This is a genomic window from Pseudomonas sp. N-1-13 (assembly GCF_057787095.1).
This window is the reverse complement of record NZ_JBYNRI010000001.1, coordinates 3,734,692-3,789,985: the sequence shown is the minus strand read 5'-3', so window position 1 is coordinate 3,789,985 and position 55,294 is coordinate 3,734,692. Positions and strand designations below refer to the sequence as shown.

The window sequence follows — 55,294 nt, the reverse complement described above, 5'->3', positions numbered from 1 at the left end:
GCGCAATACCGCCGTTATCTGGCTTCTCGTGTCGGCCAGCAGGACTTCGCTGCCTATCGCAAGCAGTTGGAGAGTGAGGCGGACATCGAGCGCTTCTAAGTGCTCTGATGGTTTGCCCCACAACGACCCGGCCGAAAGGCCGGGTTTTTTGTGTCTGCTTGTTGCATCGGGCAGTATCTTCGTCGCTCCACCGAATTCGCGTCTTTTTCCCGCAAATAACCCCCAGTAGACTTGTAACCCGTTTGAGACAAGATTAGCCACGCGGCCTGGCAGCGTTCTGTTGCACAATACGCCCCGGATCGTTTTCCTCAGGATGTTCAATGTTCAAATCATTCCCTATGCGCACCGTCGGGCTGGCACTGGTGCTGGCCGCTGCAGCCGGTTGCTCGTCGAAGAAAACCGCTATCTACGAGCATGAAAACTTCGATGACTCCGGTACGTTCTCGCGTTCCTATTCAGTGAATGATGCGGCGACCTGCGAAGCCGGGCGCCGGGCATTGCTCAGCCAGGGCTACATCATTACCAGTAGCGATCCGAAGCTGGTCAGCGGTCACAAGAGTTTTCAGCAGACCGGCGAAACCCATATGGAGATCAGCTTCAATCTGGTCTGTGCGCAAGACAGTGGTCCCGGACACCGTGCGACCATGTTTGCCAACGCCTTGCAGGACCGTTATGCGCTGAAAAAAACCAACAACTCCGCCAGCTTGGGCGTGGGGGTGCTGGGATCGGTGTCGATGCCGATCGGCTCGTCCGATGATTCGATGGTCAAGGTCGCCAGCGAAACCGTGTCGTCGGCGAAGTTCTATGAGCGTTTCTTTGCCCTCGTGGAGTTGTTCCTGCCTCCCGAGGCGAAGAAACCCGTGGAAGAAACCGAAAAACCCAAGGCTGAGCTTGGCGTTCCGGAACCCCAGGTCGAGCCGGCGGCGTTGTCACCGGTTTCTACTCCGGAGCCGACACCGATGCCTGTTCCTGCACCAGAGCCGGCACCGATTCCTGTACCTGCTCTTGCTCCAGAGCCGGAGCCGGCTCCCGAATCGGCTCCCGAACCGGCACCAGCGCCAGTCGCGCCGGTGGAGGAGGCCACGCCCGCGCCTGCCGAGACTTCTCCGGCCAGTTCGGAGCCGGTCGCGCCGCCGGCAGAGCCCGCGCCCATCGCACCCAGCGAGCCTCAACTATCAGAGCCTGAGTCGTCGACGCAAGCCATTACACCGCCACCCTCCAGCGCCTTGCCGGCCCCCTCCGAGCCGATCCAGCCGCTTCCCGCCTCTTGATGCTCAGTGGCAAGGGTGGAAATCCCTTGCCACACCTGCACGCAGTAATTTCCCAGCGCTGTGCTACGTTTAATTCATGAAGCTTTTGCTTCATGTTTTGTTCATAAAGCGGCTTTATGCTGATTCCAGCGCCATCAGGCATCGGTTTCAACGTTACGTTATGGGAAGGATTCAAGATGGATGATTATCAGGAAGAGCTGCTGGAATATCAGGCGTATGAGCTTGATCCCCTGGAACCCGCCGAGGATGCAACAGAGCTGTAAATCCGCTAAAAACGACACGTTATCAGCGGCAGGTTTGCAGCCTAACTGCTTCTACGACTGCGCCGAAACTCGCCCGGAGTCTGGTTGTTCCAGCGCTTGAAGGCGCGTTGAAAGGCTTCCGCTGAGGCGAACCCCAGCAGGTACGCGATTTCACCGAACGCCAGTTCAGTGTCGCGAATGTAGGTCATGGCCAGGTCGCGGCGAGTGTCGTTGAGGATTGCGCGAAATTGCGTGCCTTCTTCGGCCAGTTTGCGACGCAGTGTCCAGGTCGGCAGCTTCAGACGCGCCGCCACTTCTTCCAGATCGGGTTCCCGACCGCCGTTGAGCAAGGGCCCCAGCAGTTGGATGATGCGCTCGCGCAGGCTGCGGGTGCGCGTCAATTGCTCCAGTTCCCGTTCACACAACTGAACCAGGTGTCGCCAGGTGCCGGGGCAATGTTGGGGGTTGCGTTGGGCGAGACTGTCGAGTCCCAGGCGTAGCTGATTATGTTCGGCACCGAACTGGATCGGGCAGTCACCGAGCGCGCGATAGGCCTCCAGGTATGCCGGTGCTTCGAACTCGATTTCCACACGTTCAGCCCTCAACGCGACAGCACTCACGCAGGACAGCTGCGCCAGCCAGCCGGCGATGATCGAATCCACGACGAAGCGGTTGTAGGCGTTATAGGGGCTGATGGAATAGAACCGCAGCCACGCGCCTCGGGCATCTTCATGAAAACTCGACTGACCGCGATAGTTGGAGCCGTACAGCGGCTCGAAGCGGATCATGCACCGCGCGGCTTCGCGCACCGTCGGTGCCTGAGCCGCCGTCACGCCTGCCAGCCCGGCCTGGCTCAAGCGGCTAAGTTGGCCCATGCGCAAACCCAAGGCAGGGTCCTGGGTCTGTTGGATGGCGGCGTGCCCCAGGCGCATGTAGCGCGGGATCGACAGACGAGCCCCGGGCTCGGCCAGGCGTGCCGCATCCAGACCGTATTGTTCAAGCAAAGGCTGGGGATCGTGGCCATGGCTGGCAACCGCGTCGGCCAGGCTATGGACGAAGCTGACTGACAAGTCTCCCAGTCGCATCGGTTGCGGTTTCATGGTGTTACAGCCACAGGTTCAGCAGACGGGCGCCACGAGCTTCACCGTCGGGAAAATGCTCGCCGTTATGGCTGATGAAACTCTGCCCGGCGCTACCGTTGTCCCAGAACTGACCTCGCAGGAAGACACTGACGCCGCCCCTGGCCTGGCTGCTGGGCGGCTGGCTGGTCAGTGTCAGGCGATGCCAGGCCTGGCCTTCACTCACTTCCCCAGGCTTGAGGCTGACTTCGCTCGGTGTGGACAGGCCTCTATAGCCACTCCAGGGTTTTTCCCAGGCATTGCGACCGTTGACAAAGGCAGGCACTGCCACCAATTGCGCACCCTGTTCATTCAACTGCCGATAATGAACCGGGTACCAACTGTCGCTGCCGATCAGCACGCCCAGGCGACCGGCAGGGGTGTCGACGACGCTGATTGTGTCCGGATGGTCTGGCCCAAGCACGCCCTGTTGCTCGAACATGGGGTGCTGTTGGCGCTGTGGCTGGCCCAGCGGCCGACCGTCGCGGCCGAACACCAAGCTACTGTTGTACAACGGGCCCCGGCCCACTTTCAGTTGGCCATCGCTGACGCTTGGCTCGGGCAGCACGATGGAGCCGGCCACCAGAGTCACGCCGAACTCCTTGGCGAGTCCGCCGAACAGTGCCTGGTAGTCACGGGCCATGGTGTCGGCTTTCATGCGCAGGTAAGCATCGTCCAGCCGGTTGTCACCTTTTGCGCTGACCAGCGCCTGGATGAACGCCAGCGGGTTGCTGACCGCCAGCCAGTTCATCGCTTCCTTCAACGTGGCGGCCTGATACAACTCGTCTTTTTCCCCGACGATCATCAACCAGGTGCCAATGTGCTCGGGCAAGACCACCACGGTTTTGTCATTGAGCAAGCCCAGGTCACGAGCGGTTTGCAGATAGGCCGCCAGTTTGCGGTGCAGGCGTTCGGGGCTCTGGTAGTCGGTGGGGAAAAGTTCGGGCTGGATGCCCAGCAAGTTGCCTTGATCGGCAGGGGTGCCCTGGTTCACCGCCAGGTTGATGCGAAGGTCTGACAGGTAATGACCCGCCGGACGATCCACCGTCCACAGTGCGTAGGTGATCAGGGCGGCAATCAAGGCCAGTGACAACAGCAGGTACAGAAATTTGCGCATGGGGAACAGTCAGCGGCCGTGTGCGGATTCGCTGACTAGGGTAGGGCCCACGATGGGGTGTTGCCAAGGGGCGTTGCGCATTTGGATCATTAAGTTGTCAGTTACGGCCATTGAGCACGCAGCTTCCCGCTCTTAGGCTGTCTGGCATGACTGATGGAAGCCGCAGAGCCTCCGCATTTTTTCCGTGATCGCCCGTTGTGGAGTTATCGATGACCACCCCTCATTACCCGCACCTGCTGACCCCGCTGGACCTGGGTTTTACCACGTTGCGCAATCGCACCCTGATGGGGTCGATGCACACGGGTCTTGAAGAAAAGCCCGGTGGTTTCGAGCGCATGGCGGCGTATTTTGCCGAGCGCGCGCGTGGCGGCGTGGGGCTGATGGTCACCGGCGGAATCGGGCCGAATGACGAGGGTGGCGTTTACTCCGGCGCGGCCAAGCTGACCACCGAGGAAGAAGCCCTCAAGCACCAGATTGTGACCCGTGCCGTACATGAGGCCGGCGGCAAGATCTGCATGCAGATTCTCCACGCCGGGCGCTATGCCTACAGCCCCAAGCAGGTGGCGCCGAGCGCGATCCAGGCACCGATCAACCCGTTCAAGCCCAAGGAGCTGGACGAAGAGGGCATCGAAAAGCAGATCAGTGATTTTGTCACCTGTTCGGTCCTGGCCCAGAAAGCCGAGTACGACGGTGTCGAGATCATGGGTTCGGAAGGTTATTTCATTAACCAGTTCCTGGCGGCCCATACCAACCACCGCACCGATCGCTGGGGCGGCAGCTATGAAAACCGCATGCGCCTGCCGGTGGAAATCGTGCGTCGGGTGCGTGAGGCGGTCGGCCCCAACTTCATCATTATCTTTCGCCTGTCGATGCTCGACCTGGTGGAAGGTGGCAGCAGTTGGGATGAAATCGTTCAGTTGGCCAAAGCCATCGAGCAGGCCGGGGCGACGATCATCAACACCGGTATCGGCTGGCACGAGGCGCGGATTCCTACCATCGCCACCAAGGTTCCGCGGGCGGCGTTCAGCAAGGTCACAGCCAAACTGCGCGGCTCAGTGAGTATTCCGCTGATCACCACCAACCGCATCAACACCCCGGAAGTGGCCGAGCAGATCCTGGCCGAAGGCGACGCCGATATGGTGTCCATGGCGCGGCCTTTCCTGGCCGATCCGGAGTTCGTCAACAAGGCTGCCGCCGGGCGCGCGGATGAAATCAACACCTGCATCGGCTGTAACCAAGCCTGTCTGGACCATACCTTTGGCGGCAAGCTCACCAGTTGCCTGGTGAACCCGCGGGCGTGCCATGAAACCGAGCTCAATTACTTGCCGGTCACCCAGGTGAAAAAAATCGCTGTGGTCGGTGCCGGTCCGGCCGGTTTGTCCGCTGCTACCGTGGCGGCCGAACGGGGTCATCAGGTGACGCTGTTCGATTCGGCCAGCGAAATTGGTGGCCAGTTCAATATCGCCAAGCGGGTGCCGGGCAAGGAAGAGTTCTTTGAAACCCTGCGTTATTTCAAGCGCAAGTTGCAGACCAGCCACGTCGAGCTGTGTCTCAACACGCGGGTGGATGTGGCGCAATTGGTCGCGGGCGGTTTTGACGAGATCATCCTGGCCACCGGTATCGCACCGCGAGTGCCGGCGATTCCCGGGGTGGAGCATGCCAAGGTCCTCAGCTACCTGGATGTGATTCTGGAGCGCAAGCCAGTGGGCCGCAGCGTCGCGGTGATCGGGGCCGGCGGTATCGGCTTCGACGTGTCGGAGTTCCTGGTCCACCAAGGGGTTGCCACCAGCCAGGACCGTGAAGCGTTCTGGAAAGAATGGGGGATCGATATCCTGCTCCAGGCGCGCGGCGGTGTGGCGGGTATCAAAGCCGAGCCCCATGCCCCGGCGCGGCAAGTGTTCCTGTTGCAGCGCAAGAAATCCAAGGTGGGCGACGGCCTGGGCAAGACCACCGGCTGGATTCACCGCACGGGCCTGAAGAACAAGCAGGTGCAGATGCTCAACAGCGTCGAGTACCTGAAAATCGATGACGAAGGCTTGCACATTCGCATCGGTGAAACCGGCGAGCCGCAGGTGCTGGCCGTGGACAACATCGTGATCTGCGCCGGCCAGGATCCGTTGCGCGAGTTGCAGCAAGGCCTGGAAGCCGCAGGGCAAACCGTCCACCTCATTGGCGGTGCCGACGTAGCGGCAGAACTGGATGCCAAGCGGGCGATCAATCAGGGTTCGCGATTGGCGGCGCAGTTGTAAGACACCGAATCTGTGGGCGCCTGGATCCACTGTGGGAGCGAGCCTGCTCGCGATAGCGATGAGTCAGTTGCATGAGTGTTTACTGACCCACCGCTATCGCGAGCAGGCTCGCTCCCACAAGGGGTTGCAATGAACACAGGCACTGAGGTCATCCGCGACCTAGCTGTTAAACTTGCGGCTCGTCCCGACTCGGCCTGCTGCAATGTTGCTTTCCTGCCTCGACTGGCACCCCCAACCCCGCCTGGAACTCCTTCATCTGGACTGGCTCGCCCGTGCCGGAGTTGAAGTGGCGGTGCTGCGTCTGGACCAGATTGACCCCCTGATCAGCGGCAACAAGTGGTTCAAGCTGGTTCACCATCTGCGCGCTGCCCATGAGGCCGGTGCCAAGGGGATCATGAGCCTGGGCGGTGTCTATTCCAACCATCTGCATGCGCTGGCAGCGGCTGGCAAGCGCTTCGGGTTCCCAACGGTCGGGCTGTTGCGCGGCCATCCCCAGGAAACGCCGACGGTCCTTGACCTCAAAGCGTTCGACATGGATCTGCACTGGCTGGGTTATGGCGGATACCGAGGGCGGCACGCCGCGGATTTCTGGCAACCCTGGCAGGCGCAATACCCGCACCTGCATCCGGTGCCTGAGGGCGGTTCAGGGTTGTCCGGCGCGCAGGGTTGCATGGATTGGGTGGCCGGGGCCCGTGAACAATTGGCGGCGTTGGGCTGGGTGGATTATCACGGCTGGTGGCTGGCCTGCGGTACCGGGACCTCCCTGGCGGGGCTGGTGTTGGCTGAAGCGGGGGAGCACCCGGTCTACGGCGTGTTGGCTGTGCCTGCGGATCACGGCGTGGCGCAGCAGGTCGAAAGCATCGTGGGGCAAGCAGGTCTCTGCAACCCGCGTTATGAGTTGTTCGACGGCAGCCGTGGCGGCTTCGCCCGGGTCGACGCCGAACTCGTCGCCTTCATCCACGCCACTGGCGCCATCGAACTGGAGCCGCTGTATACCGGCAAGGCGTTGATGCTGCTCAAGGCGCGGGTCGAGGCCGGACAGTTTGCCCGTGGTACCCGCTTGATTTTCGTTCACACCGGCGGCTTGCAAGGCCGCCGAGGGTTTGAATAACCAGCGTCAACCGCGTTTGGGCATCATCCGCAGCAGGGTGTTATCGCGCACGATGTAGTGGTGGTACAGACCCGCCAAGGCATGCAGGCCAATCAGCCAGTAGCCGATGGTGCCTCCCAACTCATGCCAGCCCTCCAGTTGTTTGGCAAAGTCTTTGTCCTGATCGATCAGCAGTGGCAAATCGAAACCATAGAACATCACCTGATGCCCTTCGGCACTGGTGATCAGCCACCCCAGCAATGGCATGGCGATCATGAACAGGTACAACGCCCAGTGCATCAGGTGGGCAAGGAAGGTCTGCCAGGCAGGCGAGGCGGGAAAGATGGCTGGAGCCTTCCCCATGCTGCGGGCGAACAGGCGTAGCCAGACCAGCACAAACACGGTCAGGCCGAGCATGAAGTGAGCTTCTTTGATCAGGGTCCGGCCGTCACTGCCTTTGGGGAATATCCCTCGCAGTTCGATGCAGGCATAAACCACGGCCAGTAGAATCAGCATCAGCCAATGCAGGGCGACCGTGACGGTACTGTAGCGGTTTTCCGAGCTTTTCCAGGGCATGCAGGTATCTCCAGTCATCAGGTAGAGCACCGTCTTATGCGGCGTAGTGCTCCTACTGTAAGCCCGTTTTTTCGGGTTCGCTTGAGCCAGATCAGTTTCGCCAGTATGGACAACCCCGATCAATGCATTCACAGGATGGCGGCTGTTGCGCCGCCGCGCGGGAGTAAGCGCCCTGGTCACGCAAGGAGGTCAGGGTGTCAGGTCTGGCGGATTCAGGAGCCAGTCCAATAGCAGCCTTGTGTCATTTTGACCCTGCACCGGTTTCGTTTGTATGGCGGGCTGCCCACCGCCGACATCGCCTACCCCCAGGCATAGCACCGGTCGGTCGGGGTCACCATCGAGAAAGCTCACCAGCACTACGCTGCCGGTCCTCAGGGCGGGCCGCTCATTCAGCGTCAGGCGTGACACCGGCAGGGTGATGCCTTCGTTATCCGGGGTCCACAGGCTGACAGTGACACGGCCGCGGTGATCGGGGCGTGTCGGCTGATGGTCAGGGTCGAGTACGTACGCGAGGTGATAGCCGGGGATGCAGGGTCTTGGATGCTTGAGGGCAGGCCTGAATACGGTGGACCATGGGATGGCCGAAAACCGGTTACGGTAATCGCGGGTCGCCGGTGTGGGCGACAGATTGGTTTCAAGGATGGAAAATTGCCGCCCGCGATGCTGGATATCGGTGATCAGCCACTGGTCGTTGAAAGTGGACTCTGGATGTTCACTGATCTGCACGATATGACCGCTGCGCAGGAAGGGCTGGTGGCTCTGGCCCTGGATTTCCCGCTGTCGACAGCGCAGCCGCTCAAGTCTGCGGCGGCCGGCCTGGTAACGATGAGCCAACGTCGGATTGCTGCGTATCGTCTCGTGATTTTCACCTTCGAAGGCGTGATTGGCCGCGCTGTCTCCGGCTTGGCTTGTGTCGCGATCACTGAAACCGGCCGGCAGGCCATGGGTCATTGCGCAGTGTCGCTGGTACACCTGCCTGAGGGCTGGTTGCTGGCCGGGATCAGGGCGCAGGTTCAGTTCGACCGGACGGGCGGGAAAACTTTTCGGGTCTTCGGCGAACACCAGGACATGGCCATGAACGGTGTGTTCGAAGTGGTAATGAATGCCTTCTTCTTCACACAACCGGTGCAGCAACTCCAGATCGCTCTCCTCGTACTGGATACAGAACGGACGGCACGGGTACTGCCCATGGGGCAGTTCAAAGCGGTAGCTGTGGGCCGGCAGCGCATTGTCTTCCAGCAGTCGATGCAGGATCTGCACAGCGCTGAGCCGGTAGAAAACCCGTCGCCGTGGGCCCTGTTCCAGACGCTGGAGATACGGCACCAGCGTCAAGCGATAGCCGATGCGCTGTGGGGCATGGCTCGTCACGCCGACGCTGTGCACAACGCCATGCACACCGCATTCGCCATCGAGGCGCAGGAAGGCAGGCTGGTCCAGCAACGTGTCGGGATTGATCGGCGGCGACAGCCCGATCAATTCAAGGTCGAAACGGTATGGCTGGTTGAGCGCTTCGCGACCGTTAAACCTCAGGACTTGCAGGCGCAAATCGCTTTGCGTGAGGGTCAGGCTGAAAGGACTTTCCGATTCGTTGCGCATCGCGGTTCTTACTGGCTGGGGAGATAAGTTCACGAGAGTACGAAACCGCAGGAGGAAAGGGGGGGCCAAATCGCCATTTCAGAAACTCCCTACAGCACGTCGGGGAAATGTTGATTCATCGGCGGTGATTTTTTGGTCGATCAGCCGGTTTAGGCCGTATAAACTTGCGTCACAGCGCCGGCCAGCAGATGTCTCGGCGCGACAGACAAGAGAGTGAGTAATGGGCGCACAGTGGAAGGTTAAACACAAAGAAGCGGCTGCCAACGCCAAGGGCAAGATCTTCGGCAAGCTGGTGAAGGAAATCACCATTGCCGCGCGCAACGGCGCTGACACTGCCACCAATGCGCATCTGCGACTGGTGGTCGAACAGGCGAAAAAGGCCTCGATGCCCCGCGAGACCCTGGAGCGCGCGATCAAGAAAGGCTCCGGCCAGCTCGGCGAAACCGTGCAGTACCATCGTGTGACCTACGAAGGCTTCGCACCGCATCAGGTGCCGCTGATCGTCGAATGCGTGACCGATAACATCAACCGTACCGTCGCCGAGATTCGCGTTGCGTTTCGCAAGGGCCAACTGGGCGCCTCGGGTTCGGTCGCGTGGGACTTCAACCATGTCGGCATGATCGAAGCCGCCCCGGACAGCCCCGACGCTGATCCGGAAATGGCCGCCATCGAGGCCGGCGCCCAGGATTTCGAACCGGGCGAAGACGGCGCGACGCTGTTCCTCACTGATCCTTCAGACCTGGATGCGGTGCAGAAGGCGCTGCCGGAGCAAGGTTTCACCGTGCTGTCCGCCAAGCTCGGCTACCAGCCGAAAAACCCGGTCAGTGGCCTGACGGACGAGCAGATGGCCGAAGTCGAGGCGTTCCTGGAGGGCCTGGACAATCACGACGACGTGCAGGACATGTTTGTCGGGTTGGCCGGTTAAGCACCACAACCCCCTGTGGCGAGGGAGCCTGTTCCTTCGCCACAGTCGCGCAGTAAGCCTTCAATCTCCTCAAACCCCGGCCGCCCCAGCACCTGCGGCTGACAGCAGCGCGCCTGCAGATCCTGCAACGTTGCCAGTTCCTCAGCATTGAGCCCCGGTTCGATCCGCGCCAGCAATTCCCCCAACAGAATCCCGAATGCTCGCACTTCGATGCGTTGTAACGCACGGGGTTGCACTGTGTCGGCAGTGGCGTGGAAAGACGCCGCGCCAAAGTCGCCCAACAGGCAGTCGCCCTGGTCATTGCACAGAATATTGTGCCCGTACAAATCGCCGTGGGTAATGCCCTGGCGGTGCAGGTGCGCCGCCACCGAGGCGATGCCCAGGGCGATGCGCAAGGCCACGGGAGCGCTGAAACGCAGTGCGTCGGCATACACGTCGCGGGTGCAGGACTCCAGGCTCGGCAGCCCCGCCAGGTTGCGGTAGCTGGGCGCGATCAGGTCCATCACCAGTCCGGCCTGTTGCTCGGGGTGCCCGTTGATCTGGCCCAGCACGTCGATAAGGTTCGGATGACGACCTGCGGTGATGCAGGCGTGCATTTCATGCAATGGCGAGCCGTCGCTGGTCATCTGGCCTTTGTACAGTTTGAGCGCGACGTGTCGCGCGACCTGACCCGGTGGTTGCCATAGCGCCTGATGAATCACCCCCGAAGCGCCTTCGCCTAATTGTTGATGCACGTTCAGTTGCGACCAGTCGATGGGCGTCGTCCTCGCCAGGAGGTCGGCGTTGGCCTGGGTTTCCAGCGGGTTGCCGGCATAGGCCAGCCAACTCAGGCTTGGCAACTCGAGCAACCATTGCGGCAGCTCGGTCAATTGGTTGGCGGCGATGCGCAGCAGTTCGAGACGATGGCACTGCCTCAGGCTCGTGGGCAACTGTCGCAATCGGTTGCCGGCCAGCATGAGCTTTTGCAAGTGCGGGCGTTGGCCGAGCTCTTGCGGCAACAGACTGATGCGGTTGTCCGTCAGGATCAGCCAGCGCAATAGCGGAGGGAGGGCAGCGCCGGGCACGCGTTCGATGCGGTTGGCCTTGAAACCGACCATGGTCAATGCCGCGCAGCGACCCAGGCATTCGGGCAATTCAATGAAGTGGTTGTCCGAGCAGAACAACACCCGCAGGTGGGGCAACCGATGCAGATCATCGGGCAGCGCAGTCAATTGGTTGCCGCTGAGATTGAGGACTTCGAGCGAGTCGGCCAGGTCGAAAATTTCCCGGGGGAACTGTGTCAGGCCGCAGGACAGATCCAGCCGTTTGATGCCCGACAGCTGGCCGGCGCGCAGTTGAGCGAGGGTGTGCATGAGAGGTTCGCTGCTGATCAAGGGGCGGGCATCAAGCCCGAAGCCGCACAGTTAACCAATAATCAGTTCAACACAACACTCTGTGGCGAAGGTTTTATCTGTGGGAGCAAGACTTGCCCCCACAAAGTCCCCTCGCCAGCGTCGAAGGTGTCTAGCGCTCGACGCTGCGGTTCCATCGCGCGTTCCAGGCCGGGCGTTGCTCGTTGACCTGGTCCCAATCCACCGCAATCGCCGTTTCCAGGTACTGCTTCATCGCCTCTACCTGGCCGCGGGTTTTGTCAGTGGTCGGTGTGGTGGGGTTGGACGGGATCTGGTCGCCTTCTTCCAGGGCGATGGCCTGGGCTTCGGGCGTCAGCAGGAAGGCGGCGAGCTTTTGCGCCAATTCAGGCTGGGTGTTCTGGGCAATGGCGCACTCAGCGACATTGAGCACCACCGCGCCTTCTTTGGGTTGCGCGTACTCGACCGGCATGCCCTTGAGTTTGAGCGCGGTCACTTGGGTCGGCGTCAACGGGAACAGCGCGGCTTCGTCGGTTTGCAGCATTTCGGAGATCTTCGCTGAGCTGGGGATGTATTCCAGCACGTTGGGTCCGACGGTGTTTGGCCAGGCCTTGAAGCCCGGCTCGACGTCAGTTTCGCTGCCGCCCTGGATCCGGTTGAACATCAGAAAACCGTGCAGGCCGAAGGTCGAGGAAGCCAGGGACTGGAACACCAGTTTGTCCTTGAAGCGTGGATCGGCCATGTCCATCCAGGAGGTGGGCGCACTCCAGCCATTTTCCTTGAACAACCGTGTGTTGTAGGCAAGTCCCGTGACACCGAGGCTGACGGCCACGGCTTGATCCTTGATGCGGCCCTTGGCCGGAATCTGGGCCAGGGGTGGGCTGTCTTCGAGCTTGTCGCACAGCCCCATGGCGATGGCGCGGTACATGATGCCGTCGTCGAGGAACATCACGTGCATTTGCGGGTTGCCTTTACTGGCCTGGACTTTCGCCAGGATGTCGGCGGAGGTGCCGGGCACGATCACCACTTTGACGTTGTTGGCTTTTTCGAAGGCCGGCAAGACCTTGTCGGCGTAAAGCCGCTCCATGGTCCCACCGTTCATGCCCAGATAAAGCGTCGGCTCGGCCATCGCCTGGCTGACGGGGAGCAGGGCGCCCAGGCAGGAGAAACCCAGCGAGCAGAAACCGAACAGTGCACTGCGTTTGACGTTATTCATTGGCGCGACCTTCCTCTATCAAGCAATGGAGATGGAGTGAAACCGGGTGATTGAAAACGCATCCAGCGACGTTTTTGACGCGCCGCAGCAGATGATCTCGGTGAGCGCCTGGCCCACCGCGGGACCGATCTGAAAACCTGCGCCGGCAAAGCCGAACGCATGCAACAGGCCGGGTTGGGTGCTGCTGTGGCCGATCACCGGTTGGCGATCGGGCAGGTAACCTTCGGTGCCGCTCCAGGTGCGAATCGCCTGGGCACCTTTCAAAAAAGGGTAGAGCTCGACGGCTTGGCGCAGGATGTCGATCACTGCGTTCTGGCCGGGGCGGGCGCGGGCATTGTCCAGGGCGAAACCTTGGCCGCCCCCCAGCACGCAATTGCCACGGGCGACCTGGCGGGCGTAGATACCGCCGCCCTCCACGCCAGTGCTGGCATCCATCACCAAGGGTAATGGCTCAGTGACCAGCATCGCTGGATGCCCGGCGTGCATCGGCACCGCTTCGCCAAATTGCGCGGCAAAATGGCTCGCCCAGGCGCCCGCGCAGTTCAGCAGCCAGGGGGCCTGAAGCACCAGGCCCGTTTCGGTACGCACACTAAAGTGCTGACCGTCATGCTGCACATGGCTGACTGCGCATTGTTCAAAGACCTGTGCGCCATGCCTGCGGGCCGCCTGGGCAAATGCCGGGGACACCAGTCGCGGATTGGCGTGGCCGTCGTCCGGGCAGAGGGATGCTCCGACTGCAACTGCACCGACCCATGGGAAGCGGGCGCGCAACTGGTCACGGTCCAGCAGTTGCAGATCAAGGCCGAAGCCCTGGCTGTTGGCGGCATAGTCGTGCAGGGCTCGCAAGTCGTCGGGGCTGCGGGCCAATTTCAGGTGACCGCTGCGCTGGTACTCCCCGTCGATGCCGATCAACTGCGGCAACTGGCTCCAGATTTCATGGGCCCGTTGCGACAACGGCAGTTGTGACAACGGTCGACCCTGGCGCCGCACGCCGCCGTAGTTGACGCCGCTGGAGTGCGAACCGCAGAAGTCTCGCTCCAGCAATGCCACCCGGCGTCCGGCTTTGCTCAGGAACAACGCGGCCGAGGACCCGACGATACCGCCGCCAATGATCACGACATCCACTTTGATCATGGCTCGACCTCCAGGCCAAACGGTACGGGTTTGACCGGTGCCTGTGCCCGCATCCGGCCGATTTCGCCGACCGGACGCCCGCTCTCGCTGGCAATGATTTCCGCCGCTGCCGCGCCGCACATTCTCCCTTGGCAACGCCCCATGCCGACCCGGCAATGGGCCTTGACCCGGTTGATTTCCCAATGGCCTTCACCCACTACCTGGCGGATCTCACCTGCGCTGACTTCTTCGCAGCGGCAGATCATCAGGTCGTCAGCGGCGTGGGCGGCCCAATCCGTGGGAAAGACAAAGGCGTGCTCCAGGCCCTGTCGGAAACGGCCGATGCGTTCCAGGGATTGTTCCAGTTGGGCGCAACGCTGCGGGTCGACCAGGTAGTCGAGGTCTTCGAGCAAGGCCAGGGCCGCACGTTCGCCGGCGATTTCCGCGGCGTCGGCACCCATGATTCCGGCCCCGTCGCCTGCCAGGTAGATCCCCGGCACGCTGCTGCGACCGGCAGGGTCACGCTGCGGCAGCCAGGCGCGGTTTAGGGGGCTCCAGGAAAATTCGCAGCCCAGCAGGTCAGCCAGTTGGGTTTCGCTGCGCAAGCCGTGGGCGAAGGCCACCGCGTCGCAGTCGAGCGATTGCAAGCCTTTTGCATTGCGCCACTGCAATGACTGGACGCGCCGTTCTCCGTCGATACGCGACAGGCTCGCACCCTGATGCACAGCAATGCCCCGGCTGCTCAGCCAGGCGCGATAGTAGAGCCCCTTGGCCAGTGTGGCCGGTTGAGCCAGTAGGCCGGGCAGGGCGCGGGCCTGGGCGCTCAAGGGCGAGCTGTCGAGTACCGCGACCACCTTGGCGCCGGCCTTGGCGTATTGATAAGCCACCAGATAAAGCAAAGGGCCGCTGCCGGCGAACACCACCCGTTCGCCGATGGCGCAACCCTGGAACTTCAGGGCGATCTGCGCCGCGCCCAGGCTGTACACACCTGGCAGAGTCCATCCCGGAGCGGGAAGGATTCGGTCAGTGGCGCCCGTTGCGACGATCACGCTGGCGTACTCCAGGCGCGCGGCGCGGCCCTCATGCAAGGTATCCAGCAGGCCGGCCTCGGCGTTCCACACCAGTGTGTCTGGCCGGTAATCGAGCTGTTCGCGCAACGCGTCGAAGGTTTGGTGCAGGGCGCTGGCTTTGTGCGCCTCAAAGCCATACAGCTTGGCCGGCGAGCGTTTGAAGTTGGCCGGTTGTTGCCGATAGATCTGTCCGCCACCGCGTGCGGCTTCGTCCAGCAGGACGGGGTATACGCCGTGGGCGACCAGGGTCTGGGCGGCGCGAATACCCGCCGGGCCGGCCCCGATGATGGCTACCGGTTTCATAGCCACCTCGCAGGCGATGCTGTGGGATTTATGCTGCTATCGCCGCCGCCATCGCGAGCAGGTTCGCTCCCACAGGGGGACGGTGGTGATGCTTGCTGCAAGTCCCCTGTGGCAGCGAGTCTGTTCGCGATGGGGCCATTCCAGACGGCATTGTTCATGGCTGGCGCCCCGGTTCGCGGGTGATCTGCTGGCCGGCTTCAAGAAGCGTCGAGCAGGCGCGCACGCGGCGGCCGTCGCCCAGCCGGACCCAGCAATCCTGGCAGGCGCCCATCAGGCAGAAACCGGCCCGGGGCTCGGCGCTGAAGTCGCTGCCGCGCAAGTGTTCACTGCAGGTCAGCACAGCGGTAAGCAGGGTATCGCCCAGCAGACCGATGGCCGGTTTGCCGTCGAGGATAAAGTCCAATGCCGGGCGGTCGCCTTCGGCCAGTCGTTTCAACAGAGCCATGGCGCCCTCATTGTTTGCCCACCAGAACTCGATCCAGGCCATAGACCCGGTCGAGCAGAATCATGGTCAGCGCCGTGAGCGCGATGACCAGCGCCGACACCGCCGCCATCATCGGGTCGATGGATTCGGTGGCGTAGACATACATGCGCACCGGCAGGGTTTGCGTGGCCGGTGAAGTGACGAAGATCGACAAGGTGACCTCGTCGAAGCTGTTGATGAACGCCAGCAACCAGCCTCCGGCTACCCCGGGCAGGATCATCGGCAAGGTGATTTGCCGAAACAGCGTGAAGCGCCCGGCCCCTAGCGATTGCGCGGCCTGCTCGGCGCTGCGGTCCAGGCCGATGGCCGAGGCCAGCACCAGACGCAGTACATACGGTGTAATCACCAGCACATGGGCGAAGATCAGCCAGGTGAAGCTGCCGTTCACGCCCATCAGCGCAAACAGCCGCAGCAACGCCACACCCAGTACCAGGTGTGGAATGATGATCGGCGACAGGAACAGGCCATTGAAAAAATCCCGGCCAGGAAATTCGAGCCGTGTGATCGCCAGCGCCGCCGGCACTGCGATCAACGTCGCCAACGACGCCGCACTGAATGCCAGGATCAGGCTGTTGTAGAACGCATCGATAAAGTCGGCGCGTTCGAACACCGCACGGAACCAGCGCAGGGAAAACGCCGTGGTCGGCAGGCTCAGGGTATTTTCCGGGGTGAAGGCAACAAGACAGACCACCACCAGCGGCGCCATCATGAACACCACCACCAGGGCATGAAACAACAGGGCGAAAGGACCGTTCCTGGACATGACGAGTTACCCCAATGACTTCTTGTAGCGGCCTTCGATCATGCGGTTCCACGACAGCATGATCAGCAGGTTGAGCAGCAGCAGCGCGACGGCAATGGCCGCGCCCATCGGCCAGTTCAGCTCCGACAGGTACTGGTCGTAGATCAGCGTGGCGACCATTTTCAGGCGGCGCCCACCGAGCAGGCCGGGAATGGCGAAGGAACTGGCGGCGAGGCCGAACACGATGAGGGTGCCGGACAAGACGCCGGGCATGATCTGCGGCAGCACGACCTTGCGCATCACCGTCAACTGGCTCGCGCCCAAGGACAGCGCGGCCTGTTCGGCGGCCGGATCGAGCTTTTGCAGCGAGGTCCAGACCGGGATGATCATGAATGGCAGCATCACATGCACCAGGGCGATGACCACGGCAAACGGCGTATAGAGCAGCTTCATCGGTGAGCCGCCGAAGGCTTGCAGCGTCTGGTTGACCAGCCCGTCGGCACCCAGCAGCAGGCTCCAGCCGAAGGCCCGCACCACCACCGAAATCAGCAGCGGCGTGAGAATCAGAATGAGGAAGATCGAGCGCCACGGCGCGCCCATGCGGCTGAGGATATAAGCCTCGGGCACGCCGATCAGCACGCACAAAATAGTGGTGAGTGCGCTGATCCAGAATGTGCGCAAGAAAATCTCGTAATAGTACGGGTCGCTCAGCAGGCTGGCGTAGTGGTCGAGGGTGTAGGCGTCCCCGTCGATGCCCGTGCCGTAGTCGAAGACATTGAACGACAGCACCAACGTCAGCCCCAAGGGAATGACCAGCAGACCCAGGTACCAGGCCAGGGCGGGCGCGGACATCAGATAGCCTTGCCTTCCCCGGCGCATTGCATCGATCAGCTTCATGCCGGCACCTCGTCCACGCTCAGCACCCGCAGCAGCGCCGGATCCCAGTCAAGACCTACCGCCGTGCCTTCGGTCATCGGCGCGCAGCCGTCGTTGCGGCGCACCACGCTGAGCTCGCCCAGGTTGGTCGAGACGCCGTACAGCCATTGGCTGCCGAGAAAGAAGCGGCTGACGATGACGCCTTGCAACCGACCCGAGCCGGCTTGGCACAGATCGATTTTCTCTGGACGCAGGCTCAAGACCAGTGGGCCGTGGCCCTGGCTGCAAGCTTGAACATTGCCCTGGCCGTCGCGCTCGCCGGGCAGCAGGTTGGCTTTGCCGACGAAGCCGGAAATGAACTCGGTGCGCGGGTGTTCGTAGAGGGTGTACGGCGCGTCGATCTGAGTGATTCGCCCGGCCTGCATCACCACGACTCGGTCACTGATGGACAGTGCTTCGGATTGGTCGTGGGTCACCATCAATGTGGTGATGCCGACTTCCCGCTGAATGCGGCGGATTTCGTACTGCATCTCCTCGCGCAGGTTGGCGTCGAGATTGGACAGCGGTTCGTCGAGCAGCAGCACTGGCGGTTCTATCACCAGCGCCCGGGCCAGTGCCACGCGCTGGCGCTGGCCGCCCGAGAGTTCCCGCGGGTAGCGCTCGGCGTGCTGGTCCAGACGCACCAGCTTCAGCACCCGATCCACCCGTTGTTGCAGCTCGGCGCCGGGCACTTTGCGCATGCGCAGGCCGAAAGCGACGTTGTCCTTGACGGTCATGTGGGGGAACAGCGCATAGCTTTGGAACACGACGCCCAGGCCCCGACTGGCGGGCTTGGCATGGGTGATATCGCGACCGTCCAGCAGGATGCGCCCACTGCTGACTTCGACGAAGCCGGCGATCATTTGCAAAGTGGTGGTTTTGCCGCAGCCGGAGGGGCCCAGCAGCGAGACGAATTCGCCTTTTTCCACCGAGAGATGGGTGTCCACCACGGCATCGATGGCGCCGTAACGTTTGCCAAGTCCTTCAAGTTGCACAAAAGCCATGATTGCGCTCCACCTGAGATTGTTATGCGTCGCCACAAGGCGCGCTTTTTTGTATGGGCAGATACGAAGGGATGCTGCGGGGTGCGTTGGCGCTCGACGTCAAGTCGGCTGCCGCTGTTGTTCGAATCGCCCCTGTATGGACGCAGAGTAGGACGAAGAATAGGATGGGCTCAATGGACTATTTCACTGAGACGATGACTATTTTCATTTTCCTTCAGTGAGTAAATTTAACCAGCGAGAAACTTCATGTCTGATTCCACTGATCGGAATATCGAAAAAAACGAAGTCGGGGTCGGCGCGGTCTCTCGACTGTTTGCCGTGTTGCGCAGCCTGGGTGACACCGTCGAGGGCGGGGAGCGGGTCACGCAACTGGCTCAGCGCATCGGTCTGTCTCAACCCACCACACATCGCATGCTGCGCAGCCTGATGGACGAGGGCATGGTCGAGCAGGATGCGCGCAGCAAACGCTATCGCCTGAGCCTGGACTTTTTTGCCTTGGCCGCGCGTGCCGGGAACACCGGCAACCTGCGTGAGTTGACGCGCCCTGCCATGCTGCGGCTGTCGGCGTCCCTGGGGGATTCGTTGTTTCTGCTGGCGCGCAGTGGTTTCGATGCGATCTGTCTGGACCGCAGTGAAGGTCCTTTCCCGATCCGCACATTCACCGGCGACATAGGCGGTCGCGTGGCGTTGGGCGTGGGGCAGGGCAGCCTGGCGATCCTGGCATTCCTGCCGGAAGAAGAGCGCGACACGGTGATCCAGTACAACCTGCCACGGCTCAAGGATTTTCATTTGTACGATGAAGTCTTCCTGCGCACGGAAGTGGAGAGCGTGCGTGCGCTGGGCTACGCCGGACGCAACACCGGGGTGTTGCAAGGCATGGCCGGGGTGGCTGTGCCAATCCTGGACCGGGAGGGCCGCGCCGTGGCGGCGTTGAGCGTGGCGACCGTGAGTGATCGACTGGGGCCCGACCGGCTGCCGACGGTGGTGGAAATGCTCAAGCGCGAGGCCGCCCTGATCGGACCGCGAGTCAACCCGTTCGACCCGCTGCTGCGCAGACCTTCGCAGGTGTTTGGGCAGGGTTGAATTTCACGGGCATCCCCGACCTCTGTGGGAGCGGGCTGCAGCGCTCAGAAATTCAGGGTTTGCTTGAGCTTTTGCGCCGCTGGCGTATCACTGGGTATGACCATCGCATAGTTGTATCCCGGTCCGGACCAATACTCGGCTTGCAACTCGCCGTCACGACGGCTGCCGCGCGGTAGCAGGAAATTTTTCGGGCCTGGTGGACGCACGTAGAAGCTGATCTTCTGGCCGCTCGGGTCCTGATAAACCACCATCGCCGCCGCGCCTTGCTCGGTGCTCAGCAATCGCCCGCTGACCGGCTTGAATCCTGCCGCCGACAGATCTGGCAGGCGGTCGGCCCGGGTGAAGTAACGGTCGAGCCAGCCTTGCATGGTGCTCTCATCGCCGCCTTGGTAATCGGCCGGCAGGATGCCTTGCTGGGCAAACAATCGATACGCCTGCAAGGCGTCGCTCATGGGCAGCATAGCGCTGACGAGCGTCATCTCCCGGGCCTTCCAGCCGCTCAAACCGCCGACACTGACGGCCAACACCAACACTGCCGCGCTGGCCAGATGGCGATGGAACCGATGTTTCAGGCGTTGGCGGATCGCTGTCGGGTCGAGGTCCGGATTAGGCGCGTGTTGCAGGCCTGCGTTCAGGGCCGCGCGCAAGTGTTGTGCGTCCTGTTGCCAGGCCTGGACCCGGGCGGCGACTTCCGGGTGATTGGCCAGGTAGTTTTCCATCAGACGCTGGTCGGCTTCGCTCAGTTGACGATCGACGAAGGCGTGCAAGTCGTTGTCGCTGGGGGGCATGCTGATCATTTGAGTATCCGCAGGGCAGGGCGGGTGATTTCGCCGTCGCTGAGTTGGCGCAGGGCCTGGCGGGCGCGGGATAGGCGCGACATCACGGTGCCGGTCGGCACGTCGAGGATGTCGGCCACTTGTTGGTAGCTCAAGCCTTCCACCGACACCCACAGCAACAGCGCACGTTGTTCGGTCGTCAGTCGATCGAAAGCCTCGAGGGACGATTGGGCGATCACGCTGCGCTCGGCTGAAGGGTGAGCATCATCGCGACCGGTGAAAAATTCCAGCATGCGTGCATAGCGTCGGGAACGACGATGGCTATCGAGAAACTGTCGATAAAGAATCGAAAACAGCCAGGCCCGAAGGTCACCATCGGCCCGTTTGTCATTCCATTTTGACAATGCCCGCTCCAGGCACGCTTGCACCAGGTCGTCAGCATTGCTGGGGTTGCGCGTCAACGACACGGCAAAACGCCGTAGTCGGGGGATGAGCGTGCGCAACTGTTCGTCGAGTTCGTTCATGGCTGTGCTTCTTTGGCAGTCACTGCGCCGGGAGTGGAAAGACGACTCGCGAACGAGATTATTCCAGCCTGGGAAAAATAAATACGAAGTGTGGGAATAAAACCCTCTGGCTTTCGTCTGACGGGTCCTTTAGTACAAACGGCCTTGGGCCTTGGAGCTTCGTCATGGTTGACCCTTCCTTTGAACCGAGCCGGCCGCCGTTGAGTGCCGCCAGCCTGGCGCTGCGCCTGACCGGCATTGCTGTGATTGTTGCCGCGTTGGCCGGGACATTTGCCTACGTCAACGGAACCCTTGACCCACAACGCCTGACACCGAATGCGCTGGTCAACGTGCTGGAAAAGAACAACGGTGTGCACCCGGGCTTTCGTCGCAATCACTCCAAAGGGGTTTGCGTTGCGGGCTATTTCCAAAGCAGCGGTGAGGCTCGCCCCTATTCCAGTGCCCAAGTCTTCCTGGAGGCGCGCACGCCGGTCGTCGGGCGGTTTGCCTTGCCCAGCGGCAACCCCTACGCGCCGGACAACAGCGTGCCGATCCGCAGCCTGGCGCTGCGCTTCACCCAAGCCAACGGGCAGCAGTGGCGTACCGGCATGAACAGCATGCCGGTGTTTCCGGTGGGCACGCCCGAAGCGTTCTATCAGTTGCAACAGGCACAATCGCCGGATCCGGCCACGGGCAAACCCAACCCTGCGGCCGTACCCGCCTTCTTTGCCGCGCACCCGGAAGCCAAACCGTTCCTGCAATGGATCAAGACGGCCAGGCCATCGGCCAGCTATGCCACCGAAACCTACAACGGCATCAATGCGTTCTATCTGGTCAATCCTGCGGGACAACGCCAGGCGGTGCGGTGGGGCGTGGTGCCAGTGGCTTCGGATGGCACGGACGTGACGCCACCCCAGGGCGCTGACTTTCTGGAACAGGATCTGGTCAAGCGCCTGGCTGCGGGGCCGTTGCGCTGGCAGCTGAATATCACGTTGGCCAATCCGGGCGATCCGGTAAACGATGCCAGCAAAGCCTGGCCCGAAGATCGAACGGTGCTCAACGCCGGTACGCTGGTGCTGGAGCGCACCCAGTCACAGGACGACGGCGAATGCCGCGACATCAACTATGACCCGCTGATTCTGCCGAGCGGCATCGAAGGTTCAGATGACCCGCTTTTGGCGGCGCGCTCTGCCGCGTATGCCAGTTCGTACTTGCGGCGCACCAGCGAAGTCAGTCAATTGCCCGCCAACCAGGAGTCCCGCCCATGAGCGCCCCTCGACACTTCGCACCGCTGGCTCGACTGCTGCACTGGTTGATGGCATTGATGGTCATTGCCATGCTCTTTATCGGCGCGGGCATGGTGGCCTCGGTGTCCGAGCGCCATGAATGGCTGCTTCAGTTGCACAAACCCTTGGGCATCGCGATTTTGCTGCTGGTGATCGTACGCCTGGTGGTGCGTTTTACGACACGCCAACCACCATTGCCGGCCGATCTGCCAGGCTGGCAGGCGTTGGCGGCCAAGGCGTCCCATGCTCTGTTGTATGCCTTGATGTTGATTCTGCCCCTGTTGGGCTGGGGCATGATTTCAGCGGCGGGAGACCCGGTGATGCTCAGCAGCTCCCTGCAATTGCCTTCCATCGTACCGGCGGATGCCCAGACTTTCGCACTGTTGCGCAAGGCCCACGGCTACCTGGCTTATCTATTGTTCCTGACCGTGCTGGTGCATCTGGCGGCGGCACTGTTTCATGGTTGGGTGCGTCGGGATGAGGTGTTGGACAGTATGTTGCGAGGACGGGATTGAAGTCCCCGCCACCTGTCGACAAACGATAACTTGTGGCGAGGGAATGAATCCCTCGCCACCGAGTGCCCACCACGGGGAGGGCGTTGGATGATGGAGCGTTAGCGCAGCTCGTCGACCATGTCCGCTATGGTGCTCAATACATCCTTGCCCAATTGCATCGAACGCTTGCCGGACCAGCCGGTGCGAGGATCCGGGTGGTCGTCATGATCCTTGAACGGCATCTCCAGGGTCAGGGACAGGCAGTCGTATTTCTGGCCGACCGCGTTACAAGCCAGGGTCATGTTGGCCAGGCCCGGTGCGTCGCGGGTGTAGCCGTGAGCGGTCTGAAAGTCTTTGGTCTGGTGCTTGAGATCGCTGCGAAAGCGCTCTTCGAGTTCGGCAATGCGTGGCGTGTAGCCGGGGTTGCCTTCGCAACCGGCAGTGAAGACGTGAGGGATTTCCTCGTCACCGTGAACGTCCAGGAACAAATCTACGCCGTACTTTTCCATTTGCTGCTGTACGAAAAATACCTCAGGACTGATTTCCGGACTGGCGTTCTGCCACGCGCGGTTGAGATCCTGACCCATGGCATTGGTACGCAGATGGCCGTGGAAGGCACCGTCAGGATTCATGTTGGGCACCAGATACAGATCGGCCTTGGCAAGCAGTCGGTTCAAGCGCGTGTCGTCCTGATGCTGCAGGCGTTCGATCACGCCCTCCATGAACCACTCGGCCATGTGCTCGCCGGGATGCTGCTGGGCGATGATCCAGACTTTGCGTCGACCTTCGGCACCGCTGCCCTTGCGCAGTAGTTGAATGTCGCGGCCTTCCACGCTTTTGCCGACGGCCAGCAGTTCGGTCCCGGCCTTGTGCAGAGCCTGCTCAATCAACCAGTCGTGACGACCACGGCTGTAGGGTTCGAAATAGGCAAACCAGGCATGGGACTGTTCGGCTTCCAGGTGAAAGCGCAGGGCGTCGCCTTCGAACTGTGTGGGAATACGGAACCAGTTGACGTGATCATAAGAGGCAACGGCCTGGTAATCCGTCCATGCCTTGTTGTAGGACGATTGACTGGCATTGAGCAAACGAAAGGAATATTCCTGGCCGACATGCAAGCCACTGGCCTTGAAGTGGAACCACTGGAAGTGGGCGCTACGGGTGTCGGGTCTGATCTTCAGCAGTGATTGCAAAGGATTGCTGATGTCGACGATCTCGATGTTGCCGCTGTCGAAATTGGCGCTGATATCAAAGGAAGATTTAGCCACGGTCACGATTCCTGTGATGGATTTTATGACCGTTACTTTACACGCAAGGAGGAGGATGTCGGGACGATTTGCGTGACAGAAAAGAGGGGGCGTCCTCCCTGGACGCTATTGGAGCTTAGTGAGTCCGCGATTGATTCTCAAGTGCTGCCTGTCGATAGTTTTCGTCGGGATGGCGTGGAGTGCTTGAAAAGGGATATTCATTTGCTATCATCGCCGCCATCGAATGAGCGACACCCAAAAGACTTCATTAGCCTGAAGCCATAAGCCGAAAAATCGGCAAAAAAAGACCCGGCAAAAAGCCGGGTCAAAAACCGTGATTAGCCTGATGAGGAGATATTCCAGAAGTCCGACCTAAGGTCTTCTGGCCTATCGACTGATCTCGCGACCAGCTGATGCAATAATAATCATTATCATTTGCAAGTCAAATGTTTTTATCCTGCCTATTGGAAAATATTTTCCTGGTCCCGCATTCGCGGTGCCATTCCCAAGTGTTACGCCTAGCGAGTAGGGTAGCCATCCAGTGACCGGTCAAGCATCACCTTGACCAGATCAATCATATGCACCACTGAAAAAGCCAGGTCGCGGCTCGACCCTTGTAGTCGACTGGCGGATTCCTGGGCGGTGGCGGCCGCACAGCGCAGCAGGTCGCAAGCATGAACCAAGGCCTCTTCTGCGCTGATGTTGCGGTTTACGTCGAAGAAGCGATGTTCTGCAGGCGCTTCTGACATACCCGGTTTCAAGTAGTATTCCAGAGCGCGTTGGGCCGCCGGGCAGTCCTTCAGCGAGGTGAGTGTACTGTCGAAAGGGCGGGTGGGCTCATCGTTGTTGAGTCTGTCCATGGTGTCTAGATTCTCCGTGTAGGGGCTGAAATCCTGAATCCAGAATAGTACCTATCGTAATTGTGACGATAATTTAAATACTACATTTTGTGTTTTGATGGTCGGAGCCAGCCAAGTATCGTGCCGCTCATGGATAAATGGATAGAGTTGGTCAAGGCCAAGATGAAGGAGCTGCGCATCACGCAAGTGGTGCTCGCAGAACGTTTGGGGATGTCCCAGGGCGGCGTCGGCCATTGGCTGACCAAGCGCCGGCAACCCAGTGTCGACGACATGAACCGGGTCCTGCGGGAGCTGGGGCTGGAGTTTCTGGAAGTGGCGATGGTGATCCGCGAGCCGGACACCTCCACCGAGGAAGGCATGGCCCTGGCGCAGAAGTACAATCCGTACTTCCGCTACCCGGTAAGTGATTGGAGCGAGGTAGGCGGGATTCGCGAAGGCGATCTGGCGTCCTACAGCCAGGCGCGCTATGAGCTGACGGACTATCACGCTCAGGGGGACGCATTCTGGCTCGTGGTGGTGGGAGATGCGATGACGTCACCCAGCGGGTTGAGCATTCCCGAGGGTATGTCGATCCTGGTGGACCCGGCCATTGACGCGGTGCCAGGCAAACTGGTGGTTGCCCAATTGCCTGACAGCAGTGACGCCACCTTTCGCAAGTTGATTGAAGAGAGCGGGCAGCCTTACTTGGTCCCGCTCAATCCCACCTACCCGAAAACCCTGTACACCGAGCAATGCCGCATCATCGGTGTGGTCGTGCAAGCCACCATCAGGTTCTGACTGGATCGGCCCGTGGGAGCGGGCCGATACTTACTCTTCGAACTCCACCAACGCGCAGCCCTCGCTGACCATTTCACCTTCCTGGCAATACAGTGCCTTGATCACACCGGCTTGGGGCGCGCGAATGCTGTGCTCCATTTTCATCGCCTCCAATACCACCAGTTGCGCCCCGGCTTCCACCGTCTGACCGGCGCTCACCAGCACCCGAACGATACTGCCGTTCATGGGGGCGGTCAGGCCGCCTTGGTGGCTGTGGCTGGCTTCGGCGGCGGCCAGCGGGTCGTACACGTCGACTCGGTGCAGGTCACCTTCCCATTGCAGATACAGGCTGTCGCCCTGGCGAATGGCGCGATGCCTGCGCCGCAGGCCATTGTGCTCGGTCACCAGTTGCTCACCCCGGAATTCTGTACGACCAGCCGTGACGTCCAGGGTCAATGCTCGATCCTGGCCCTCACAGCTAAGGTGCACAGTGGTCTGTCTTGGCAGCCCCAGACGCAGTCCGGCGGTGTTGGCCCAAGGTGAGTTGGCGTCATCGGACCGTGCATGCGGCGTCAGACTCAAGGCGAAGCCATGGGCCGCCGCGAGCCAGAAGTCGTCATCCAATTCGCCGGGCTCTGGCAATAGTTGCGTCTGGTAACGTGGGATAAATCCAGTGTCCAGCTCCGCCGCCGCAAAGGCGGGGTGGGCCACGATGCGTCGTAGAAATCCGATGTTGGTTTTCAGCCCGCCGATGGCAAACTCATCGAGCATGCTCAAAAGCCGCAACCGCGCCTGTTCACGATCCTCGCCCCAGGCAATCAGCTTGCCGAGCATCGGGTCGTAGAACGGTGAAATCTCATCGCCTTCCTCCACGCCGCTGTCGACCCGACGACCCGGTGCCGCACTCGACTCGCGATACAACGCCAGGCGCCCGGTAGCCGGCAGGAAGTCGTTGGCCGGGTCTTCGGCGTACAGGCGCACTTCGATAGCGTGGCCCAACAGGGGCACTTGCTCCTGTGTCATTGGAAGCCGCTCGCCACGTGCCACGCGAATCTGCCATGCCACCAGATCGAGGCCGGTAATGGCTTCGGTGACCGGGTGTTCGACTTGCAGGCGCGTGTTCATCTCCATGAAGAAGAACTCACCGCGTGCATCCAGCAAAAACTCCACGGTACCGGCACCGACATAACCGATGGCTTGAGCCGAGCGCACGGCGGCTTCACCCATGGCACGCCGCAGTTGTGGGGTGAGGCCGGGGGCAGGGGCTTCTTCCACCACTTTCTGATGCCTACGCTGGATCGAGCAATCACGCTCATTGAGGTACAGACAGTTGCCGTGCTGATCGGCAAAAATCTGGATTTCCACGTGCCGTGGCTTGAGCAGGTATTTTTCCACCAGCATCCGCGAATCGCCAAACGACGATTGCGCTTCACGCTGGGCCGAAGCCAAGGCTTCGGCCAGTTGGCTGACGTCCTCGACCACTTTCATGCCTTTGCCGCCGCCACCGGCAGTGGCCTTGAGCAGTACCGGATAGCCAATGCGTTCGCAGGCGTCGCGGAAGGTCTCCAGGTCCTGGGCTTCGCCGTGATAACCGGGCACCAGAGGCACACCGGCGGTTTCCATGAGGGCTTTGGCGGCGGACTTGCTGCCCATGGCATCAATGGCCGAGGCGGGCGGGCCGAGGAAGATCAAGCCGGCGTTTTCGATGGCCCGGGCGAACCCGGCATTTTCCGAAAGAAAACCATACCCGGGATGGATGGCCTGGGCGCCGCTGGTCTTGGCCGCGTCGATCAGTTTGTCGATTTGCAAATAGCTGTCAGCGGCCTTGCTACCGCCCAGGTCAACGCGGATATCGGCTTCACGGCTGTGACGGGCATCGCGGTCGGTGGCGCTGTGGACGGCCACTGTGGTCAGCCCCATGGCCTTGGCGGTGCGCATCACGCGACAAGCGATTTCACCACGGTTGGCCACCAGCAACGTGGTGAGGATGGGGGCGCTCATCAACGCGGCTCCTTGTTGTTCGATTCGGCCTGCCAGCTGGGCGAGCGCTTTTGCAGGAACGCTCGTAAACCTTCCTGGCCTTGCGCACTGACGCGGATGCGGGCGATGGCGTTTTCGGTGTAGCGCCGCAATGCAGGTGTGAGGGCGCCGTTGCCGACTTCACGCAACAGTTCCTTGCTGGCGCGCATGGCCGCCGGACTGTTGAGCAACAGGTTGTCGACCCATTGTTCGACCTGCTGGTCCAGTGTTTCGGCCGGGTAGCTTTCCGACAGCAGACCGATTTCTTTTGCCCGTTGTCCGTCGAAGCGTTCCGCGGTCAGGGCGTAACGCCGCGCGGCCCGCTCTCCGATGGCTTGCACCACGAACGGGCTGATCACCGCCGGCGCCAGGCCAATGCGTACTTCCGACAGACAGAACTGCGCTTGATCAGCGCCAATGGCCATGTCGCAGGCGCTGATCAGCCCCAGCGCACCGCCAAACGCTGCGCCCTGGACCACCGCCACGGTAGGAATTTTCAACTTGGCGAGGTTGTACATCAGCTCCGCCAGTTCCCGGGCGTCGTCCAGGTTGGTGTGGTAATCGAGTTCGGCCGACTGCTGCATCCAGGCCAGGTCGGCACCGGCGCTGAAGTGTTTACCGCGACCACGGATCAGCAGAAAACGCAGGTTCGGATCACTGCTGACATGGTCCAGGGCAAGGATCAGCTCGCGGATCATTTCGGCGTTGAACGCGTTGTTTTTCTGCTCACGGCTGAGCCACAAGGTCGCAAAGCCGCGGGGGTCGCTGAGCAGTTCGAGGGTGTTGAAGTTATCCATGTGCATTCCCCGTTTACATCCGGAACACGCCGAAGCGGCTCGGTTCGATGGGCGCGTTCAATGACGCGGACAAGGCCAGGCCCAGTACATCGCGGGTCTGGGCGGGGTCGATGACCCCGTCGTCCCACAGCCTCGCGCTGGAATAGTAGGGGTGGCCCTGCTCTTCGTACTGATCGAGAATCGGTTGTTTGATTTCAGCTTCTTGGGCGGCGCTGAACGGATGGCCGCTACGTTCGGCCTGTTCGCGCTTGACCTGCACCAGTACGCCGGCGGCCTGTTCGGCACCCATCACGCCAATCCGCGCATTCGGCCACATCCACAGGAACCGTGGGTCGTAGGCGCGGCCGCACATGCCATAGTTGCCGGCACCAAAGCTACCGCCGATGATGACCGTGAATTTCGGCACCTTGGCGCAGGCCACCGCCGTCACCAGCTTCGCGCCGTGTTTGGCGATGCCGCCGGCTTCGTATTTCTGCCCGACCATGAACCCTGTGATGTTTTGCAGGAACAGCAGCGGGATGCCGCGTTGACAGGCCAGCTCGATAAAGTGCGCGCCTTTTTGCGCGGCTTCGGCGAAGAGGATGCCGTTGTTGGCGAGAATCGCGATCGGGTAGCCGTGCAAGTGAGCAAAACCGCAGACCAGCGTCGTCCCGAACAGCGCCTTGAACTCATCGAACACCGAACCGTCCACCAGCCGCGCAATCACTTCACGCACGTCAAACGGCTGCTTGGCGTCCGCCGAAACCACGCCGTACAGCTCGTCGCTCGAATACAGCGGGGCGATGGGGGCACGTTGCTGCACTTCGCCGAGCTTGTGCCAGTTCAGGTTGGCAATGCTGCGGCGGGCAATGGCCAGGGCGTGTTCATCGCTGTCGGCGTAGTGGTCGGCGACGCCGGAGATCTTGCAGTGCACATCGGCACCGCCCAGGTCTTCAGCACTGACCACCTCTCCGGTGGCCGCTTTCACCAGCGGTGGGCCGGCCAGGAAGATCGTGGCTTGCTGGCGAACCATGATCGCTTCGTCGGCCATCGCCGGCACGTAGGCGCCACCGGCGGTGCAGGAGCCCATGACCACGGCAATTTGTGGAATGCCCATGGCGCTCATGTTCGCCTGATTGAAGAAGATCCGCCCGAAGTGCTCACGGTCGGGAAACACTTCGTCCTGGCGCGGCAGGTTGGCGCCGCCGGAGTCCACCAGGTATATGCACGGCAAACGGTTCTGTTGAGCGATGGTCTGGGCGCGCAGGTGCTTTTTCACGGTCAGCGGGTAATACGAACCACCTTTTACGGTGGCATCGTTGGCGACAATCATGCACTCGACGCCTTCCACCCGGCCGATCCCGGCAATCACGCCAGCGGCCGGCACGTCTTCGCCATACACCTCGTAAGCTGCCAATTGGCTGATCTCGAGAAACGGCGAACCCGGATCGAGCAAGCGATTGATGCGCTCACGGGGCAGCAGTTTGCCCCGCGAGGTGTGGCGCTCCTGCGCCTTGGGGCCGCCACCTTGTTGAACCTGAGCGAGCAGGGTGTGCAAAGCGTCGACCTGTTTGAGCATCGCCTCGCGGTTGGCAATAAATTCCGCTGAGCGCGGATTGAGCTGGGTATGCAGCGTGGCCATGGACAGCTCCGTTTAGCGGGTTTCGTTGAACAGTTCACGACCGATCAACATCCGACGAATCTCACTGGTACCAGCACCGATTTCGTACAGCTTGGCGTCACGCAGCAGGCGACCGGCGGGGAATTCATTGATGTAGCCGTTACCCCCCAGAATCTGGATCGCGTCGAGGGCCATCTGCGTGGCGCGTTCGGCGCTGTAGAGGATGACCCCGGCGGCGTCCTTGCGGGTGGTTTCGCCGCGCTCGCAGGCTTGGGCCACGGCATAGAGATAGGCTCGGCTGGCGTTGAGCTGGGTGTACATGTCCGCGACTTTGCCTTGGATCAACTGGAATTCGCCGATGCTCTGGCCGAACTGCTTGCGGTCGTGGATGTACGGCACGATCAGGTCCATGCAGGCCTGCATGATCCCGGTAGGGCCGCCCGACAGCACGACACGCTCGTAATCGAGGCCGCTCATCAACACTTTCACGCCGCCGTTGAGCACCCCGAGGATGTTTTCTTCCGGGACTTCGACGTCATCGAAAAACAACTCGCAGGTGTTGGAGCCGCGCATGCCGAGCTTGTCGAATTTGTTGCTGCGACTGAAGCCTTTCCAGTCGCGCTCGACGATGAAAGCAGTAATACCGTGGGGGCCTTTTTCCAGGTCAGTCTTGGCGTAGATCACGTAGGTGTTGGCGTCGGGACCGTTGGTGATCCAGGTCTTGCTGCCGTTGAGCACGTAGTGGTCGCCGCGCTTGTCGGCCCGCAACTTCATCGACACCACGTCAGAGCCGGCGTTGGGTTCGCTCATGGCCAGTGCGCCGATGTGTTCGCCGCTGATCAGCTTGGGCAGGTACTTGGTTTTCTGTTCGTGATTGCCGTTGCGGTTGATCTGGTTGACGCAGAGGTTGGAGTGGGCGCCGTAGGAGAGGGCGACCGAGGCCGAGCCGCGGCTGATTTCTTCCATTGTCACCACGTGGGCCAGATAACCCAGGCCAGCGCCGCCATATTCTTCCGGGACGGTGATGCCCAGCAGGCCCATGTCGCCGAATTTGCGCCACATGTCGGCAGGGAACAGGTTGTCGATGTCTATCTGGGCGGCCCGTGGCGCTAGCTCAGCTTTGACGAAGGCCTGCACCTGATCACGGAGCATGTCGATGGTTTCGCCGAGGGCAAAGTTCAGGGATGGGTAGCTCATGGGACACCTTTTGGATTTTTTGTCGGGTGTGGAGAGGGGGGATTGGCTCTCACCTTTACGTTAACGTAAGCCTGTGACGAATGGCTGTCAATCACCCTTTACGTTAACGTCAACTTACGCCAAAGTAAGTGCGCTTGAGTCAGCAGGTTCACCGATACACCCACTAATAAAGACAAGAGGGGTCATCATGGATCAACCCGGTTCGCAATCGCAGCTCAGCTACACCCGCGGCTCCCAGGACAAGACTCTGCTGGCGCACACCATCGGCGAGGCCTTTGATCAGACTGTGGCCCGGTATCCCGATGGCGAGGCGTTGGTGGTTCGCCATCAATCGCTGCGTTATACCTGGCGGCAACTGGCCGAAGCCGTCGACTTGCATGCCCGAGCCCTGTTGGCGCTGGGCTTGAAAGCCGGCGACCGTCTTGGCGTGTGGGCCCCCAACTGTGCTCAGTGGTGCATCAGCCAGTTCGCCAGTGCGAAGATCGGTGTCATTCTGGTCAACATCAACCCGGCGTATCGCAGTTCCGAACTCGAATACGTGCTCAAGCAGTCAGGTTGCCAATGGCTGGTCTGCGCCGCAGCGTTCAAAACTTCGGATTATCACGCCATGGTGCAAGCGCTCGCGCCTGAACTGGCGGAGCAATCGATAGGCCAGTTGCACAGCGAGCGTCTGCCGCTGCTACGAGGCGTGATCAGTCTGGACGCCCAACCACCGTCAGGCTTTTTACCCTGGTCACAACTGGCAGCCCTTGGCGCTGCGGTTTTGCCTGAACAACTGGTCGAGCGCCAGGCCAGCCTGCATCATGATGACCCGGTGAATATCCAGTACACCTCCGGCACCACCGGGTTCCCCAAGGGCGCGACCCTCAGCCATCACAACATCCTCAACAATGGTTACATGGTCGGCGAAAGCCTGGGTCTGACGGCGAGCGACCGGCTGGTGATCCCGGTACCGCTCTACCATTGTTTCGGCATGGTCATGGGCAATCTGGGCTGCATGACCCACGGCAGCACCATGATCTACCCCAACGACGCCTTCGATCCGTTGCTGACCCTGCGTACCGTGGCCGAAGAAAAAGCCACGGCGCTGTATGGCGTGCCCACCATGTTCATCGCCATGCTGGACCAGCCGCAACGAGGCGATTTTGATTTGTCCAGCCTGCGGACCGGGATCATGGCCGGGGCCACTTGCCCCATTGAGGTGATGCGCCGGGTCATCAACGAGATGCACATGGCCGAAGTGCAGATTGCCTACGGCATGACGGAAACCAGTCCTGTGTCGTTGCAGACCGGTCCTTCAGACGAACTGGAATTGCGCGTGACCACCGTTGGCCGTACCCAGCCGCAGTTGGAGAGCAAGATCGTCGACGAGGCCGGCAATATCGTTGCCCGTGGCACCATCGGCGAGTTGTGTACCCGTGGCTACAGCGTGATGCTCGGCTACTGGGACAACCCCAGCGGCACTGCTGACGCCATCGATCAGGACGGCTGGATGCACACCGGCGACCTGGCGACCATGAACGAACAGGGTTATGTCTGCATCGTCGGACGCAACAAGGACATGATCATCCGAGGCGGTGAGAACATTTACCCGCGTGAGCTGGAAGAATTTTTCTTCACCCACCCCGCAGTGGCTGATGTGCAAGTGATCGGCATTCCGTGCTCGCGCTACGGTGAAGAAATCGTCGCCTGGATCAAGTTCCATCCCGGCCACAGCGCCACCGAGCAAGCGTTGCAGGCCTGGTGCAAAGAGCGCATTGCCCACTTCAAGACGCCACGTCATTTCAAGTTCGTCGAGGAGTTCCCGATGACCGTGACCGGCAAGATCCAGAAGTTCCGCATGCGCGAAATCAGCATTGAAGAACTGCGCGAAAAGGAAAGCTGAGAAAAATCCCCTGTGGGAGCGGGCTTGCTCGCGAATGCGGTGTGTCAACCAAGGTGATATGGCTGACACATCGGCGCGGAAAACCCAAATCCCAGATAGCACAAAGGGGAGCCGAAGCTCCCCTTTAATTTTGTCGTTACGTGCTCTTTTTTTTATTATTGAGGGGCGGCCTGTTGTTGTTTTTAGTAGCCGTGACCCTTTACCGCTGTTTTGGTGATCCCCATCCGGGATCAAGAGCAAACGTATTTTTTTGAGCGCTGACCTGCTTTTTCGCTTCGCGATCCAACCGATTCGGGGGCTACCTGAAGGTAGTTTTATTGTTCTCTGCCCGGTTGCGGGTTGCTCCTGAAAGCACCCTGAAAAGCCCATCTTCTCCAAAAAAATCTGTTAGCTGCGCCTCTGTCGTGTTGTTTTTGTTATGTCAGAGTCGTTTCGTCTTGTTTTTATTGGGTGTATCGCATTTTTTATTTTTGTTATGCCAAAGGTATAGCAGGGTGCGTGCCAACTTTTATGAATGCTTTATAAATCAATGACTTGGGCTTTTTGTCGGAAATATCCGCCCGTCCAGACCTGACAAATTGTTTCCGTGTTACTCGTTTCGTAGCTGTTACACCGGGAGCGGTAACACCTCACTGTGCGGCGCGCGCCTTGGCTACCCGCGAACCGGTAGGGCGACCCAGTACGTCACAGATCTGCTGGCCGGCAGCCATCAGTGCGTCCAGGTCGACGCCAGTTTCAATGCCCAGGCCATTGAGCAGGTACAACACGTCTTCGGTGGCAACGTTACCGCTGGCGCCCTTGGCATACGGGCAACCGCCCAGGCCTGCGACAGAACTGTCGAACACGGCGATGCCTTCCAGCAGACTGGCGTAGACGTTGGCCATGGCTTGGCCGTAGGTATCGTGGAAGTGCCCGGCGAGCTTGTCCCTGGGCACTTCAGCCGAAACCACCTCGAACATCTTGCGTGTGGCGCCAGCGGTGCCGGTGCCGATGGTGTCCCCCAAGGACACCTCGTAGCAGCCCATTGCGTACAGTTCGCGGGCGACCCACGCCACTTGTTCGGGCTTGACCGCGCCTTCGTACGGGCAGCCCAGCACGCAGGAGACGTAACCGCGCACGCTGACACCGTTCTGCCGGGCGGCTTCCATGATCGGCGCAAAGCGCTCAAGGCTTTCCTTGATGGAACAGTTGATGTTGCGCTGGGAGAACGCCTCGGACGCGGCGGCGAACACGGCGACCTCTTTCACGCCGGCTGCCAGCGCGTCTTCAAAACCCCGCAGGTTCGGCGCCAGGGCGCCATAGGTGACGCCGGGTTTGCGCTGTATCTGCGCGAACACCTCGGCGGAGCCGGCCATTTGCGGTACCCACTTGGGCGAGACAAAACTGCCGACTTCGATATAACCCAGGCCGGCGGCGCTCAGGGCATCCACCAGGTGCACCTTGTCGGCGACACTGATGGGTTGTGCTTCATTCTGCAGGCCGTCGCGAGGGCCAACTTCAATCAGGCGTACAAAGGAGGGAAGGGACATGGGGATTGACCTGTAGTGGGCTGCCAGTATCAAGAGGATGACGATGATTACTGCACGGTTTCCTGACCTTTGATCGTCTGCTCCAGGGCCTGGATGCAGCGTTCTTCGGCGGTGTCGAGTTCCAGCTTCATCTGTTCGATGTCCAGCAGTTGCTGTTCGAGCTGTTCCCGACGTTCGGTGATCTTCGCCAGCATGCTGTGCAGTTGTTTCTGGTTGCCGCTGGTGGGGTCGTAGAGTTCGATCAGTTCACGGCACTCGGCCAGGGAAAAACCGATGCGCTTGCCCCGCAGGATCAGCTTCAGGCTGACCTTGTCCCGAGGCGAATAAATGCGTTCCTGGCCACGTCGCTCCGGGCTCAGCAGGCCTTGCTCTTCATAGAAGCGGATGGCCCGGGTGGTGATATCCAGTTCGCGGGCGAGGTCGGAGATGCTGTAGGTCTGGCTGCTCATGGAAGCGCTCGAAACGAAAGGGGCTGGCGCTAAGCTAATGGCAGGTTGACGTTCACGTCAAGCAATCAGATCCCAATGCAGACACACCCCTTGTGGGAGCGAGCCTGCTCGCGATAGCGGTATACCTGTCAGCATTAATGTTGACTGACCCGGCGCCATCGCGAGCAGGCTCGCTCCCACAATTTTGATCGCCTAAACCTTGTCGAGCTTCTTCTCATGCGCCGTCACCTGCTGGCACAGCTCGATCATCTGTTCGCGCATCCAGCGATTGGCCGGGTCCTGGTCGGTGCTTTCATGCCAGTAGAGATGGGTTTCCACGGGGGGCACATCGTTGACCGGCAACACGAAGGCATGCAGATCGTGACGACGGGCAAAGCGCTCGGGGACGGTCATGACCATGTCGGTCTGTTGCAACACCTGGGACGCCATCAAGTAATGCTGGGAGCGTAGGGCGATCTTGCGCTGGATGCCCATCTTGCCCAGGGCCAGGTCGACATAACCCAGACCGTTACGGCGGCTGGAAATATGCACATGAGTCTGGGCCAGGTAATCATCGAGGCTGATTTTTTCCTTGCCCGCCAGTGGGTGCCCCTTGCGCATGGCGCACACGTACCGGTCTTCCATCAGCTTGACGTGGCGCACTTGCGGGTCGGTATTGAGTGGCGCGTCGACGGCGAAGTCGAGGCGACCGGCGGCCAGTTCCTTGGTGGTTTCACGGCGCTTGGACAGGAAGCTCTCGATGGCCACGGTCGGCGCCAGGCGTCGCAGGCGCTGGAACAACAGAGGCAGGATCACGCCTTCGGTGAGGTCGGTCATGCTGATGCGGTAGGTCTTGACCGCCTGCAGCGGATTGAAAATCCGGCTTTCCTGCACCGACACTCGCAGCAACGATAAGGCATTGCGCACCGGGCCAATGATGTTCTGGGCCATGGGCGTGGGCACCATGCCCTGGGCCGTGCGCACGAACAGCGGGTCATTGAAGGTCTCACGCAAACGCGCCAGGGCATTGGACACCGCCGGCTGAGTGATGCCGACGATCTGTCCAGCGCGGGTCAGGTTGGCTTCGGTGTAGATCGCGTCAAAAACGATAAAAAGGTTGAGGTCGACCTTGCTCAGATTCATGGCGCTGCACTCTTGTTCTTGGGCTTGTTGTGAGGTGCCGGGTGGCGATGCAAATCAGTGAACCATATATCGGTGATGAATGTTAATACACGCCGAGAATAGGTTAGGTAAATTTTCGTAGCTGAACTAGCATCGATTTCATGACCTAAAAACAACCTCTGCCAAGAAGGTGCTTCTCATGGATTTTGCGTATTCCCCCAAGGTTCAGGAACTGCGTGAACGTGTCACCGCGTTCATGGACGCCTACGTATACCCGGCTGAAGCAGTGTTCGAACGACAAGTGGCCGAAGGCGACCGCTGGCAGCCCACCGCCATCATGGAAGAGCTCAAGGCCAAGGCCAAAGCCGAAGGGCTGTGGAATCTGTTCCTGCCCGAGTCTGAGCTGGGCGCTGGCCTGACCAACCTCGAATACGCGCCGTTGGCAGAGATCATGGGCCGTTCGTTGCTGGGGCCGGAGCCGTTCAACTGCTCGGCGCCGGACACGGGCAACATGGAAGTGCTGGTGCGTTACGCCAATGAAGAACAGAAACAACGCTGGCTGGAACCGCTGCTGCGCGGCGAGATCCGATCGGCCTTCGCCATGACCGAGCCGGACGTTGCTTCTTCGGACGCCACCAACATGGCCGCCCGCGCCGAGCGCGATGGCGACGAGTGGGTGATCAACGGCAAGAAGTGGTGGACCTCCGGGGCCTGTGATCCGCGCTGCAAGATTCTGATCTTCATGGGCCTGAGCAACCCCGACGCGCCGCGTCATGCCCAGCACTCGATGATTCTGGTGCCGGTGGACACGCCTGGGGTAAAAATCGTACGTCCGCTGCCGGTATTCGGCTACGACGATGCGCCCCACGGCCACGCCGAAGTGCTGTTCGACAATGTGCGGGTGCCGTACGAAAACGTCTTGCTGGGTGAAGGGCGCGGTTTTGAAATTGCCCAGGGTCGCCTCGGCCCGGGTCGGATCCACCACTGCATGCGTTCCATCGGCATGGCCGAGCGTGCATTGGAGTTGATGTGCAAACGTGCCGTCAGCCGCACCGCCTTCGGCCAGCCGTTGGCGCGCCTGGGCGGCAACGTCGACAAGATCGCCGATTCACGGATGGAAATCGACATGGCGCGCCTGCTGACCTTGAAAGCGGCGTACATGATGGACACCGTCGGTAACAAGGTCGCCAAGAGTGAGATCGCCCAGATCAAGGTCGTTGCGCCGAACGTGGCCTTGAAGGTCATCGACCGGGCCATCCAGATCCACGGCGGGGCAGGGGTTTCCAACGATTTCCCGCTGGCCTACATGTACGCCATGCAACGCACCTTGCGCCTGGCCGACGGCCCGGATGAAGTACACCGCGCCGCCATCGGCAAGTTCGAAATCGGCAAGTACGTGCCCAAGGAGATGTTGCGCAGCGGGCGCTAAGAGCTAGCCGATCATGAGCCTGTGGCAGCAAAGCTCTGCTCCCACAGGCTCATCTTGTGGGGGGGAGCTCGCTTACTCCTTGACGCTCATATATTCCTCGGCCCAACGGATGTAATCCTCGGGCTGGGTGTAAGTGTGGGTCAGCTCGGTGGCGCTCAGGTCTGACGCCTGGGTGAAGATCTGCCGCTGTTCGCGCAGGCTGTCATAGGTGGCCTTGATCGCGGCGAAGTAGGCACCGTGACCATCGATGGTGACGCGCACGCCGAGTTCCGCCAGGCGTTTGTCGTCACGCAGCAACGGATTGCCATAGGTGACGAGCATCAACGGCACGCTCAGGTTTTCGCTGATCTGCGCCAGGTGGTCGAAGTCCTGCACACCCACCATGCAAATCCCGTCGGCGCCGGCACGTTCGTATTGCTGGGTCCGACTGATGATTTCCTGGACCGGTAGGATCCCGGCGTTGGTGCGGGCAATGATCGCCATTTCCGGGTCGACCCGGGCTTCCAGCGCTGCGCGAATCTTGCCGACACCTTCGGCGACGCCGATCAGGTCGGTGGATTTGCGGCCGAACTGGGCCGGCAGCAGCGTGTCTTCGATGGTCAGGGCCGCCACCCCGGCGCGTTCGAGTTCGATGATGGTGCGCATCACGTTCAGGGCGTTGCCATAGCCGTGATCGGCGTCGGCAATTACCGGCAGTTGGGCTACGCGGCCAATGCGCGTGGCCTGCTCGGCGAATTCGCTGAGTGTGATCAGGGCAAAGTCCGGCGCCCCCAACACTTGCAGCGACGCGACCGAGCCTCCCAGTATCCCTACTTCAAAACCCAGGTCGGCGGCGATGCGCGCTGACATCGGATCAAACACCGAGGCGGTGTGGTAGCAGGTTTCGCTCGCCAGCAGTTGGCGAAAGTTGCGACGCAAGTCTTGATGGGAAAGCCTGGGCATATGAGTTCCACCATTGGAATGGAAAGGCTTGAGCAAAAGTGTCAACGCCGAAAGATCCAAAGGCTATCACGCGCAAGGCTTAAAGATGATGACGAATGTGCATGGGCTATGTGTGTGCCGGATTGCAGAGGATCCCGACAGGCTGTCAGCGATGATCGAGCTGACCAAGGTGCAGGCAAAGGGGGCGGAGGCTAATGCGTGTCAGTGGGTAAGGTATTTGTGCTCGAGCCCAGCCTATGCCGCCGCCGCTTGCCGCCCCTGTTGAAGCAACGCCACGGCGCGCACCGTGTCACCTGGTTGCATTTGCAGACGTTTGGCCGTGAGACGGTCCACCAGCAGGCTGTGACCGTGCTGGTGGGCTCGGGCACTGGTTACGCGGCAACTCGCCAGCCGTCGGTTATGGATCAGCCAGACCGGTGCCTGTTCGTCCGGCATACCGATGGCCAGGGTCAGCGACTGGCTGTCGCGCACGGTCCGGATTTTCGCCACTGGCGCTTCGATCACCGGGCCGCCATCGAAAATGTCGATGTAGCCTTTATGGGCAAAACCCTCGGCGCCGAGGATTTTCAGGGCCGGCTCGGTATTCGGGTGGGCCCTGCCGATAGCCGCTTGGGCCTGTTCGGTGAGCAGGCAGGTGTACAGCGGTTGGCGCGGCATCAGCTCGGCGATGAAGGATTTGTTGCCCATGCCGGACAATTGGTCGGCGTAGCTGAAGTCTTTCTGGAAGAAGTGCCGGCCCAGGCTGTCCCAGAACGGTGAACAGCCGTGCTCGTCGGCGTGTCCTCGCAATTCGGCGATCAGTTTTTCACCGAACAGCTGGGAAAACTCGGCCACGAACAGCAAGCGCGCCAGGGACAGCAGGCGTCCGTTATGGCCGCGGCGGTGTTCAGGATGCAGGAACAAGGAGCAGATCTCCGATTGCCCGGTCATCTCATTGTTGAGGAACAGCGTGGGTATCTGTCGCTGGATGCCCAGTTCAGGCGCGGAGCTGACGGTGACCCCGACTCGATAGTTGTACCAGGGCTCACGCAGCCCGACCGCACCGGTCAGGGCGCTGATACCGACTACTTGCCGGTCATCGTCCTCGAGCACGAACAGGTAATCGGCATCGGCGCGTTCGACTTGTCCGGCAAAGGTGCGCTGGGCCCAGCGCACTCGATGGGCCAGGCGTTCTTCGTTGGCCGGCAGGCTGGTGAACCCGGGGCCCGCGCAATGGGCCAGGTCCAGCAAGGCGGGCAGATCCGTCAGAGCGACCGGGCGCACAATCATGATGCAGCTCCTTCATCGTGCCAATCGGGGCGCTGATGCCAGGTGAGGAATCGCGTCAGGTTCATAACGCAACCACCCGGGCCCGCTCGCCGTCGGTGATACCCAGTGCTGCCAGCATCTGCGGTGTCAGGGACACGGTGCCCTCGGCACTGACGTCAAGCTCGGCCACGATGGCCCGGTAATTCTCCAGGCCGTCGTTGCTCAGCAGAAAGCGGCCGCCGAGGTCAATGTCTGAGCATTGTCGGGCCGTGGCTATACGGCTTTGGGTGATCGAGCGGATGTTCGCCACACGAGCATGCAGTGTCGGCCCGCCGTCGAAGATATCCACGTAGCTGTTGGTTTCGAAACCCTCGCGTTCCAGGATGTCGAAGGCTTCCTGGCCGTCGGGATGCACCCGGCCGATACAGGCTTGGGCCGCCTGGGACAGCATGGGTACATAAATCGGGTATTGCGGCATCAGTTCGGCGAGAAAGGTGCGGCTCTGCAGACCGCACAAGCGTTCGGCTTCGGCGTAGGGTAGGTCGAAAAAATGCTGGCCGACGGCATCCCAGAACGGCGACTGACCGTCATCGCTGCTGAAACCAACGATCTCGGTGATCACCGATTCGGCAAAACGTTGCGGATGGGCGGCGATGAACATCAGCCGCGCGCGGGACAGCAACTCCGATTCCGGCGTGCGTACCCGTCCGGCGTCGATATGAAAACCGCGCAGCAGCGTCTGGCCATTGAGGTCCTGGCACAGCGACAGCGCGGGTACGCCGTGCTGGATGTTCAGTTCCCGGGACTCGCTGGTAAACGGGCGATGCCGCAGGCTGTAGAACGGCTCATTGCAGCCGGTGCTGGCGAGAATCTCGGAACAGCCGGTCAATTGCCCGGATGCCAGGTCCTCCAGGACGAAGAAATAATTCTCTGCGCCAGGGCTCTGCACGTCGGTCTCGAACGAGGCACATGAATCGAGGATTTTGTCCCTCAGGCGTTCGGTATCGTCGGGAAGCGATGTGACGCCCACCAGACTGTCGCGGGCCAGTTGCTGCAATTGCGGCAGGTCGCTTAATTGAACTGGACGTAAGGCCAGCATGGATTGCACTCCTTTTCCAAAGAGCCCGGTGACATGCACCGGGCTTGACGATCACTGTCGATGTCCACGCATTGTGACGACGGCTGGTCGAACCCCTTCGACCGCCGATCCTCACTGTCCCGCAGGGTCAGGCAGGGCAGTATCGGTGCCGAACTTATTGAGCACGGCCAGATAGACCAGGCCTGCGGCAATCCATATCAAGCCGAGCTTCTGCGCATCCACGCCCATGTTGTACATGATGGCCGCGACGATGGCGAAGCCGATCAAAGGGCAGATCAGGTGGCGAATCACTTGGCCGGACCGCTGGCGGCGCCAGTGATGGTTGATCACGGTGATATGCAACAACATGAAGCCGCTCAAGGCGCCGAAATTGACCAGGGAAGTCAGGGTGTCCACGGCATCTATGAACAGGTAGCAGATCAACAGCGACAGCACTGCTACCAGATAGATGCTCAAGTATGGGGTGTTGTGTTTCGGATGGACCTTGGCCAGCACCTTGGGGAGCTTGCCGTCCCGGGCCATGCCGAACAACAGGCGCGACACTGCTGCTTGCGAGGTAATCGCCACGGCCACGCCCCAGGCCAGCGCCGTGGCGACGGCGGTCAAAGTGGCCAGCCAACTGCCGGCCGCCAATTCGGCGATTTCATAAAACGCGGTATCGGCGGACTTGAAGCCCATGCCGGCCGCCAGGTCGGTGGCAATCCAGGTTTGCACGACGAAAATCACCCCCATCACCAGCAGTGTGATCAACGCCGCCTTGCCCACGCTGCGCCCCGGATCATTCTTGATTTCTTCGGCCAGGGTGGAAATGGCATCGAAGCCCAGGAACGACAACACGGCGATAGACACGGCCTGCATCAACAGCGCGAAATCAAAACGCTCCGGGCTGTACAGCGGCGCCAGGGTCAGTTGGCCGTTACCGGCGCCCCCCTGCAAGGCATTCCAGGCGTAGAACAGGAAAATGGCCAGCACCATCAGTTGCGCCAGCAGGAAAATGATATTCATCCGTGCGGTGAAGGTGATGCCCCGCAGGTTGACGAAGGTCGCGCTGACCAGGAATGCCAGAATGAAACCGACCTTGGGAACGTCCGGGTACAGATGGTTCAGCGCCATGGCGGCGTAGACATAGAGCAGGGGCGGGATCAGCAGGTAGTCCAGCAGCATCAGCCAACCGGCGATGAAGCCCACGTGTGGGTTAAGGCCCCGTTGCGCATAGGAATAGACGGAGCCGGCCACCGGAAAAGCTCTGGCCATGCTGCCGTAGCTCAAGGCCGTGAAGAGCATCGCCACCATGCCGATGATATACGCCAACGGCACCATCCCCGGCGCCTCGGCGTTAACGTAGCCATACACGCCGAACGGTGCGATGGGGATCATGAAAATCATCCCGTACACCACCAGGTCCGTCAGCGACAGGCTGCGCTTCAATTCCTGTTTATAGCCAAATGCCTCGATACTCATAAGCCGTTCTCCTTCTCAGCTGTGTGGGTGTGCTCTTGCTTGTCGCTTGCCGCTCGAACCTTGCCGCTGCTTTCCTACAACAATGGCGCCAGGTAAGCGCTCCAGGCCTGCACCGCTGTCGGGCTGCGTAGCAGGTCGTTGCGCACTTCGATCAACACCGAATCCAGGCCGCGTCCATCGCCATGTACCGGAACCGTCATATCGGTCGAAGGGTTGATCTTGTACGGCTGGTTGCCGGCTACCCGCAGCGAGTGCCGGCTTAGCCCGTCGACGATGCGCTGGGCATAGTCCTTGGCCTCGCCGAACAGCACGCCCGCTTCCAGGGCGCGCGGTTGGCCGTAGAACACCGGCGTAAAACTGTGGATGCCCACCACCCGCACCGTCCGGTTGTCGGCCAGGCGCTGGTCGATCAACGCTCGCAGTCGATCATGGAAGGGATGGAACAGGCACCGCTGGCGATATTCACGGGTGGCCTCATCCAGGGACTGGTTGCCCGGAATCTGGTAGATCTCGCTCTGGTGCGGGATGCTGTCGGCGACGTGAAGGGGACGGTTCAGGTCGATCAGCAGCCGTGAATAGTTGGCCGCCAGCAAGGTCGCTCCAAGGGTTTCGGACAGTTGTTCGGCCAGCGCCAGGGCACCTATATCCCAGGCAATGTGCTCCTGGGCCGCCGTCTCATCCAGGCCAAGGTCGTTCAACGCGGCGGGGATAAAACGGTCGGCGTGTTCACACACCAGGATCAACGGGTGTTCGGCGTCTTCCCGGATCAGGCGATAAGCCGGCCCGGTATAAAGGCCCGATTCAGCACATTCAATAGATTCGCGCATAGTGCTCACACAGCTCGGCAGGTGACAGCGCCTGGGTCAAGGCCAGCTCCTGGGCCTTCAAGGCGAAATAGGTTTCGACCAGCGGGCCGGGCAGGGCTTCGAACAGCGCCCCGCTGTGGCGCAGGCAATCCAGCGCCTGGGCCAGGGTCGTCGGCAGGGCGATAATGCCACGGGCACGACGGTGTTCTTCGTTCAATTCATCGGGTATTTCATCGGTGACCGCCGTGAGCGCCAGCCGTTGCTCGATGCCCAGTCGCCCGGCGATCAACAGCGCCGCCAGCGCCAGGTGCGGCGAAGCGGTGGCATCCATGGCGCGAAATTCCAGGTTGTACTGGGTCGCCACCGGTTTGCCGCTCACGCTCACCGTCGGGCAGATGCGCAGCGCCGCTTCGCGGTTACGTTGCCCCAGGCAGGCGTAGGACGCGCTCCAGTGATGGGGTTGCAGGCGTTCATAGGACACCGGTGTCGGCGCGGTGATCGCGCACAGGGCGGGCAGATAGTGCAGCACCCCGGCGGCCCAGTGCTGGCCCAGGTCCGACAGCCCGTTGGCGCAGCCAGCATCATGCAGCACGGGGACGCCGTCCAGGTCTTGCAGACTCACGTGCAAATGCACGCCGTTGCACACGGCATGTTCCGAAGTCTTGGGGGCGAAACTCACATCCAGGCCCATTTGCCGGGCGATCTCCCGGGTGATTTCCCGCACGTTCACCGCACGGTCGGCGGCGGCCACGCCCAGGGTCGGGCGGCAGGTGATTTCATACTGATGCTTGCCGTATTCCGGCAGGAACATTTCCGGTTCCACGCCGCCTGCCCGCAATGCGCTGAGCAACCATCCGGCGAACCCGGCCTGCTGGCGCTGGGCCTGGAGGCTGAAGGCCAGGCGATCCGGTTGGGGTTGAGGGGTATCGAGGCTGAATTCATGCTCGAACGCGGCGAACACCTGCAAGCCCAGCTCGGCGCGATAACGTTGCACTTCGTCATGCAGCAAGGTGCGAGGACAAGCGGCCCAGGGCCGACCATCGGTTTCCCGCACATCGCAATGAATGAAATCCAGGGCAGGCGCCTGGGCAGCCGGGCCATTGTCGACAGTGACCCGGCTGGCCAGGTCCGGGATCAGTCGCAGGTCGCCATAGGCCCCCCAAGGGTTGGCCGATGCAATGATGTCCTGGGGCGTCAGCGCACTGTTGGCCGGCACCCAGCCACAACCGGCGTCGACGTAGTGGGGCAGTTCATCACTGGGGAACGAGCGGCCGCGGGTCACGCCGATCAGGTCGGTGCAGACCAGCGTGGACACGGGCAGCGGGGTCAGCGGCGTTGCGGCATCGAGACGGCTCACGGCTGCATCTCCTGCAACCGACCGAGCACGGTGTCGGTATCGGTGATCCAGCAATAACCTTTGATCGCGTTCAGGCAGGCCAGATGACGTTGTTCGCTGTAAGTGGCGCAGGCATCTTCCACCAGCGTGACCAGGTAGCCGCGGTCGGCGGCGTCACGCACGGCCATGTCGACACACTGGTCGGTGACGATGCCGGCGATGATCAGATGACGGGTCTGCAGATTGTGCAGCACGTAGTCGATGTTGGTGGAGTTGAAGACCCCCGAAGACGTCTTGGGCAGCACGATCTCGTTTTCCCGCGGCGCCAGCTCGGCGATGATCTGGGCTTGCGGGCTGTCTTTGGGCAAATGCATGTCCGACAGCTTGTGGTCCAGCGAGCGATCGCGACCATCGGCAGTCAGGCTCTGGATGTGGGTGTGCAACACGTTTTGCTGCGCCGCCCGCACCGCTTCGAGCAGGCGCTGCTGATTGGGGATCACCTGTTGGCGGGCACGGCGGATGAAATAGTCGGCCTCGGGCGTGGCCAGGTGGGCATCGAATTGCGGTTCCAGCCAGGCGCGTTGCATGTCCACCAGCAGCAAGGCGGTATGGTCGCAGGTGAATGGCAAATCCCGAGGGGAGTGGTGAGGGAGCGAGAACATCCTTATTTTTCCTCCAGCAGGTGCGTGTTGAACGCCGTGCGCAAGGTGTCGATACCTTCCAGGCGCTCGGCCAGATCAGGGCATTGCAAGGTCAGGCAGGCGATAAGCGCTTCGACCTGGGCCAGCGCCGGCACCAGGCTGTCGAAGGCCGAGATCGATTCCACCGGAGCGCTGATGATCAGGTCGGCCAGTTCCCGTAGCGGTGAGGTGTAGACGTCGCTGAACAGTACGACCCGCGCGTGGCGTTCCTTGGCCGCGCTGGCCACGCGTTGGGCCTGGGCCTGGTAGCGACGATAATCGAATATCAGCACCACATCCTGGCGCTGCACGTCGAACAACCGGTCGGGTAACTGGGCGTTGTCTTCCAGGGCAAAACAACCCGCACGCAGCAAGCGCAAGTGGTTGAGCAGGTATTGGGCAAGGAAGCTGCTGAAGCGCCCGCCAAAACAATGCACCTGATGCCGGCTGTCGAGCAGCCATTGCACGAGAATACGCACGTCTTCGGGTTGAGTCAGGGCTTGGGTGTCGGTGAGGATGCGCTGGCTGGTTGCCAGGTACTGGCTCCAGGTGTCGCCTTGCTGCAATTTGGCCCGCGGTTGCAACAGGGTGCGAGGGGAGCGCAGGCGATGGTCCATGTCACTGAGCAGCGCATCCTGGAATTCGGCATAACCGCCAAATCCGAGTTTTTTCACCAGCCGCACGATAGTCGGATCGCTGACCCCGGCATGATCGGCCAGGCGCGACATCGGCCCGAGGCCGTTGCGCGGGTAATGATCGAGCAGGGCCCGTACGACCTTGCGTTCCGACGGCGTCAAAACCAAGCCCGGATCGGTAATCAGGTCTCGAAGAGGCGGCATCCGTGCTCCTTGCCTGGATGGGTGTTGGATTTCTTTCATAACTCCTGAAAATAGTATTTATGTAGCGGGTACTACATGTCCAGCGGTTTTTACGTTCTGTTTAAAATGCACGAAAGTAGTGCGAAAGCCTTGTAGGACGGGGACTTGATCGCATAGATCCGATATGTCAGTTGATGCCTCTGTCGGTGTAAGACATAACGCCTTTTTGTCTCAGTTATTTGATTTCATATAAGGTGCTGTACAAGAAAAAAGCCGGAGTATCACCTCCATGAAACCCGTTCGACTGTCTGAGTACCGTGCGTGCAAGCCACTCGCCTGACCCTGATCTGCCATGCCCGCACCGTCGCCCAGAAGCAGGCGCGTTTTGGCCTGGATGAACCGCTGGATGCCGACTGGCTGGGCAAACGCCCGGAGTCGGGCTACCGAAATGTCCGGCAGTTGCTCTGCGGGCCGGAGTTGCGCACCCGGCAGACTGCCGCCCTGTTCGGCGACGACGCCCAGGTGGTCGCTGACCTGGCCGATTGCGATCTGGGTCGCTGGCGTGGCTTGTCCATCGACCAGTTGCTCAAGGTCGAACCGCAACCCCTGCAAGCCTGGCTCGACGATCCCGATGCGGCTCCCCATGGCGGTGAATCCGTCACCCGCTTGTGCCATCGTGTCAGCGACTGGCTGGCCAGCCTGGAAGGCCGGCCGGGGCATGTGTTGGCCGTCACTCATCCGTTCGTGATCCGCGCGGCCGTGCTGACCGTATTGGGCTGTCCGGCAGTTGCCTTCAACCGTCTCGACATCGAACCGCTGTCGACTGTCGAGTTGCGTTTCAACGGTGTGTGGCGATTGCGCACCGAGGGTCCCGGCCAGGAGTCACTCGAATGAAAAAACTGTCAGTCATCGGTATCGGTGCCGGCGATCCGGATTACCTGACGATCCAGGCAGTGAAAGCCTTGAATCGGGTGGATGTGTTCTTTCTCATGGACAAGGGGCCTGCCAAGCAGGCGTTAGTGGATCTACGGCGGGAAATCTGCCAACGCTACATCGTTGATCGTACCTACCGTTTCGTCGAAGCCTACAGTCCCGAACGACAACGCGGCGACGTGGACTACGCCGCCAGTGTCGAAGATCTGAACCGGGCGAAGCAGGCTACCTTCGAGCGGTTGATCGATGAGCAGTTGTCTGACGGGCAGTGCGGCGGTTTCCTGGTCTGGGGCGATCCGTCGTTGTACGACAGCACCGTGCGTATCTTGCAGTCGATTCTCGACGCGGGTCGCTGCGCCTTCGAATTCGAGGTGATTGCGGGCATCACCAGCGTCCAGGCCCTCGCGGCGCAACATAGGGTGCCATTGAACAGCATTGGCGGTTCACTGGAGATCACCACGGGCCGCCGGCTGGCGGCAGGGCAGGTCGGTGACTCGGCAAGCGTGGTGGTGATGCTTGATGCTGAAGATGCGTATCGCCAGGTATCCGATCCGGACACGCACATCTACTGGGGAGCCTATGTAGGCACACCGGATCAGATCCTGATCGCCGGTCGGCTGGAGGAGGTAGCTGAAAGCATCGAACGCACCCGCAAGGCCGCACGGCAGGCGAACGGATGGATCATGGATACTTATTTGTTGCGCAAACCTTGATGCCTCAGACCCCAATGTTCGACAGTCCCCACGTCAACTGACCGCCTTCGCCCCACGTCCAAACCGCTCCCGGTACACCGACGGCGCCAGCCCCACCACACTGCGAAATGCCACGCGAAAGCTTTCCACCGAGCGGTAGCCGCACAGCTGGGCGATGTTGTCGGTGTTGTCTTCGGTGCTTTCCAGCAACTCGCGAGCCCGGGCCAGGCGCTCATGTTGCAGCCAGGCCTTGGGCGACAGGCCGCAGGCCTGGGTGAAGTGCCGCAGGAAGGTTCGCTCGCTCATGGCCGCCTGGCTGGCCAGTTCGCGCACACCGAGCGGTTCGTGCAGGCGTTCGCGGGCCCAGTGCATGACGCCGGACAAATCGCTGCGTGGCGTGCGGCTGACCGGTGAAGGAATGAACTGCGCCTGGCCGCCCGTGCGTTGTGGTGACATCACCAGTCGCCGCGCCACGGCGTTGGCAACCTGGGTGCCGAAATCCCGCGCCACCAGGTGCAGGCAGGCATCAATGCCCGCGGCGCTGCCGGCCGAAGTAATGACTTGCCCCGAATCCACGTACAGCACATCCGGGTCTACCAGGATGGCGGGAAAACTTTTGGCCAGTTCATCGGTGTAGCGCCAGTGAGTGGTAGCGCCCAGTCCATCGAGCAAGCCGGCGGCGGCCAGCACGAATGCCCCTGAGCAGATCGACAGCAGGCGCGCGCCCCGGGCATGGGCGCAGCGCAATGCCTCAAGCAGCGCCGGCGGCGGTGGTTCGTCGCGACTGTGCCAGCCGGGCACCACGATGGTTTGCGCCGTTTGCAATAATTCCATGCCGCCATCGGCCAGGATCTGGAAGCCGCCCATGGCCCGCATCGGGCCGTCATCGACGGCAACGATCCGATGTTTGTACCAAGGGAAATCGAACTCAGGTCGGGCAAGGCCGAATATCTCGATGGCGATGCCGAATTCGAAGGTGCACAGGCCGTCGTAGGCGAGGATGGCGACCAGACCGGGATTGGGCTGCATATGGCGGAAAATTCCCACAGAGTGTCTTGTGCGCCACTGTAGCGGTAAGCATCGGCCGGATAAAGTCTGCTCACCCCCTCATTTGTCTGTGGAGTACACACTCATGACCAGCCTGGTTCGCCAAGTGCCTGCTGCCCCGTCCGACCTAGCCCTGCAACATTTCAGCCGGCGTCTGACGTTCGAAACTGATTGCTCCGACGTTCACGCCAGCCAACAGGCTGGAGAAGTCGATTTCGTCCTGGTGGACGTGCGCGGGCCACTGGCTTTCGAGCGCGGGCATGTGCCCGGGGCGATCAACCTGCCAACCCGCTCGCTGACCGCCCAGGCGCTGGCGGCTTATCCCAAGACCGCGCTGTTTGTGGTCTATTGCGCGGGCCCGCATTGCAATGGCGCGAACAAAGCGGCAGTGCGTCTGGCGACCTTGGGTTATCCGGTCAAGGAAATGATTGGCGGTGTCATGGGCTGGCTGGACGAAGGCTTCCGTCTGACTGGCGCAGTGCAATGCGCGGCGGACCAGGCTGTCGGTTGCGACTGCTGATCCTTTCCAGCCAGCAGGGTGCAATCCCTGTGGCCTGGTTGTTTCTATAAATATTTGTCGCCTCAACACAATTCGCCTCCTGAGTGCCCCTCTAGACTGCCGGCCACTTCGGTTTTTAATGACCGAACGCTGCCTAAGAATCTGCCGATAACCCGCTAATAAAAACCTGCGCACTCAGGAGCAAAAATGAACAAGCTAGCAATGTTTGGTGCCTTGGCACTGTCCGTGTTGTCCTTGTCGGCCGTGGCCGAAGACGCCAAGCCGATCCGCCTCGGAATCGAAGCCGGTTACCCGCCGTTCTCGATGAAAACCCCCGACGGCAAGCTGACGGGTTTCGATGTTGATATCGGCGACGCGCTGTGCGAGCAGATGAAGGTCAAGTGCACTTGGGTCGAGCAGGAATTTGACGGCCTGATCCCAGCGCTGAAAGTGAAGAAAATCGACGCGATCCTGTCGTCCATGACCATCACCGATGATCGTAAGAAAAACGTCGACTTCACCATCAAGTACTACCACACCCCGGCGCGTTTCGTGATGAAGGAAGGCAGCGACGTCAAGGACCCGCTGACCGAACTCAAGGGCAAGAAAGTCGGTGTGCTGCGTGCCAGTACCCACGACCGTTTCGCCACCGAGGTGCTGGTGCCCGCCGGTATCAATCTGGTGCGTTACAGCTCCCAGCAAGAAGCCAACCTGGACATGGTCGCCGGTCGTCTCGACGCCATGCTCGCCGACTCGGTCAACCTCGACGACGGCTTCCTGAAAACGGATGCCGGCAAAGGTTTTGCCTTCGTGGGCCCGACCTATGAAGATGCCAAGTACTTTGGTGGCGGCGCCGGCATTGCGGTGCGCAAGGGGGATAAGGCCCTGGCCGAGAAATTCAACGACGCCATCACGCAAATCCGCGCCAACGGCACGTACAAGAAAGTGCAGGACAAGTACTTCGCTTTTGATGTCTACGGGCATTAATCGCTGAAACCAAGGTGGCCCGCCGTTGACCCGGTCGGCCACCTTTTTCATGGGCGAGTGTTTTACCCCGGCGCCCGTCGAAATACCGTTATTGGGAGTTCCTCATGCAACGCATCGACCATACCCTGCCATGGAGCCACCTGGGCACCGAGCGCCGGCTCAGTGTGTTTCGTTACGGCCACGGTCCACGCAAGGCGTATATCCAGGCCAGCCTGCACGCCGATGAATTGCCCGGCATGCGCACGGCATGGGAGCTGAAACAACGACTCAACGAGCTTGAGACCCAAGGCTTGCTCAACGGCGTGATTGAACTGGTGCCCGTGGCCAACCCCATCGGCCTGGACCAGCATCTGCAGAGCGCGCACCTGGGGCGTTTCGAGCTGGGCAGCGGCAAGAACTTCAATCGGTCTTTCGTGGAACTCAGCGCGCCGGTGGCCCAACGCATCGGTGATCGCCTGGGCGACGACCCGGCCGCCAATATCACGCTGATCCGCCAGACCATGGTTCAGGTGCTGGACGATTTGCCGGCGCCGCCCTCACAACTCGAGGCCCTGCATCGCCTGCTGCTGCGCCATGCCTGCGACGCCGATGTCACCCTGGACCTGCATTGCGACTTCGAGGCGGCGATTCACCTGTACGCCTTGCCGCAACACTGGCCGCAGTGGCGCTCCCTGGCCGCGCGGTTGAAGGCGGGCGTGGCGTTGCTGTGCGAAGACTCTGGCGGCAGTTCGTTCGACGAGTCTTGTTCCTCGCCCTGGTTGCGTCTGGCCAAGACCTTCCCCGAGGCCGCGATCCCGCCGGCCAACCTGGCGACCACGCTGGAACTGGGCAGCATGGGCGACACCCGGGTGGATCAGGCCCAGGCCAATTGCGAAGCCATTCTCGGGTTCCTGGCCGAGCAGGGTTTCATCGGTGGTGACTGGCCGCCCGTGCCAGCGCACTGTTGTGAAGGTTTTCCGTTCGAAGGCACTGAGTACCTGTTCGCGCCGCATCATGGGGTGGTGAGCTTCCTGCGCGAGGCCGGTGAGTGGGTGGAGCAGGGCGATCCGTTGTTCGAAGTGGTCGATCCGTTGAACGATCGGGTCACCACTGTTCGGGCCGGCACCAGCGGCGTGTTGTTTGCGCTGGACCGTGGGCGCTATACCCAGCCTGGAATCTGGCAGGCGAAAGTGGCCGGGCGAGCGCCGATTCGCGCGGGGAAATTGATCAACGACTGATAACTGCTGTCTATCTCAGCGCACGCGCGTTGCCGTGCGGCTATCGAATGATGGAGGAAGACTGATGTTCAAAGCGCTCGCCCTGTTGCTGTTGGTAGTGTCTTGCGGTTTGCAGGCTCAGCCTGCGCTGCACACCGATTTGCCCCTCAATTACCTGGCCCATGCCGATGAGCAGGCCAGAAACCGGCCGCTGGTGATCTTCCTGCATGGCTCCGGCGGCAGCGAGCAAGACCTGTTCGACCTCAAGGATGAGTTGCCCAGTGACTACAACTACCTATCGGTACGAGCGCCCAAGACCGTGGAGCGGGGCCAGTATCAATGGTTTGCCAAGAAGGGCGAGGGCGCCTACGACGGGGATACCGCGGACCTGAAGGCCAGCGGCCAGATGCTGTTGGATTTCATCGAGAAGGCCCGGGTCAAGTACCCGACCGATGCGAGCAACGTATACCTGGTCGGTTTCAGCCAGGGCGCGATGATGAGTTACGAGGTCGCCCTGCGCCATCCCGAGGCCGTCGGTGGCATTGCCGCGCTGGGCGGGCGGGTGCTGTCGGTACTGCGGGCCGAACTGACACCCGACGAGTCGCGCCGGACGCTGGCGGTATTTATCGGTCATGGCACGGCGGACTCGGTGATCCCATACCATGACGGCACCGAGGCGGACAGCTTCCTCAAGACCCTGGCCCTGGAGCCCGAATTCCATGCCTATCCGGGCGTTGGCCACAGCGTCAGTGCCATGCAGGTGCGGGATCTGCGCGCCTGGCTGGAGCGGCTTAATCCCTGATTCAGTGACAGAGGGGTTGAGTGTGCCGCCGTCATCGCGAGCAGGCTCGCTCCCACCTTTTTCCCGAGTCGCTCCCAGAAACGGGGTTGCTTCCAGTCCTGTGGGGGCAAAGATTGCTTGCGATGAATAGCAGATTGGATATCAAGATTCATGTCGCCCCAGAATCTCTGTGGGAGCGAGCCTGCTCGCGATGAAAACCACCCGGTCCATCAAGTCACTGACCAGCGACGATCTGCTTCACCAGCGCCTCATGCCCGGCCTTGTCGCTGGCCCGGGAAATGATCTGTACCACTGCCATGCGCGTGCCGGAAGCGCCCAGCAACGTGGTATCGAGGGTCGGCCCACCGCCTTGGGTCGCCTTGGTATCGAGCTGGCGCAGACCCAGGCCGGTACCTTTTTGGGTCAGGCTTTTCTCGCTCAGGATCTTGGCATCCGGCAGGGCCTTGATTTTCTGGACGGCGAAGTCGGCCATGGTGGCATCGAGGAATGTGCTGTCGTCGTCTTTCACATTCGAGCCATCGATGATGGTGTTTTCAGCCGTGATCACCACGGTTTTGCTGGTGGCATTGCTGTACATCGTCCCCTTCGCCCCCGCCGTGCCCTGAGCGGCATCGCCGGCCGGAAGCGGTGTGGCAGTGAAGCCCTTGGGCAGGGTGAAGTTGAACTTGCTTCCCAGCAGGGAAACCTTTTGTACCGGTGCTGCGCCGCTGGTTTTGGGCTGGGCGGCATAAGCAGGCACCACCACCAGACTGGTGATGGCCGTCAGCACCAGGGCGGCGACTTGTTTACTTACCAATGACATTGAAACGCTCCACAGAGGGGTGTGCTTGAGCGCGATCATCCCATGGGCGTCCAACCGGCTCCAGCGCCGGTCACGAGTGCGCCACATCATTGGCCCGTGAGGCAGAGGCGCGCACCAGCAGGCGGCGGGTCACCAGCAGCATGACCACCGACACCGCGACACTCACGACAAAGGCCGGCATGCCGAGCAGCGGCAGGGTGAGGGCCAGGCTCAGGCAGAACGCGGTGAAGCAATACATGCCAGTGGCCGTGGCCCGCAGCAACGCGGCGGTGAAGGCCGCGCCACGGGTTTGCTGGGAGAACACTGCCATGACGCTGCCCAGCACCGGGAACACCGCCAGTAGCCCGCTCCAGCGTTCACCCACGGTGCTGGCCAGCAGCGTCACCGCCAGGGTCAACAGCGCGCCGGCGACCATGCGTAGCAGCAGCTTGTCGGATTTGGGAGCCGGGCCGCTCATCACCGGTCGAACTGTCGGGAACAGATAGGGCGCGGCCAGCAATGCCACAATGGCGATCACGCTCGACAGCGGCAGCGAGGCCGGCAACCAGGACAGCACCATCGCCACCAGCGCCCAGACGCCCAACGCGATACCCAGCGCCCAAGGCCAGTCACGATGCTGGGCGACCCGGGCGTACACCACACAGAATGCAATCATTGCAAACATGGCCGACAGCGCCGCTGTCGCCGACTGAGCGGCAAACGCCTCGCCCTGTTCCAGGGCCAGGAACAACAGAATCGGACCCACCACCACCGGCAACCCCGACAGCCAACCGGCCACGCTCGGTCCCCAACGCCGGCCCGCCAGGGAAATCAGCAGCAGGAAAGCGGGAATCACCAATAATTTGAGCAGCAGCACGGGGTTATCCTTGTCAGGCGACGGGTCGACACGTTAGCACCGACCTCGCAGTTTCAGCGATCCCAGTAAGGTACTTCGCCAAAACACTGTAGAAAAAAGTCGATCACGGTACGCACTTTCACCGACAGACGTCGGCTGCCCGGCCAGAGAATGGCGATCTGCTGGGGCTCTAGGCTGTTGGAGGCTTCGTAGTCGCGCAACACCGGCACCAGGGTGCCGTTGCGCACGGCTTCGCCGATCAGCCACGACGGAAACATCACCAGCCCCAGGCCTTGTTCGGCCGCCTGGGTCAGGGTGTCGGCATGGTTGCCGGTGATCGGCCCTTTGACGCTGTAGGGTGTCCAGGCCTGACCCGGACGGCGGAAAAACCAGCGTTGCTGGCCGGCCACGCCTTTGTAGGCCAGACACTGATGGTTCGCCAGATCCTGGGGTTTGAGCGGTGTGCCGCAACGCGCCAGGTACGCGGGGCTGGCGGCGATCTGAAAGCGGTGCGGGGCGAGGATTCGCGCCTGCATGCCTGAATCGTGCAGCGGGCCGATGCGAAACAGCAGGTCCGCGCCTTCCTGCAGCGGGTCGACGTAGCTGTCGGTTTGCTGGATGTCCAGTTGCAGCTTCGGGTAGCGCTCACACAATGACCCCAGCCACGGCGTCAGATGGCGCTGGCCGAACACCACCGGGGCATTGATCCGCACCAGTCCAGCTGGCTCACTGTGTTGTTCCTGCAGCGCCTGTTCGGCTTCTTCGAGTTGCACCAGCAACAGGCGTGCATGATGACCCAGCAGGCGGCCGGCTTCAGTGGGCGAAACAGCGCGGGTGTGTCGATACAACAACTGCTGGTTGAGGGCCTGTTCCATCAACTGGATCTGCCGGGAAATCGACGACGGCGCCAGGCCTTCGCGCCGGGCCACCTCCGAGAAGCTGCCGTGGTCGAGCACGGCGACAAACAACCGCAGGGCCTTGAAGCCGAGTTCATTGAGACCGTGCATGGGCTGCTCCGCTGTGCGAGTTGCGCAAAAGTGTTATCGGGATGCTCCCATTTATCGCACAGCTGCGCCAGCCGATAATCCCGCTCATTGTTCTTCTCAGAGGCTCTGATCATGCAAGCGTCTTCACTCAACGCCGCCGCCCCGGCGGCTGCCTCCAAACCACGAGCGCTTTTGCGCTGGCTGTTGCTGCCCCTGGTGATCCTGGCTGGCATGGGCCTGTCGGTAGAGGCCGGTCTGCTGGGGCCGCTGGGGGTTCAAGTGGGGCATCTCTGGGCAACCCTGAGCATATTCGGCGTCGGTTCGGCGATTCTGTTTCTGCTGTTGCTGCTCAGTGGTCCGCAACAAGGCCCGGCCTTGAATGAGTTGCCGCGCTGGCAATTGATCGGCGGTTTCCTGGGGCCGATCTACGTGGTCGTGCTGACGCTTGCCACGCCCCACATCGGCATTGCCATGACCATGGTCGCAATCCTTTCCGGGCAAGTGGGTAAAAGCGTGCTGATCGACCATTTCGGCTGGTTCGGTGCAACCCGCAAGCGGGTCAACGGCGAGCGCTGGCTCGCCTTGGCGCTGATCGTCGTAGCCCTTGTCCTGATTGCCCGAGGTTGAATATGAATCTGTTTTTGCTATTGCTGCTGGTCGTTGGGGCCGGTGCGGTGTTGAGCGTGCAGGCGGCCATCAACGGTCGCCTGGGCCAGACGGTCGGTGTGCTGCGCAGC

Annotated in this window: 55 protein-coding genes (2 of these 55 running past the window's edge); 20 read left to right on the top strand and 35 right to left on the bottom strand. The window is 61.2% G+C overall.

Annotated features, from left to right (window positions below; all coding sequences use genetic code 11):
• The 3 genes from AC3I65_RS16955 to AC3I65_RS16945 form a co-directional block, all read left to right on the top strand.
• Positions 1–99 carry the 3' end of a SurA N-terminal domain-containing protein gene (locus AC3I65_RS16955; protein WP_047228495.1) on the top strand. 1,773 nt of this gene lie to the left of the window's left edge, so the window shows 99 of its 1,872 coding nt (coding positions 1,774–1,872); the start codon falls outside the window, past its left edge; its stop codon occupies positions 97–99.
• Positions 100–320: 221 nt separating this feature from the next.
• Positions 321–1,271 (top strand): DUF2242 domain-containing protein, encoded by a 951-nt coding sequence (locus tag AC3I65_RS16950; RefSeq protein ID WP_047228494.1) that lies wholly within the window; start codon positions 321–323, stop codon positions 1,269–1,271.
• Positions 1,272–1,387: 116 nt separating this feature from the next.
• Positions 1,388–1,534, top strand: a complete 147-nt coding sequence (locus AC3I65_RS16945) for a hypothetical protein (protein WP_171061343.1) — start codon at positions 1,388–1,390, stop codon at positions 1,532–1,534.
• A 41-nt stretch (positions 1,535–1,575) separates the two neighbouring features.
• On the opposite strand, the gene AC3I65_RS16940 is transcribed toward AC3I65_RS16945, so the two are convergent.
• Positions 1,576–2,613 (bottom strand): AraC family transcriptional regulator, encoded by a 1,038-nt coding sequence (locus tag AC3I65_RS16940; RefSeq protein WP_047228493.1) that lies wholly within the window; start codon positions 2,611–2,613, stop codon positions 1,576–1,578.
• Between the two features lie 4 nt (positions 2,614–2,617).
• Positions 2,618–3,748 (bottom strand): carbon-nitrogen hydrolase family protein, encoded by a 1,131-nt coding sequence (locus tag AC3I65_RS16935; RefSeq protein WP_488524021.1) that lies wholly within the window; start codon positions 3,746–3,748, stop codon positions 2,618–2,620.
• A 209-nt stretch (positions 3,749–3,957) separates the two neighbouring features.
• Between AC3I65_RS16935 and AC3I65_RS16930 the strand changes: the two genes are divergently transcribed.
• Positions 3,958–5,997, top strand: coding sequence for an oxidoreductase (locus AC3I65_RS16930; protein ID WP_488524020.1), 2,040 nt, complete (start codon positions 3,958–3,960; stop codon positions 5,995–5,997).
• 202 nt (positions 5,998–6,199) lie between these two features.
• A complete protein-coding gene (locus AC3I65_RS16925) occupies positions 6,200–7,108 on the top strand; it encodes a 1-aminocyclopropane-1-carboxylate deaminase/D-cysteine desulfhydrase (protein ID WP_488524019.1) in 909 nt (302 codons plus the stop codon).
• A 6-nt stretch (positions 7,109–7,114) separates the two neighbouring features.
• On the opposite strand, the gene AC3I65_RS16920 is transcribed toward AC3I65_RS16925, so the two are convergent.
• On the bottom strand, positions 7,115–7,663 hold the full coding sequence (locus tag AC3I65_RS16920) for a cytochrome b (RefSeq protein ID WP_139049596.1): 549 nt from the start codon (positions 7,661–7,663) through the stop codon (positions 7,115–7,117).
• Positions 7,664–7,852: 189 nt separating this feature from the next.
• The gene (locus AC3I65_RS16915; protein ID WP_076383974.1) at positions 7,853–9,259 is read right to left on the bottom strand and encodes a type VI secretion system Vgr family protein; all 1,407 of its coding nucleotides are present in this window, start codon (positions 9,257–9,259) and stop codon (positions 7,853–7,855) included.
• Positions 9,260–9,479: 220 nt separating this feature from the next.
• Here AC3I65_RS16915 and AC3I65_RS16910 point away from each other — a divergent pair, with 220 nt between their 5' ends.
• Positions 9,480–10,184: a YebC/PmpR family DNA-binding transcriptional regulator gene (locus AC3I65_RS16910; RefSeq protein ID WP_047228487.1), complete on the top strand. Its 705-nt coding sequence runs from the start codon at positions 9,480–9,482 to the stop codon at positions 10,182–10,184.
• Here the strand turns inward: AC3I65_RS16910 and AC3I65_RS16905 are convergent.
• From AC3I65_RS16905 to AC3I65_RS16870, 8 genes are all read right to left on the bottom strand, one after another.
• On the bottom strand, positions 10,181–11,536 hold the full coding sequence (locus AC3I65_RS16905; protein WP_488524018.1) for a leucine-rich repeat-containing protein kinase family protein: 1,356 nt from the start codon (positions 11,534–11,536) through the stop codon (positions 10,181–10,183). The two genes, AC3I65_RS16910 and AC3I65_RS16905, sit on opposite strands and share 4 nt — an antisense overlap.
• A 151-nt stretch (positions 11,537–11,687) precedes the next feature.
• Positions 11,688–12,749 (bottom strand): ABC transporter substrate-binding protein, encoded by a 1,062-nt coding sequence (locus AC3I65_RS16900; RefSeq protein ID WP_047228486.1) that lies wholly within the window; start codon positions 12,747–12,749, stop codon positions 11,688–11,690.
• Between the two features lie 18 nt (positions 12,750–12,767).
• Positions 12,768–13,883: an NAD(P)/FAD-dependent oxidoreductase gene (locus AC3I65_RS16895; RefSeq protein ID WP_488524017.1), complete on the bottom strand. Its 1,116-nt coding sequence runs from the start codon at positions 13,881–13,883 to the stop codon at positions 12,768–12,770.
• Positions 13,880–15,235 carry an FAD/NAD(P)-dependent oxidoreductase gene (locus AC3I65_RS16890; RefSeq protein WP_488524016.1) on the bottom strand — a complete coding sequence of 452 codons (1,356 nt, stop codon included), beginning with the start codon at positions 15,233–15,235 and terminating at the stop codon, positions 13,880–13,882. The genes AC3I65_RS16895 and AC3I65_RS16890 overlap by 4 nt, the downstream gene beginning before the upstream one ends.
• Before the next feature lie 154 nt (positions 15,236–15,389).
• Positions 15,390–15,680, bottom strand: a complete 291-nt coding sequence (locus AC3I65_RS16885) for a (2Fe-2S)-binding protein (RefSeq protein WP_047228483.1) — start codon at positions 15,678–15,680, stop codon at positions 15,390–15,392.
• A gap of 7 nt (positions 15,681–15,687) precedes the next feature.
• Positions 15,688–16,482, bottom strand: a complete 795-nt coding sequence (locus tag AC3I65_RS16880; RefSeq protein ID WP_047228482.1) for an ABC transporter permease — start codon at positions 16,480–16,482, stop codon at positions 15,688–15,690.
• Positions 16,483–16,488: 6 nt separating this feature from the next.
• Entirely contained in the window at positions 16,489–17,358 is an 870-nt protein-coding gene (locus tag AC3I65_RS16875; protein WP_047228481.1) for an ABC transporter permease, read from the bottom strand.
• Entirely contained in the window at positions 17,355–18,380 is a 1,026-nt protein-coding gene (locus AC3I65_RS16870; RefSeq protein WP_107322282.1) for an ABC transporter ATP-binding protein, read from the bottom strand. Before AC3I65_RS16870 ends, AC3I65_RS16875 begins: the two co-directional genes overlap by 4 nt.
• Positions 18,381–18,626: 246 nt before the next feature.
• Between AC3I65_RS16870 and AC3I65_RS16865 the strand changes: the two genes are divergently transcribed.
• Entirely contained in the window at positions 18,627–19,463 is an 837-nt protein-coding gene (locus AC3I65_RS16865) for an IclR family transcriptional regulator (protein WP_107322284.1), read from the top strand.
• Positions 19,464–19,507: 44 nt separating this feature from the next.
• On the opposite strand, the gene AC3I65_RS16860 is transcribed toward AC3I65_RS16865, so the two are convergent.
• Both AC3I65_RS16860 and AC3I65_RS16855 read right to left on the bottom strand, forming a co-directional pair.
• Positions 19,508–20,260, bottom strand: a complete 753-nt coding sequence (locus AC3I65_RS16860; protein ID WP_047228478.1) for an anti-sigma factor family protein — start codon at positions 20,258–20,260, stop codon at positions 19,508–19,510.
• Entirely contained in the window at positions 20,257–20,763 is a 507-nt protein-coding gene (locus tag AC3I65_RS16855) for a sigma-70 family RNA polymerase sigma factor (protein WP_047228477.1), read from the bottom strand. The genes AC3I65_RS16860 and AC3I65_RS16855 overlap by 4 nt, the downstream gene beginning before the upstream one ends.
• 164 nt (positions 20,764–20,927) lie before the next feature.
• Between AC3I65_RS16855 and AC3I65_RS16850 the strand changes: the two genes are divergently transcribed.
• Positions 20,928–22,010: a catalase family peroxidase gene (locus tag AC3I65_RS16850; RefSeq protein ID WP_047228476.1), complete on the top strand. Its 1,083-nt coding sequence runs from the start codon at positions 20,928–20,930 to the stop codon at positions 22,008–22,010.
• Positions 22,007–22,543 carry a cytochrome b gene (locus tag AC3I65_RS16845; protein ID WP_047228475.1) on the top strand — a complete coding sequence of 179 codons (537 nt, stop codon included), beginning with the start codon at positions 22,007–22,009 and terminating at the stop codon, positions 22,541–22,543. The genes AC3I65_RS16850 and AC3I65_RS16845 overlap by 4 nt, the downstream gene beginning before the upstream one ends.
• 98 nt (positions 22,544–22,641) lie before the next feature.
• Here the strand turns inward: AC3I65_RS16845 and AC3I65_RS16840 are convergent, their stop codons facing one another.
• Together AC3I65_RS16840 and AC3I65_RS16835 are read right to left on the bottom strand one after the other, a co-directional pair.
• Positions 22,642–23,793: a M14 family metallopeptidase gene (locus AC3I65_RS16840; RefSeq protein WP_488524015.1), complete on the bottom strand. Its 1,152-nt coding sequence runs from the start codon at positions 23,791–23,793 to the stop codon at positions 22,642–22,644.
• 491 nt (positions 23,794–24,284) lie between these two features.
• Positions 24,285–24,626, bottom strand: a complete 342-nt coding sequence (locus AC3I65_RS16835) for a DUF6124 family protein (protein WP_488524014.1) — start codon at positions 24,624–24,626, stop codon at positions 24,285–24,287.
• A 129-nt stretch (positions 24,627–24,755) separates the two neighbouring features.
• Here AC3I65_RS16835 and AC3I65_RS16830 point away from each other — a divergent pair, with 129 nt between their 5' ends.
• Positions 24,756–25,403 carry a LexA family protein gene (locus tag AC3I65_RS16830; RefSeq protein ID WP_047228472.1) on the top strand — a complete coding sequence of 216 codons (648 nt, stop codon included), beginning with the start codon at positions 24,756–24,758 and terminating at the stop codon, positions 25,401–25,403.
• Between the two features lie 30 nt (positions 25,404–25,433).
• Here AC3I65_RS16830 and AC3I65_RS16825 read toward each other — a convergent pair whose 3' ends face one another.
• The 4 genes from AC3I65_RS16825 to AC3I65_RS16810 are packed head-to-tail and all read right to left on the bottom strand — an operon-like array spanning position 25,434 to position 30,995.
• Positions 25,434–27,383 (bottom strand): acetyl/propionyl/methylcrotonyl-CoA carboxylase subunit alpha, encoded by a 1,950-nt coding sequence (locus AC3I65_RS16825; protein ID WP_076383980.1) that lies wholly within the window; start codon positions 27,381–27,383, stop codon positions 25,434–25,436.
• Positions 27,383–28,198, bottom strand: a complete 816-nt coding sequence (locus tag AC3I65_RS16820) for a gamma-carboxygeranoyl-CoA hydratase (protein ID WP_047228470.1) — start codon at positions 28,196–28,198, stop codon at positions 27,383–27,385. Before AC3I65_RS16820 ends, AC3I65_RS16825 begins: the two co-directional genes overlap by 1 nt.
• A 13-nt stretch (positions 28,199–28,211) precedes the next feature.
• A complete protein-coding gene (locus tag AC3I65_RS16815) occupies positions 28,212–29,819 on the bottom strand; it encodes a carboxyl transferase domain-containing protein (protein ID WP_076383981.1) in 1,608 nt (535 codons plus the stop codon).
• A gap of 12 nt (positions 29,820–29,831) precedes the next feature.
• Positions 29,832–30,995 (bottom strand): isovaleryl-CoA dehydrogenase, encoded by a 1,164-nt coding sequence (locus tag AC3I65_RS16810; protein ID WP_047228468.1) that lies wholly within the window; start codon positions 30,993–30,995, stop codon positions 29,832–29,834.
• Between the two features lie 187 nt (positions 30,996–31,182).
• On the opposite strand from AC3I65_RS16810, the gene AC3I65_RS16805 reads away from it, so the two are divergent.
• Complete coding sequence (locus AC3I65_RS16805; protein WP_076383982.1) at positions 31,183–32,880, top strand: AMP-binding protein; 1,698 nt, start codon at positions 31,183–31,185, stop codon at positions 32,878–32,880.
• A 629-nt stretch (positions 32,881–33,509) separates the two neighbouring features.
• Here the strand turns inward: AC3I65_RS16805 and AC3I65_RS16800 are convergent.
• The 3 genes from AC3I65_RS16800 to AC3I65_RS16790 form a co-directional block, all read right to left on the bottom strand.
• Complete coding sequence (locus tag AC3I65_RS16800; RefSeq protein WP_288912735.1) at positions 33,510–34,409, bottom strand: hydroxymethylglutaryl-CoA lyase; 900 nt, start codon at positions 34,407–34,409, stop codon at positions 33,510–33,512.
• Positions 34,410–34,456: 47 nt separating this feature from the next.
• On the bottom strand, positions 34,457–34,858 hold the full coding sequence (locus tag AC3I65_RS16795) for a MerR family transcriptional regulator (protein ID WP_047228465.1): 402 nt from the start codon (positions 34,856–34,858) through the stop codon (positions 34,457–34,459).
• Between the two features lie 192 nt (positions 34,859–35,050).
• Entirely contained in the window at positions 35,051–35,980 is a 930-nt protein-coding gene (locus AC3I65_RS16790) for a LysR family transcriptional regulator (protein ID WP_047228464.1), read from the bottom strand.
• A gap of 178 nt (positions 35,981–36,158) precedes the next feature.
• On the opposite strand from AC3I65_RS16790, the gene AC3I65_RS16785 reads away from it, so the two are divergent.
• Positions 36,159–37,388: an acyl-CoA dehydrogenase gene (locus AC3I65_RS16785; protein WP_047228463.1), complete on the top strand. Its 1,230-nt coding sequence runs from the start codon at positions 36,159–36,161 to the stop codon at positions 37,386–37,388.
• A gap of 72 nt (positions 37,389–37,460) precedes the next feature.
• On the opposite strand, the gene AC3I65_RS16780 is transcribed toward AC3I65_RS16785, so the two are convergent.
• The 8 genes from AC3I65_RS16780 to AC3I65_RS16745 all read right to left on the bottom strand — a co-directional run bounded on the left by AC3I65_RS16780 (position 37,461) and on the right by AC3I65_RS16745 (position 45,799).
• Entirely contained in the window at positions 37,461–38,330 is an 870-nt protein-coding gene (locus AC3I65_RS16780) for an isocitrate lyase/PEP mutase family protein (protein ID WP_047228462.1), read from the bottom strand.
• A gap of 234 nt (positions 38,331–38,564) precedes the next feature.
• On the bottom strand, positions 38,565–39,599 hold the full coding sequence (astA, locus tag AC3I65_RS16775; RefSeq protein ID WP_488524013.1) for an arginine N-succinyltransferase: 1,035 nt from the start codon (positions 39,597–39,599) through the stop codon (positions 38,565–38,567).
• 61 nt (positions 39,600–39,660) lie between these two features.
• The gene (locus AC3I65_RS16770; protein ID WP_047228460.1) at positions 39,661–40,677 is read right to left on the bottom strand and encodes an arginine N-succinyltransferase; all 1,017 of its coding nucleotides are present in this window, start codon (positions 40,675–40,677) and stop codon (positions 39,661–39,663) included.
• A 111-nt stretch (positions 40,678–40,788) separates the two neighbouring features.
• Entirely contained in the window at positions 40,789–42,138 is a 1,350-nt protein-coding gene (locus AC3I65_RS16765) for an APC family permease (protein WP_076383984.1), read from the bottom strand.
• Positions 42,139–42,212: 74 nt separating this feature from the next.
• The gene (locus AC3I65_RS16760) at positions 42,213–42,965 is read right to left on the bottom strand and encodes an N-formylglutamate amidohydrolase (protein ID WP_047228458.1); all 753 of its coding nucleotides are present in this window, start codon (positions 42,963–42,965) and stop codon (positions 42,213–42,215) included.
• Positions 42,949–44,301 carry a type I glutamate--ammonia ligase gene (locus AC3I65_RS16755; protein ID WP_274090713.1) on the bottom strand — a complete coding sequence of 451 codons (1,353 nt, stop codon included), beginning with the start codon at positions 44,299–44,301 and terminating at the stop codon, positions 42,949–42,951. Before AC3I65_RS16755 ends, AC3I65_RS16760 begins: the two co-directional genes overlap by 17 nt.
• On the bottom strand, positions 44,298–44,942 hold the full coding sequence (locus AC3I65_RS16750; RefSeq protein ID WP_274090712.1) for a cysteine hydrolase family protein: 645 nt from the start codon (positions 44,940–44,942) through the stop codon (positions 44,298–44,300). The genes AC3I65_RS16755 and AC3I65_RS16750 overlap by 4 nt, the downstream gene beginning before the upstream one ends.
• 2 nt (positions 44,943–44,944) lie before the next feature.
• On the bottom strand, positions 44,945–45,799 hold the full coding sequence (locus tag AC3I65_RS16745) for a MurR/RpiR family transcriptional regulator (RefSeq protein ID WP_047228455.1): 855 nt from the start codon (positions 45,797–45,799) through the stop codon (positions 44,945–44,947).
• Between the two features lie 300 nt (positions 45,800–46,099).
• Between AC3I65_RS16745 and AC3I65_RS16740 the strand changes: the two genes are divergently transcribed.
• Positions 46,100–46,672: a histidine phosphatase family protein gene (locus tag AC3I65_RS16740; protein WP_488524012.1), complete on the top strand. Its 573-nt coding sequence runs from the start codon at positions 46,100–46,102 to the stop codon at positions 46,670–46,672.
• The gene (cobF, locus tag AC3I65_RS16735) at positions 46,669–47,424 is read left to right on the top strand and encodes a precorrin-6A synthase (deacetylating) (protein ID WP_488524011.1); all 756 of its coding nucleotides are present in this window, start codon (positions 46,669–46,671) and stop codon (positions 47,422–47,424) included. The genes AC3I65_RS16740 and cobF overlap by 4 nt, the downstream gene beginning before the upstream one ends.
• A 33-nt stretch (positions 47,425–47,457) precedes the next feature.
• Here cobF and ftrA read toward each other — a convergent pair whose 3' ends face one another.
• Positions 47,458–48,432, bottom strand: coding sequence for a transcriptional regulator FtrA (gene ftrA / locus AC3I65_RS16730; RefSeq protein WP_076383987.1), 975 nt, complete (start codon positions 48,430–48,432; stop codon positions 47,458–47,460).
• 103 nt (positions 48,433–48,535) lie between these two features.
• On the opposite strand from ftrA, the gene AC3I65_RS16725 reads away from it, so the two are divergent.
• From AC3I65_RS16725 to AC3I65_RS16710, 4 genes are all read left to right on the top strand, one after another.
• On the top strand, positions 48,536–48,970 hold the full coding sequence (locus tag AC3I65_RS16725) for a rhodanese-like domain-containing protein (RefSeq protein WP_047228451.1): 435 nt from the start codon (positions 48,536–48,538) through the stop codon (positions 48,968–48,970).
• A 186-nt stretch (positions 48,971–49,156) separates the two neighbouring features.
• Positions 49,157–49,936, top strand: a complete 780-nt coding sequence (locus tag AC3I65_RS16720) for an ABC transporter substrate-binding protein (protein ID WP_047228450.1) — start codon at positions 49,157–49,159, stop codon at positions 49,934–49,936.
• Positions 49,937–50,040: 104 nt separating this feature from the next.
• A complete protein-coding gene (locus AC3I65_RS16715) occupies positions 50,041–51,153 on the top strand; it encodes a M14 family metallopeptidase (RefSeq protein ID WP_107322291.1) in 1,113 nt (370 codons plus the stop codon).
• A gap of 64 nt (positions 51,154–51,217) precedes the next feature.
• A complete protein-coding gene (locus tag AC3I65_RS16710) occupies positions 51,218–51,934 on the top strand; it encodes an alpha/beta hydrolase (protein WP_107322292.1) in 717 nt (238 codons plus the stop codon).
• A 214-nt stretch (positions 51,935–52,148) separates the two neighbouring features.
• Here AC3I65_RS16710 and AC3I65_RS16705 read toward each other — a convergent pair whose 3' ends face one another.
• The 3 genes from AC3I65_RS16705 to AC3I65_RS16695 form a co-directional block, all read right to left on the bottom strand.
• On the bottom strand, positions 52,149–52,736 hold the full coding sequence (locus tag AC3I65_RS16705) for a DcrB/PsbP domain-containing protein (RefSeq protein WP_488524010.1): 588 nt from the start codon (positions 52,734–52,736) through the stop codon (positions 52,149–52,151).
• 70 nt (positions 52,737–52,806) lie between these two features.
• On the bottom strand, positions 52,807–53,592 hold the full coding sequence (locus AC3I65_RS16700) for a hypothetical protein (RefSeq protein ID WP_488524009.1): 786 nt from the start codon (positions 53,590–53,592) through the stop codon (positions 52,807–52,809).
• Between the two features lie 53 nt (positions 53,593–53,645).
• The gene (locus AC3I65_RS16695) at positions 53,646–54,578 is read right to left on the bottom strand and encodes a LysR family transcriptional regulator (RefSeq protein ID WP_047228445.1); all 933 of its coding nucleotides are present in this window, start codon (positions 54,576–54,578) and stop codon (positions 53,646–53,648) included.
• A 111-nt stretch (positions 54,579–54,689) separates the two neighbouring features.
• Between AC3I65_RS16695 and AC3I65_RS16690 the strand changes: the two genes are divergently transcribed.
• Positions 54,690–55,184 (top strand): DMT family transporter, encoded by a 495-nt coding sequence (locus tag AC3I65_RS16690; RefSeq protein WP_047228444.1) that lies wholly within the window; start codon positions 54,690–54,692, stop codon positions 55,182–55,184.
• Between the two features lie 2 nt (positions 55,185–55,186).
• Positions 55,187–55,294, top strand: partial view of a DMT family transporter gene (locus tag AC3I65_RS16685; protein WP_047228443.1) — the 5' end (the start) only. Its footprint extends 345 nt past the window's final position; 108 of the gene's 453 nt are visible here — the first part of the coding sequence; the start codon lies at positions 55,187–55,189; its stop codon lies off the right edge, out of view.

Bases quoted from the DNA above. Each gene is read 5' to 3' on its own strand.
- AC3I65_RS16950 (WP_047228494.1), top strand. From the start codon at position 321: ATGTTCAAATCATTCCCTATGCGCACCGTCGGGCTGGCACTGGTGCTG.
- AC3I65_RS16945 (WP_171061343.1), top strand. From the start codon at position 1,388: ATGCTGATTCCAGCGCCATCAGGCATCGGTTTCAACGTTACGTTATGG.
- AC3I65_RS16940 (WP_047228493.1), bottom strand. From the start codon at position 2,613: ATGAAACCGCAACCGATGCGACTGGGAGACTTGTCAGTCAGCTTCGTC.
- AC3I65_RS16935 (WP_488524021.1), bottom strand. From the start codon at position 3,748: ATGCGCAAATTTCTGTACCTGCTGTTGTCACTGGCCTTGATTGCCGCC.
- AC3I65_RS16930 (WP_488524020.1), top strand. From the start codon at position 3,958: ATGACCACCCCTCATTACCCGCACCTGCTGACCCCGCTGGACCTGGGT.
- AC3I65_RS16925 (WP_488524019.1), top strand. From the start codon at position 6,200: ATGTTGCTTTCCTGCCTCGACTGGCACCCCCAACCCCGCCTGGAACTC.
- AC3I65_RS16920 (WP_139049596.1), bottom strand. From the start codon at position 7,663: ATGCCCTGGAAAAGCTCGGAAAACCGCTACAGTACCGTCACGGTCGCC.
- AC3I65_RS16915 (WP_076383974.1), bottom strand. From the start codon at position 9,259: ATGCGCAACGAATCGGAAAGTCCTTTCAGCCTGACCCTCACGCAAAGC.
- AC3I65_RS16910 (WP_047228487.1), top strand. From the start codon at position 9,480: ATGGGCGCACAGTGGAAGGTTAAACACAAAGAAGCGGCTGCCAACGCC.
- AC3I65_RS16905 (WP_488524018.1), bottom strand. From the start codon at position 11,536: ATGCACACCCTCGCTCAACTGCGCGCCGGCCAGCTGTCGGGCATCAAA.
- AC3I65_RS16900 (WP_047228486.1), bottom strand. From the start codon at position 12,749: ATGAATAACGTCAAACGCAGTGCACTGTTCGGTTTCTGCTCGCTGGGT.
- AC3I65_RS16895 (WP_488524017.1), bottom strand. From the start codon at position 13,883: ATGATCAAAGTGGATGTCGTGATCATTGGCGGCGGTATCGTCGGGTCC.
- AC3I65_RS16890 (WP_488524016.1), bottom strand. From the start codon at position 15,235: ATGAAACCGGTAGCCATCATCGGGGCCGGCCCGGCGGGTATTCGCGCC.
- AC3I65_RS16885 (WP_047228483.1), bottom strand. From the start codon at position 15,680: ATGGCTCTGTTGAAACGACTGGCCGAAGGCGACCGCCCGGCATTGGAC.
- AC3I65_RS16880 (WP_047228482.1), bottom strand. From the start codon at position 16,482: ATGTCCAGGAACGGTCCTTTCGCCCTGTTGTTTCATGCCCTGGTGGTG.
- AC3I65_RS16875 (WP_047228481.1), bottom strand. From the start codon at position 17,358: ATGAAGCTGATCGATGCAATGCGCCGGGGAAGGCAAGGCTATCTGATG.
- AC3I65_RS16870 (WP_107322282.1), bottom strand. From the start codon at position 18,380: ATGGCTTTTGTGCAACTTGAAGGACTTGGCAAACGTTACGGCGCCATC.
- AC3I65_RS16865 (WP_107322284.1), top strand. From the start codon at position 18,627: ATGTCTGATTCCACTGATCGGAATATCGAAAAAAACGAAGTCGGGGTC.
- AC3I65_RS16860 (WP_047228478.1), bottom strand. From the start codon at position 20,260: ATGATCAGCATGCCCCCCAGCGACAACGACTTGCACGCCTTCGTCGAT.
- AC3I65_RS16855 (WP_047228477.1), bottom strand. From the start codon at position 20,763: ATGAACGAACTCGACGAACAGTTGCGCACGCTCATCCCCCGACTACGG.
- AC3I65_RS16850 (WP_047228476.1), top strand. From the start codon at position 20,928: ATGGTTGACCCTTCCTTTGAACCGAGCCGGCCGCCGTTGAGTGCCGCC.
- AC3I65_RS16845 (WP_047228475.1), top strand. From the start codon at position 22,007: ATGAGCGCCCCTCGACACTTCGCACCGCTGGCTCGACTGCTGCACTGG.
- AC3I65_RS16835 (WP_488524014.1), bottom strand. From the start codon at position 24,626: ATGGACAGACTCAACAACGATGAGCCCACCCGCCCTTTCGACAGTACA.
- AC3I65_RS16830 (WP_047228472.1), top strand. From the start codon at position 24,756: ATGGATAAATGGATAGAGTTGGTCAAGGCCAAGATGAAGGAGCTGCGC.
- AC3I65_RS16825 (WP_076383980.1), bottom strand. From the start codon at position 27,383: ATGAGCGCCCCCATCCTCACCACGTTGCTGGTGGCCAACCGTGGTGAA.
- AC3I65_RS16820 (WP_047228470.1), bottom strand. From the start codon at position 28,198: ATGGATAACTTCAACACCCTCGAACTGCTCAGCGACCCCCGCGGCTTT.
- AC3I65_RS16815 (WP_076383981.1), bottom strand. From the start codon at position 29,819: ATGGCCACGCTGCATACCCAGCTCAATCCGCGCTCAGCGGAATTTATT.
- AC3I65_RS16810 (WP_047228468.1), bottom strand. From the start codon at position 30,995: ATGAGCTACCCATCCCTGAACTTTGCCCTCGGCGAAACCATCGACATG.
- AC3I65_RS16805 (WP_076383982.1), top strand. From the start codon at position 31,183: ATGGATCAACCCGGTTCGCAATCGCAGCTCAGCTACACCCGCGGCTCC.
- AC3I65_RS16800 (WP_288912735.1), bottom strand. From the start codon at position 34,409: ATGTCCCTTCCCTCCTTTGTACGCCTGATTGAAGTTGGCCCTCGCGAC.
- AC3I65_RS16795 (WP_047228465.1), bottom strand. From the start codon at position 34,858: ATGAGCAGCCAGACCTACAGCATCTCCGACCTCGCCCGCGAACTGGAT.
- AC3I65_RS16790 (WP_047228464.1), bottom strand. From the start codon at position 35,980: ATGAATCTGAGCAAGGTCGACCTCAACCTTTTTATCGTTTTTGACGCG.
- AC3I65_RS16785 (WP_047228463.1), top strand. From the start codon at position 36,159: ATGGATTTTGCGTATTCCCCCAAGGTTCAGGAACTGCGTGAACGTGTC.
- AC3I65_RS16780 (WP_047228462.1), bottom strand. From the start codon at position 38,330: ATGCCCAGGCTTTCCCATCAAGACTTGCGTCGCAACTTTCGCCAACTG.
- astA (WP_488524013.1), bottom strand. From the start codon at position 39,599: ATGATTGTGCGCCCGGTCGCTCTGACGGATCTGCCCGCCTTGCTGGAC.
- AC3I65_RS16770 (WP_047228460.1), bottom strand. From the start codon at position 40,677: ATGCTGGCCTTACGTCCAGTTCAATTAAGCGACCTGCCGCAATTGCAG.
- AC3I65_RS16765 (WP_076383984.1), bottom strand. From the start codon at position 42,138: ATGAGTATCGAGGCATTTGGCTATAAACAGGAATTGAAGCGCAGCCTG.
- AC3I65_RS16760 (WP_047228458.1), bottom strand. From the start codon at position 42,965: ATGCGCGAATCTATTGAATGTGCTGAATCGGGCCTTTATACCGGGCCG.
- AC3I65_RS16750 (WP_274090712.1), bottom strand. From the start codon at position 44,942: ATGTTCTCGCTCCCTCACCACTCCCCTCGGGATTTGCCATTCACCTGC.
- AC3I65_RS16745 (WP_047228455.1), bottom strand. From the start codon at position 45,799: ATGCCGCCTCTTCGAGACCTGATTACCGATCCGGGCTTGGTTTTGACG.
- cobF (WP_488524011.1), top strand. From the start codon at position 46,669: ATGAAAAAACTGTCAGTCATCGGTATCGGTGCCGGCGATCCGGATTAC.
- ftrA (WP_076383987.1), bottom strand. From the start codon at position 48,432: ATGCAGCCCAATCCCGGTCTGGTCGCCATCCTCGCCTACGACGGCCTG.
- AC3I65_RS16725 (WP_047228451.1), top strand. From the start codon at position 48,536: ATGACCAGCCTGGTTCGCCAAGTGCCTGCTGCCCCGTCCGACCTAGCC.
- AC3I65_RS16720 (WP_047228450.1), top strand. From the start codon at position 49,157: ATGAACAAGCTAGCAATGTTTGGTGCCTTGGCACTGTCCGTGTTGTCC.
- AC3I65_RS16715 (WP_107322291.1), top strand. From the start codon at position 50,041: ATGCAACGCATCGACCATACCCTGCCATGGAGCCACCTGGGCACCGAG.
- AC3I65_RS16710 (WP_107322292.1), top strand. From the start codon at position 51,218: ATGTTCAAAGCGCTCGCCCTGTTGCTGTTGGTAGTGTCTTGCGGTTTG.
- AC3I65_RS16705 (WP_488524010.1), bottom strand. From the start codon at position 52,736: ATGTCATTGGTAAGTAAACAAGTCGCCGCCCTGGTGCTGACGGCCATC.
- AC3I65_RS16695 (WP_047228445.1), bottom strand. From the start codon at position 54,578: ATGCACGGTCTCAATGAACTCGGCTTCAAGGCCCTGCGGTTGTTTGTC.
- AC3I65_RS16690 (WP_047228444.1), top strand. From the start codon at position 54,690: ATGCAAGCGTCTTCACTCAACGCCGCCGCCCCGGCGGCTGCCTCCAAA.